Here is a 55,485-nt window from a genome sequence, read left to right as displayed (position 1 = left end):
GAAACCGCTGCGGGAGGTGAATCGAAGACCAGGCGCAGGGGCGCCTCGGCGCCGGCGAACAGCAGCAGGGGCTGAGCGCTCGAAGCCTCGAAGGTGAAGCTCTCGCCGCGCCAGATGCCACTGGCATTCACCTGTGCGTTGCGGGTCAGGGACGGCCAGTAGACGCGCCCCGCCAGCCCGGTGACGACTGCTTCGTCGCGCCCATTATCGCTTTCCACGATCCGGCCCTCCGAAAATTCGATCGTGCCGAAGGTCATGTCGGGCATCGTGGCGGCAGGCTGCGGCGTCCCGTCGGGACCGACCAGCGTCCGGGACATGTCGATGGCCCGCATCAGCCGTCCGCCGCTCGGCCCCGATTCGGCCCCCAGCAGGCGTCCGTCTTCCGTCATTCGAAGCAGTGGCCGCAGAAGGTGGATACGCGAGAACGCCACCTCGCCCCGCAACGCCGCCAGGGCGGAGAGATCGAGCTCGACCTGCTCGGCTTCCAGCACCGCGGGTCCCGAGGCCTCGCGCCATTCGGTCAGTTGAACGTCGCTCAGATGGGCGCGAAAGGTTGGCCAGACCGAGATCACGGGACCCTGGCCAAGCGTTACGCGATACCCGCTCCACGCGCTCAGTTCATAGGCGATGCGGTCGCGCACGATTTGCGTCGAGGCGATCAGCGGCAATGCGGCAAGCAGGACCAAGCCGGTAATCAGCAGCGCACCAACGGCGAGCAGCCCGCGCCTGGCCAGTGTCGATCTCATATGTCCTCGCCAACTGGGTCGGGGTGCCGGCCAAGACGCCCCAGTCTCAAAAGTCCCATATCAGGGATGCATTCACAAGCGCGACATTTCAAGGATTTGTGGCCGGCGCATGGCATCGCCGGCCAAGCCACCCGTGTGTTCTTGCCTGTGCGCGAGCCTCTATGCTTTATCTCGCTGCGCACGAGACCCGACATCCGGCGCAAGGAAGAAAAAGGCATGAACGATCAGTCATCTCTGTGGCGTCCCTCCCAGGCGGACATCGACAGCTCCGCCATGACGGCTTTCGCCCGGGAAGCCAGCCGGATCGCGGGGCGCGAGCTTGCCGATTACGACGCGCTGCATGACTGGTCGATCGAGGATCGGGAAGCGTTCTGGTCGCTGGTCTGGGATTTCTGCGGCGTCGTGGGAAAGCGCGGCGAGCGCACGCTGGTCAATGGCGACCGGATGCCCGGCGCCCGTTTCTTTCCCGATGCCAGCCTGAATTTCGCCGAAAATCTCCTCGCGATGTCCGGCAGCGGGGACGCAATCGTCTTCCGCGGCGAAGACAAGGTGGCACGACGGGTAAGTTGGGATGAATTGCGTGGACTTGTCTCGAAGCTGCAGCAATGGCTGCGCGATCAGGGCGTGAAGCCCGGCGATCGGGTTGCGGCCATGATGCCGAACATGCCCGAGACGATCGCCGCCATGCTCGCCGTCAGTTCGCTTGGGGCCATCTGGTCGTCCTGCTCGCCAGATTTCGGCCCGCAAGGCGTGCTCGACCGGTTTGGCCAGATCGAGCCCGTCGTCTTCATCGCAAGCGACGGTTACTGGTATGCCGGCAAGCGCATCGACGTGGCGGGCAAGGTCGCGGAAGTGCTCGAGAAGCTGCCGACGGTGAAGAAGGCACTTGTCGTGGACTATCTGGGCGATGCGGAAAGAGTCGCGCAGGATATCCCCCGCGCCGAGGCCCTGGAGGCGGCGATCGCACCCTATCGGGCGCGCGAGCTTGCCTTCGAGCGCCTGCCGTTCGAGCATCCGCTTTACATCCTGTTTTCCTCCGGCACCACGGGCGTGCCCAAATGCATTGTGCATTCGGCGGGCGGCACCTTGATCCAGCATCTCAAGGAGCACCGCCTTCACGCCGGGATCCGGGAGGGCGACCGCTTCTTCTACTTCACGACCTGCGGCTGGATGATGTGGAACTGGCTGGTCACGGGGCTCGCCTCGGGCGCCACCTTGCTGCTTTACGACGGCTCGCCCTTTCACCCGAATGGCAACGTCATCTTCGATTTCGCGCGCGACGAGAAGATGACCTATTTCGGCACCTCGGCCAAATATATCGACGCCGTGCGCAAGGTCGGCCTCAGGCCGATCGAGACCCACGATCTTTCCCCCGTGCGCCTCATCTCCTCGACCGGTTCTCCCCTGGCGCCCGAGTGCTTTCGCTTCGTTTATGAAGGCATAAAGGCGGACGTCCATCTCGCCTCGATCTCCGGGGGAACCGATATCGTCTCCTGCTTCGTGCTCGGCGTGCCGACACGCCCCGTGCACATAGGCGAGATACAGGGAGCGGGTCTCGGCATGGCCGTCGATGTCTGGGACGAAGAGGGCCGGCCGCTTCCCAGCGGCAAGGGCGAACTCGTCTGCACGCGCGCCTTTCCCGCCATGCCGATCGGCTTCTGGAACGATCCCGATGGCGCCAAATATCGCAGCGCCTATTTCGACCGTTTCGACAATGTCTGGTGCCACGGCGACTTTGCTGAATGGACCGAGCATGGCGGGATGATCATCCATGGCCGGTCCGACGCCACGCTCAATCCGGGCGGCGTTCGCATTGGCACGGCGGAGATCTACAATCAGGTCGAGCAACTGCCGGAGATTCTGGAGTCGATCTGCATCGGACAGGACTGGGACGGCGACACGCGCGTCATCCTCTTCGTGCGACTGGCAGAGGGCGTGTCGCTCGATGCGGAACTCGAAAAACGGATCCGTACCAAGATCCGTACCGGCGCAAGCCCCCGCCACGTGCCCGCCCGGATTGTGGCGGTCGACGACATACCCCGCACCAAGTCCGGCAAGATCACGGAGCTTGCCGTGCGCGACATCGTCCACGGAAGGCAGGTGAAGAACAAGGAGGCGCTGGCCAATCCCGAAGCGCTCGACCTCTATGCCGACCTGCCGGAATTGCGTCATTGACGTAAAGGAAGGTTAACGTTTTGTGACGCCCGAATTTACCTCGTTGAGAGCTTGGTAGCCAATAGGTAAAGGATTCGTCGCGCCGGTAAGACCTTGTTAACGGAGGTCCCTGATAGTCGTGCGTAACTTGAGGCATCTCCCAAGCCGTTCGGGACCCTGGCCCAAGCCCGTGTGTGACAGCATTTCCATATTCCATTCCGGGCGCCCCTTGGGCGCCCTTTTTCTTTGCGCCCGGGGCCTGTCCGCACGTAGGAGCAGGCCACAAAACATGACTGCCCGCCTCCGTTTTAAACTTGATTGGACTTATCAGGTATTGTAACCGTTCCGGCACTTGCACCGTGCAAGCAGACGGGTTCGCGGCCAGAAGCGATGCAGACGCAGCGCACCGCAATCGAACGGAGAGGATCCATGAAGAAACTGTTGATGGCGTGCCTGGCCTTGGCCGTGGCGGCCCCGGCCGCGCTGGCCGACGAACTGACCATCTATTCGGGCCGTGGCGAAGCGTTGATCGGCCCCGTCATCGCCGAGTTCCAGCGCACCACGGGCATCACTGCCAACGTGCGTTATGGTGGTACCTCCGAACTCGCCGCGCTCCTGCAGGAAGAAGGCGAACAGTCGCCCGCCGATGTCTTCTGGGCGCAGGATGGCGGAGCGCTGGGCGCCATTGCCCCGCTGTTTGCCGATCTGCCGGCCGAAGTGAACGAGGGCGTCGCGCCCGCATTCCGGAATGTGAACAACAAGTGGGCGCCGACCAGCGGCCGCTCGCGCGTGCTGGCCTATTCCACGGAACGTGTCGAGGAAGCGGATCTCCCCGCCACGATCCAGGAACTGACCGAGGAGGAGTATCGCGGTCGTGTCGCATGGGCACCGACCAATGGCTCCTTCCAGGCCTTCGTGACGGCATTTCGCGTGGCTGAGGGCGACGAGGCAGCCAAGGCGTGGCTCGAGGGCATGATTGCCAACGACGCCCAGATCTACCGCAACAACAGCACCCAGCTCGAAGCAATCGCCAATGGCGAAGTCGATTTCGGTCTGGTGAACAATTATTATCTTGGCCGCTACGTCGCGACCGACGCCGACTTCCCGGTTGCCCAGACACATTTCGAGGCTGGCGACATCGGCAACCTGCTGAACGTGGCAGGCGCAGGTATTGTCGCTGCCAGCGACAATCAGGAGAACGCGCGCAAATTCATCGACTTCCTGTTGTCGGTGCCATCGCAGCAGTACATGGCGGTTCAGGGCTTTGAATACCCGGTGATTCCCGACGTCATCGGCCACCCGACCCTGGTGCCTTTCGAGACGGTGCTGGAAATCAGTCCTGAAATCGACATCGACCAGATTTCCGATCTGGAAGGCACGCTCGATCTGCTGCGTGAGGTCGGTCTCCTCTGACACGCGCGGTTTCCCTGCCAAGGCCGCTTTTCAGCAGGCGGCCACCGCTTCTGCTGCTCGTCCCGGCGGTCCTCGTCGGGGCGGGCATGCTGTTGCCCATGATCTATCTGGCGGTGCGTGCCTTCGAGGCCGACGCAGCCACGCTTTTCCAGGTCGTGTTCCGCGCGCGCAATCTCGTCCTTCTCTCCAACACGTTGCAGCTCGTCTTCTGCGTGCTGGCCATCGGCACGGCCATCGCGCTTCCCCTCGCCTGGATCGTGGTGCGCAGCGACATTCGGTATCCGCGCCTCGTCTCCATTCTCGGCGTGCTGCCGCTGGCGGTGCCCGGCTATGTCATGGCCTATGCGTTGATAGGGCTATCGGGATATTACGGCTTCGCAAATCAGTTCTTCGGTATCCGCCTGCCACGCCCCGAGGGTCTGTTCGGCGCCGCGCTGGCGCTCACGCTCTATACTTTCCCCTATCTCTTCCTCAACATACGCTCCGCGTTGCTCGACCTCGATCCCGGCCTTGAGGAATGCGCCCGCAGTCTGGGCCGCACACGCTGGAACGCATTCCGGACCATTGTCCTGCCCCACTTGCTGCCCTCCCTCCTGGCCGGCTGGCTCGTCGTGGGGCTTTATGTTCTGGGCGATTTCGGCGCCGTGGCGCTGATGCGCTACGAGGTCTTCAGCTACGCCATCTTCACCCAGTATTCGGGCGCCTTCGACCGCATCTATGCGGCCTGGCTGTCGCTGATGCTGATGGGCGTTACGGTCGTCTTCGTCCTGATGGAGGCCCAGCTGCGCGGCAAGCGCTACGCCAGGGTCGGCAAAGGCGCGGCCCGTGTCGCCGTGCCTGTCCCGCTCGGCCGCTATCGCCCGCTCGTATGGGCCTTCATCGCCATCGTCGTGGCCATATCGCTAGGCCTGCCGGCATTGGTGCTGACCTACTGGATGTCGGTCGGCGGCTTCGCCATCGATTTCTCGGAGGTCTGGCAGGCCTTCCTGCGCACCGCCCTGGCCGCCATACCCGCCGCACTGATCTCGACGCTGCTAGCATTGCCGATCGTCTATCTGACGGTCCGCTTCCCCTCGCCGTTCTCGTCGCTTGTCGAGCGGCTGACCTATATGGGCTACGCAGTTCCGCCGCTCGCCTTCGCGCTGTCCATGGTGTTCTTCGCGCTCAGCGTGGTGCCGTATCTGTATCAGAGCCTGACGCTGTTGATCTTTGCCTATTGCATGACCTTCCTGGCGCTGGCGCTGGGGCCCATCCGAAGCCGCATGCTGCAGATCGGGCCGCGGCTTGAAGAGGTGTCGCGCTCGCTCGGGCACGGGCCGCTCGATTCCTACATGGCCACGACCTTCCCGCTGCTGCGCAAGTCGATGGTCGCGGCCACGCTGCTGGTCTTCATCATGATCGTCAAGGAGCTGCCGATCACCTTCCTCCTGGCGCCGACCGGCTACACGACACTTTCCATGGCCGTCTTCAGCCGCACGTCCGAAGGCATGATGGCGGAGGCCGCGCCCTACGCGGCGATGATCGTGGTCTTCTCGAGCTTCTTCGTCGGGCTGATCCTGCGCTACGAAGGGCGCAGGTAGGCTTCAGTCCGCCAGCACGCGGGTCGATGGGAAGGTGATTTCCACCATCGTGCCCTGGCCGGGCGAGGACGTGATGTGGAACCGCGCGCGGTTGGCCTCCACCAGCGCCTTTGTCAGCGGCAGGCCGAGGCCGGTCCCCTCGCCCCTGGCACGCTTCAGCGCATTGATCTGCTTGAACGGCTTCAACGCCTGCTCGATTTCGGCGATCGTCATACCGATGCCCGTGTCGCGCACCCGCAGCACGATGTCGCCGCTCTGCTCATAGGCGGTGGAAACGATCACCTGGCCGCCGGGCGGAGTCGCGCGCACCGCATTCGACATGAGATTGAGTGCGATCTGGCGCACGCTGCGCTGGTCGGCCACGACATCGGGCAGCCGCGAGGCGAAAGAGGAACGGATGATGACGCGTTCGCGGTTGGCCTGCGGCTGCATCATCGCCACGGTCTCGGCCAGCGAGTCGTTGAGCGACACGGCCTCGTAGCTCATCTCCTGTTCGCCCGCCTCGATCTTGGAGATGTCCAGCAGGTCGTTCACCAGATCGAGCACGTGATTGCCCGACCTGTTGATGTCGCGCAGATAGTCGCGGTAGCGCTCATTGCCGATCGGGCCGAATTTCTCGTCCAGCATCAGTTCGGAGAACCCGATGATTGCGTTGAGCGGGGTCCGGACCTCATGGCTGACGCGCGCAAGGAATTCCGTCTTCTGGGACGAGGCGCGCTCGGCCTGGGCGCGGGCCTGGGTCAGATCCTCCTCGGCACGCTTCCAGTTGGTGATGTCGCGCAGCACCGCGCAGTAGCCGCTCTCGGCCGGCAGCCGCCCCATGGTCATGAAGAGCGGGATGAAGCGACCCTGGGCCTCACGCCCGATAACCTCGCGCCCATCATTAAGCACGCTGGCCACACCATTGTCGGCCAGACCGGCCAGATAGTCGGCGGCCGCGCGCTGGCTCTCGATGGCAAACAGGGTGGCGAAGGACTTGCCCTCGACCTCATGGCTGTCCATGCCAAACAAGGCTTCGGCCGGGCGGCTTATGGAGCGAATGAAGCCGTCGCGATCAAGAAGGACAACGCCATCCGTGGCGGTGTCGACAATGGCGCGGAGTTCCTCGAGCCGGGCATCCACTTCTTCCGGGTCCCGAGACGGGGCGGGCTCGGCCGCGGACGCGGACTCGTCAGCCGGCCGCAGGGCAAGCAGCAGTGCCCTGCCGCCCTCCCAGGAAACGGATTGAAGATGCCCGCCCACATCAAGCTCTCCACCATCGGCACGACGCAGGCGCATGGTTGGCGAGGCGGCGGACGGCTCGACCCCTTCCACGAAAAGACCGTCGAGACCGCCGGCCGCCGCGATGTCGTCGAGCGTGTCGTAGCCCGTCAGCTTGAAGAATTCTCGATTGGCGAAATGCAGCGTATCGCCGGCGTGAACGATCACGGGCAGCGGGAGCCCACCCAGCAGCGTGGTCAAGGACGGGACTTCGCTCGTGGCCGTCCCGGGATAGGCCGCGGGACGGAAGTCGCGATCGATGCTGGCCAGCACGGCCTTGAGGTCATCGAGCTTCGACACGGAGACTGGACCTGGCGTCGCCTCTTCGGCGTCGGTCTCACTCGCGTCCTGGGGTGCGGTCGGAAGCTGCGCATCCTCATCAAGCGGGGTGGGTACCGCGTTTGCCTCAGCGTCGGTGTCATCCTCGATCCCAGCGGGCGCGGCATCCTCCGGGGCAACCGGCGCCTCGTCCAGGGACGCTGCGGAGACGGTTTCCGTATCGGGACCGTTCGGCCCCGTCACGACACCATCGCCGCCCTCTTGTTGCAGGTCGTCGGCAGGACCAGCCCCGGAATCGCGCTTCAGGCGCTCTCCGATCTGGCGAAAGGCAGTGCGCTCGCTGGCACTGAGACCACCCGGCGCATCCGGCTCCTGTTCCGCCTCCGGATCGGCGGCCGGACGACCACCGTTTGCCGGCCGGTGCTCGGCCAGTTGGATGATCTTGTCGCTGTGGCGGCGTTGCGGCCCCGGTTCCACCGAGATGGCCGGCGTCTCGCCGAGAAAGGGATCGTCGTCGACCTCCGCTTCGGTTACCTGCTCGGGCGTGACCGCCTCATCCGCCGGTTCCGGCTGCTCTTCGCGCGGAGAGAAGGGCGAGGCGTCGCCCATGCGCGCCACGCCGAAGCCCCTGAACCCTTCAAAATTGCGCGCGCGGTCGTAGATCGGCAGCGCCGCGAGATCGACCGGGATGCCCAGTTCGAGGCCAATGATAGGCCATATCACGGTACGGCCCGACCAGGTGTCACGGCGTTCGAGCAGTTCGGCGACGTCGTCCCCACCGGCAAGCCCGAAACGGGTTGCGATTTCACGGAACGTGCGGCCGTTGAAGGTCTCGGCCTCGACGCCGATCGCGGCCGCAAACTCGTCCGATACGCTCGTGAAGCGTCCCTCGGCATCCGTGCGCCAGACGAAGCGGACGGCGCGGTGACGGAACTCCGGCACGGGGCTGGAAGACTGCGCGTCGGCGGCATCGGGCGATGGCTGGGCGGCATTCTCCGCCGACGGTGAGGGCATATCCGGCTCGGCGTCGATCTCAGGCTGCATTGCGACGGGCTCCGTCGCGCCATCGTCCTGTGTCTGCGAACCGATCTCCTGCGCGCCCGGATCGTCGTGCGGGGATGCGAGCGAGGTAAGAATCGGCTCGGCATCGGGAACCGGATCATCCTCCACATCGTCGCGCCGGACGATGCTTGCCTGCTCGTCAGCCGGTTGCGGTTGCGCGGCCATCTCATCCGCTTCCTCCGCGGCGAGCACTTCTTCGGCCTCGACGACCAGCAGCAGGTGGCGCGCGGGTTCGTCGGTGAGCCGCGCCATGCCGGCCGCCAGCGTGGCGGCATCTGCGGGGATCAGTCGCTTGACCAACCGGTCCTCCTCCCCGCGCACCTCTCGCACAAGACTATCCAGCGTCTCCTGGGCGATGCCAAGGGCGGCGAAGCCCTCGGAGGCGGCCTCGACATGTCCCGCCTCGTCGATGAGGGCCGCATAGGAATTGGCGTCGCTGAAGCCGGAAACCGCCTGGCCGGCGATCTCCGCCGGCGCGCGCGACGCCCCATGGCTGGCCGGCAGCGCCACGAGCACCGCCGGTTCTCCGTCGGGAAGCGTGATGCCGCAGACGAGAAGCCCGACCGGGCGCGCGCCGGCGAGCCTCGTGGTGACTGAGGTCTCGACGCGCATGCGCGGATATCCTGGCGCAGCCGCAATCTGGCGCCGGGCCACCGGCGAAAGGCCGCTCGGCGCCCCCATGACGGTCTCGACATCCTGGTAGCCGAAAAGTTGGCAACCCGGCCCGTTCGCCCAGATCAGCCTCTCGAGCCCTATGTCGAGCAGCGCAAGCGCGTCGCCTGCGGCAAGGCGAGCGCGAACCTGGTCGAGGACGGCGATGTCGATAAACGAATAGTTGCCGGAAACCATGCCACCTTCCCTGAAGGGTGTGTCGCGCCATACCCTAGAATTAACACATCATTAATAGTGAGCCAGACGGAAGCCGTCCATCGCCCGGCCCGCCTTCGCGGCACATTCCCGCGCCGTGGTTAACTCCCGAGACGCCAAAACTTGTGCGCTGCGGGAGGAAAAATGTTGCAATGCACAAAATGTTCGCTATATTGGTTTCATCATCATCGCGAATTAGCGGAGTAGACCCTCCCTCCGCACAAGCCTAGAGGATTTACACCATGTCGAAGACCACTTCCAAGACCGCTGAAACCATCGAATTCCCGACCTTTGATGCCAGCCAGGCGACCGACCAGATGCGCGCCATGGCCGAAAAGGGCGTGGAGCAGACCAAGGAAGCCTACGCCAAGATGAAGGACGGCGCCGAGACGACCCAGAAGGCTCTCGAAGAGACCTTCGAGGCCGCCCGCACCTCCAGCACCGAGATGTCGCTCAAGTCGATCGCCGCGATGCGCGCCGGCACCGACTCCAGCCTGTCGCACATGGAAGCCATGCTCGGCGTGAAGTCGATCGCCGACATGTTCGAGCTGCAGACCGCCTTCATGCGCAAGCAGATGGAGCTTTCGGTCGAGCACGCCAAGGAGCTGCAGGCCCTGTCGACCAAGTCTTTCGAGGAAGTCTCCAAGCCGATGCGCTCGCTGGCCGAGAAGTCCATGAAGGAACTCAAGGCCGCCTGAGGCGTTCGATACATCGAATACCGCTCGTAGAGACCTCCTCCCCTCTGCGAGCGGGATAAAGACCGGCACCTCCTCCCGCCGGTCGAGACAAGGAAAAGGCCGGGACCTCCTCCCCCCGGCCTTTTTCTTTGCCTGCAGTTCAGAGCAGCGTGCCCTGTCCGCCCTGGGGTGGCGATGGAGGCCTGGCAGCAGTCCCCGACGACGGTTTCGATTTGGCGGCCAGGGCGTCGACCGAGCGATCCGCGAACTGGATGGCCAACCGGTCGCCAGGTTTCACAGCGTCCCCGCGCGTGACCGGCAGTCCCGCCTCGTCTCTCACCAGCGCATAGCCGCGCGCCAGAACATTTGTATAGGAAAGCGAGCCCAGCATCCGGCTCGCAGCAAAAAGCCGCTCGCGCCAGTGTCTTCCGCGGACATCGACGGCGCGGTCCTTGCGCCCGGCAAGCCCCGCCAGCCGCTCGCGCGCATTTCGTGACCTCGTCTCGATCGGCTCCAGCCTGAGCCGCGCTCCTCGGCGATCCAGATCATTGCGGCGGTTGCGCAGAAAGGCGCGAGCGCATTTCGGCAGCTGGTCCGCCTCGCGTTCCAACCGGCGGCGAGCTTCCGCCACGCGCTGCTGCAGCGTCGCCGGCGAAAGGCGTGCTTTCTGCAGCCTCGCCTTGCGGCGTTCCACCAGCACCGAGAAACCCCTGTCGAGGCGACTTGCGGCCTCGTCGAAACGACGCCTTGGCATGGCCAGAAGCTGATCTGCGGACGGCAGCGCACGGGCGCAGGCCCTCAACCGCTCGCGCTTGCGCTCGCTGGAGCGAGAGATGCAACCTTTCAGCCTAGCGCCCAGGCTGGCCAGCGTTGACTCAAGCTCCGCGCGCACGGGAACCGCCATCTCGGCGGCGCCTGTGGGCGTCGGCGCGCGGATGTCGGCGGCATGATCGATCAAGGTCCAGTCGGTCTCATGGCCGACAGCCGAGATCACCGGGATGTCGGAATCCGCCACCGCGCGCACGACCGCTTCGTCGTTGAAGCCCCACAGATCCTCCAGGCTGCCGCCGCCGCGCGCCACGATCAGGACGTCCGGCCGCGGGATCGGCCCGCCCTCGGGCAGCGCATTGAAGCCGGCCACGGCCGCCGAAACCTCGGCGCCCGTCGTCTCGCCCTGCACGCGCACGGGCCACACGATCACATGCAGGGGGAAGCGGTCGGTGATGCGGTGGATGATGTCGCGGATGACCGCCCCGGTCGGCGAGGTGACGACGCCAACCACCTTCGGCATGTGGGGAATGAGCTGCTTGCGGCCGGCGTCGAACAGCCCTTCGGCGGCAAGCTTCTTGCGCCGTTCCTCGAGCAGCGCCATCAGCGCCCCGGCGCCCGCCGGTTCGATCGACTCGATGACGATCTGGTATTTGGAGGAGCCCGGATAGGTGGTCAGTTTGCCGGTGGCGATGACCTCCATGCCCTCCTCGGGCTTGAAGCGCAGCCGCGAGAACGTGCCTTTCCAGATCACCGCCTCGATGCGGGCGCGCTCGTCCTTGAGCGCAAAATAGGCGTGACCGGACGAGTGCGGGCCACGATAGCCCGAAATCTCGCCGCGCACCCGCACATGGCCGAAAGTGTCTTCGACCATGCGCTTGAGCGCGCCGGAAATCTCGGAGACGGAATATTCGCCGATATTGGTACCGGTCTGTGGCTGGGGACTGTTCATCGCGTCAATCGAGGGGTTTTCGCCGATTCGGTCAAGCATCTACCAGCCAGGCATGAGGTGCCCCGGCTTCAGCCGCTTGCCCTTGCCGTAGGCCAGCGCGGCGAAGTCGAAGCCGCCCGTCTCCTCGAGCGCGGCCGGCACCGAGATGTTGTCGAGGCTTTCGGAAATGTGGCGGGCCAGCGCATCGACGATCTCGGGCTGGGCCGTGTGGCCGCGCATGATGCCGATCCGGCAGTCCGGCAGTTGCCCGAAGCCATCGGCTTCGCCAAGGATGCGCATGCCGGGCCTGAGCGCGCATTCGGGCAGAATGGACACGGCCAGTCCCGACAGCACCGAAGCGATGATCACGGTCGCCGACCAGCTCGTGAAGAGTATCCGGTATTCCCTTCCCATATCATCGAGCCGCTCGCAGGCGGCGCGCCGCCACAGGCAGGTCGGCCGCCCCACCGCCAGCGGCACGACGGGTTCTTCGTGCACGGCGTGGTTGACCGAGCTGACCCACAGAAGGGGCTCCCGGCGAACCACGTCCGACAAGCCCTTGTCGTCGTCATGGGTGACAAGCGCGATGTCGAGATGGCCCCGCCTCACCTGCTCGACCAGATTGACCGTTGGCTCGCAGATCACCGACAGTTCGACCCGGGGATTGGACCGCGAAAAGCGGGCCATGATCTCCGGCAGGAAACGGTCGGCGTAATCGTCCGGCGTTCCGATGCGGACATGACCTTCGAGGCTTGCGTCGTCGAAGGCCGCGAGCGTCTCGCGGTTCAAGCGCAACAGCCGCCTGGCATGGATCAAAAGCCGTTCGCCATCCTCCGTCAGCCGGTTGGTTCGCCCGTCCTTCTCGAAGAGCTGTTTGCCGAGCCTTTCTTCGAGCCGCCGCATCTGCATGGAAACGGCCGACTGCGTGCGGAACACCTGCTCGGCCGCGCGGGTGAAGCTGCCGGTGTCGGCGATCGTGACGAAAGTCTGCAACTGGTCCAGGTCGAGGGGAGAGGCCATGGGTCCGTTCTCATCATTGCGATTGATGGAAGAGATTAAAAACATTCGTTCGACTAATCAATATCGGAGTGAGACAAGACGGACATTCCGCAACGGCGCAACCGTTATTCGCTCCGACCGCCCGCATCTTCCGCGGCGGCCGATCCTGCCGTGCGGCCAAAGACCTGAAAGGACAACCGATGACCGCCCTCGAGCCCACCCAGCATGCGACCGCCGCCCTCCCGCGCGTCACCGCAATCGCCATGCGTGTGGCCGGCTTCGTACGCGGCATCGCGCGCGCTCTTGAGAACCGCCGGGCGACGCTCGAACTGGCGGAGCTCTCCGACCACCAACTTGCCGATATCGGACTGACGCGTGCCGATCTTGCCGCGGTTCGGCGTCTGCCGGTCGGACAGGACCCGACCGCCAGCCTTGCCGACATCGCCCATCGGCGCAGCATGAACGGTGATTTCGTGCGGCTGCGCCCCTGATTTCCCCGCAGGCGCCCCGAAAGCCGGCTCCCTTCCGGCATGCCTGCACTCTTGCCCGGTCCCGCATACGGACCGGGCTTTTTTTTTCAGCCGGAACCAGACGAATCTGGACGGCGCTCGAAAATCCCTTTCATCGCCTTTTCGTATTCCTCGCGGGTCTGGCGCCCGGTCTCGAACATCTGGCTGAATAGATCGTCATAGGCGTTGCGCGGGCGCCCGCTCGGGTTTTTCGGTGGCTCCGGCTTCGGGCTCATGGCCTCGACCATCTCCTCCATCATGCGGGAGAACGGATTTTCGAAGGGATTGTGGAAACCCTGCCGCTCCTTCCGGGGCGGCTGGGCAGGCGGCATGCCGGCCTGCATCGCTTCCTGAATCACCTTGAGGAACGGGTTCTCCGGCGCGCTGCGCGCTCCCAGTTCGCCGCTCGCCTGCTTGCCCAGCCCACCCATGAGCATTGCGGCCATCGAGGGCAGCATGGCCTTGAGTGTTTCCTGGGCGATGCCCGTCGCCTGCGCCGCCTGGGCCGCCACGGCGCGCGAGACCTCTGGCGAACCGAAGAGCTGGCCCAGAATGTCATCGCCCTCCCGGCGCCCCTCCGGCGCGAATGCCCGCGCGGCATCCTCGAAGTAGCCGGCGTTGCGTCCACCGGCCATCTGGGCCATCAAGAGCCCGATTCCATGGGGATCGGCCGCGTTGCGCCGCAGGCCTTCCCGAAAAGCCGGCAACAGGGCCTCCGCGGCCAGCTGCGCCTGCTCTTGCGAGAGACGATATTGGCGGGCCATCAGTTCGATGGCGCGCCCATCGCCCGCGCGCGACAGCAGCTCGTAAAGGGGCAGCATCGACGTTCCTCCTCGCCGAAGACCCTAGCCCAAAGCGTGGCATTGGCAAATCCGTGGCAGCAACCCGCAGTGCGAAGGAACCACCTCCCTAGGTGAAATCACCCAAGGCCTCTTCATCGGAAAACCCTTGGCGTCCCCTCATCAAGTTTTGTTGCGACAGGCTCAAATGGCCTGCGGCATGTTATGTTGAGAGATTGCCGCCGATTTCACGGGAAGCGGGAACTGAGAGACGGCGATGTGCTCCCCCCTTTATGGAGAGCGCCGATGCAGCGCTATTTCTTTCACGTCCGAGACGGCAGGACCTCGCTGGACGAGGTCGGTTTTGAATGTGCCGACATGAACGAAGTCAGGGCACAGGCTACACGGACGACCGGCGAAACGCTCAGGGACCTGGGTCCCGACTTCTGGCAACATGGCCATTGGACGATGTGGGTGGAGGATGAGTCCGGCTCCACCGTCCTGTCTCTGGAAATAACCGCCGACTTACATGGGTTGCAGTCTTAGACCAACCTATATCAATCTCGACGCCTGAGGCAGGTCAACGACAAGGCATCGCCCATGTGAGAGGGTGCCAAATCGTCAGTTCTTACCCGGCTACTGATGCTGTGAGTGCCCGGTGCTCCCGCCATAACCATGGGAGCAGTCATGTCCACTATGGACCACGACATCACGGAGCCTCTCGTACGGAGAATCGCCTCCGTCATCAAGATTTCGGAGGAGGAAAAGTCCGCCATCCGGGAGCTGCCCATAAGGCGATCCGAGATCAAGGCCGATCAGGACGTGGTCCGCGAGGGAGAGAGCCCGACGCGGATGTTCTTCATCGCGGAAGGCATGACGGCAACCTACAAGATCGTCAGCGATAGCAGGCGGCAGATCGTTGGCTTTCATCTGCCGGGCGATGCGCCCGATCTTCAAAGCCTCCATCTCAGATCGCTTGACGTCAGCATTGCCACGATCACGCCGAGCACGATCGGGTTTGTCCCGCACACGGCCATATTGGAAGTCTGCGACCGCTTCCCCCGCCTCACCACCGCATTCTGGCGGCACACGCTCGTTGACGCGGCGATCTTCCGCGAGTGGATGGCCAATATCGGGCAACGCTCAGCTCCGACCCGGATCGCCCATCTCCTGTGCGAATTGTTCGTCCGCTTTCGTGCCGTGGGAGCAGCTACGGCGGATACAATCAACTTCCCGATTACTCAGGCGGAAATCGCCGACTCGATGGGCCTGTCGTCGGTGCACGTCAACCGCTCTCTCATGGGGCTTCGAGCCAAGGGATATTTCGTTCTTCAGGACGGCACCCTCCAGGTGCTCGATTGGGAAGGGCTGCAGGTGGCCGGCGACTTCTCGCCCCATTATCTGCATCTGCGCGAGTTTGGAGATCTCGCCCGGTCAAGCTGATGCATCATGTTCCTGAGCCACAAGCGGGGAGGAACGCAAACGACGTCCGATCGCGCGCCGGCTGGAACACGTTCACGCCGAGGACGGGCTGAGGGCGTTCAGCCTGTGCAGCGCAGGAATGGAGTCGAGATCGTGGGCCCAGGGCGGATCCGCACCTCTTCGGGAAGCGGTTATGGAGGCGGCCGTGACCGCCAGCGTCAGGCAGTCCTCCAGCACAACGGCTGAAAGCCCCGCGAGCCGCGATCGGCTCAAGGCATTGGCACGCGCCAGGCCGAAGAGGAATCCCGCGTTGAATGTATCGCCGGCGCCGACCGTATCCGCCACTGTGACGGATGGCGCCGCTCGATCGAGGTGTCTGCCGTCGCGCAGGTAACATGTCGCTCCCGCCGCGCCGCGCGTGACGAGGAGAAGCGAGGTCACGGCACCCGAAAACAGGCGTTCCGCGACCTCGGCCTCAGAGATGCCTGGAAAAAGCCACTCCATGTCCTCGTCCGAGAGCTTCACGATATCGGAGCGCGCCATCATCGAGGAGAGCCTGATCCGATAGGCCGGCTCATCGGCGATGAAGCCCGCACGGATGTTAGGGTCCATCATGATCATCCGACGGTCCGCCTCGCGCCGGTGCAGCGCTTCATGAGAGCCGCCGCAAGGCTCGACCGCCAGGCTGATTCCGCCGAAGAACATCGCGCTGACATCATTCGCCAGGCGCGGCAGCTGTTGGGACGTGACCATCCGCGCGGCGGTGTTTTCGTCATAGAATGCATAGCGGGCATGGCCGCCGGACAGCGTCACGAAAGCCAGCGTCGTCGGCCGGTCCGAGCGCGGGCAGAGGGCGGTTGAAACGCCCGCCGACTGCAATGTCTCATCCAGACGTCGACCAAAGAGATCGGTCGAGAGCCCGCACCAAAGACCCGCATCGGTGCCCAGCCGACCGAGCGCGATCGCCGTGTTAAGAACGGCACCACCCGGCACCGGCGCAAATGCGTCCTGACCTTCCGACGTTCTGGCGGGCAGCATGTCGATCAGCGCCTCCCCGCAGCACAGGATCATGATCCGTCCTCCCTCACGGCCGTGCCGGCGGAAGTTCGCCACCCATCACGGCAAGAAAACTGCGGTTGAACATGGCACCGGCCGCCCCGAGGACCCGTGCGACAAGCCCCGGCGACCGACACCCGATCTCGGGGAGGCCGATGGCGCGACATCGACCCGGTCGAATGCCAACTGATGCACCCTTCAGGCAGAGTGTGGATGCGCCGCAAGAAAATCAAGAGCGGCCCGAATGCGGTCGGTGCGCTGCACTGGGCATTCTCCGGCAGGCTTGCAGACCGGATCACGATGACGGACTTCGCACAGACCCAATGCGTCTCGACCGGCCCAGCCCGCCTGCGGTTGTCGGGGGTACCTGCTCCAGGCGTCGGACCAGAGATTCGACCGAGCGGCGGCCGACGACCCCGTGAAGCTTCAGGAACGACATCAACTGCTGATGCGCTTTCGCTTGACGAACGCCGCGGCCTGGAACCGCGCTTCGTCCTGCTGGAACACAAGCGCCATGCGGCGGCCGAGGCTCCGCATGGCGGTCAGCTGGGCCATGCGCGGGAGAATGGCGGCGTCGTCGAAGTCGTGCAGGTGATGCAGGATGACGATGCGGCCGCCGGGCGAGGTTACGCGCTCGAGCCGAAGCAGCAGCAGCCGCAGATCGTTCGGTCTCAGGTAGTAGAAGATCTCCGACGCCACGATCAGGTCGAAAGGGCCGCTCGGCATGTCGACCGGCAGCAAAGCTCTGGCGAGTGACACATTGGCTAGGGAGGCAGTCCGCCGCCTTGCTTCGCGCAATGCTGTATCAGACGAATCCAGCCCCAAGAGCCGGAGACATCGCGGCGCGAGAAAGCGGGTCGTTTCCCCGATCGCGCATGCAAGCTCCAGGCCCCGGGCGAACTGCCGATCGCCGACCGCGCGCATGAGAACGCGGCGCTTGTAGGCCTCGAACCGTGAATGCGAGTAGTTCCACGGATCGATGTCTTGTTGGAACTTCGCCTCGAAGCCGGCGGCGTCGATCACACGCTTGCGCATGGGCGCCAATAGATCTCTTCCGGCCCCGTGAGCCGGTCGATTGTGTGCTTGCTCAAGACAAAGGCTGCCGGGTCGTCGGTGATCAGTTCACCCAGCTGCGAACGATGGGCTTTCAGCGCATCTTTCTTGGCATGCTGGACCTCGGAAATATCGAGGCTGACGCGCTCCACCTCCAAGCCCTGCGGATGGTCTGCCCGGCTTCCCAGCTCATCGAGCCAGATCGCGTATTCCAGGATGTCTGCACTGGTGCCGGCCGCCAACAGGCAGTCCATGCCCAGCGACCACGCATCGCGATGGTCGCGATGCGGATCGCGCCGCCAGGGGAGGACGACAAGCCTCGGTTGGAGATCGCGGAGGATCGCCACCACTGCGGACTTGGCCCGGCCATAATGCGCGCTGCCGCGCGCCGGCATGTCGGCGTCGGGCAGTCGCAGAAAACTGCGCCCCGACTTGCCCGCGCCAAGCCGTCGCAGAGCCTCGGCTGCCTCTGCTTCGCGGCAGGCGGCCAGCTTGGTCCTGTCCCATAGGAAAGAATTGCGGTGGGAGGCTCCGCCGTCGGTGACGAAGACTGTGTGAAGTCTTTGCCCCCCGCGCATGGCCAGGCAGATCAACCCGCCACAGCCCAGCGTTTCATCGTCCGGATGCGGAGCGATCACCAGGATGGGCCCGGCAGGTGGATCGATCCCGGTCATCTAAATGGAGCCTTTGCACCGTGGGCAGCCGGGGTCCACTCCCCCTTTGCGATTGCCTCTGCAAACGCCGCCGCCGCGCCATCGGGATTGGGTTGGCGCAGATAGGTGCGCAAGTCGCGCATGATCCTTTCGAAGGGGTGCGGGGCAATCAAGCCGACGGCGCCGATCGCCTGCTCGGCCTCCTGCAGGATGGACATGGCCGAAGCTTCGATGACGATCCGCCCGGCATTGGCGGCGGCCATCAGATAGGATTGGGGTTCGGCCGCATGTGGATCGGCCGCCGCGCTGGACCAGGCCTCGCCAAGTCGGTCGAGCCACAGATACGCCGTTTCCACATGGGCGCCCATGCGCGCCAGCCGGTGCGCCTGATACGGGTTGGCCGCGCGATCGGAAGCCACGAGATGCTTGACGGCGGTGTCGAAGACAGCGTGCGCGCCGCCCACCTGCACGGCGAGAAAGCGGATGGCACCTGCGGAGAACCAGGGCTGTCTTATGTAGTCGTCCGGCTGCCCGAGCAGCCAGTCCGGACTGATGTCCAGGCCGGTCATGTCCGCGACGTGGCTGCCGGAGGCCTTCATGCCCACCGGCCGCCACCAACTGCGATCAACGGGCAACTCGCCGACAGGAACAATGATCATCTGCCGGCCATCCTGGCCGGTGACGGTGACGATGGCATGCGACAGCCCGTCGACGCCCGACGCGAAGTTCTTCTTGCCGAAGAGTCGTGCGCCTTCCAGCCTCAGAGGGTCGTCTGGAGCGTCGGTGTTCCATACGCCGAACAGCCCCCTGGCAGCGGCAATCTCGGCAAAACGCCTTTTCTGGCTGTCGGTGCCATAGCGGTCGATCAGATAGCACGCATTCACATGCCCTTCGAAGATGCGACCCACACTGAGATCGCCACGACCCGCTGCCGCCAGCAGGCGAAGCAATGCCGGCATCTCGGTGGGTCCGACAGGCGGCGCGGCGAGGAGGCCGGAGGCGCGAAGGGCCTCGAACGCACCGGCGGGAAAAGCGCCGTCGGCGTCGCGGGCGGCGGCTTCGGCTCCAATGGCGCGAGTCAGCGTCTCCAGCCGCCGCTGGCTGTCCATTTCATGCCGCATCGGCGAGTTCCTTGTGGGACGCAATCATCCGTTCCAGCTGGGAAATGGCCCAGGCGACGGGCACAGTGCCTTCGACATCGGGATCGTCGGCCGTAAAGCGCGCGCGCAACTGAGCGTTGGTCTGCGACGGACTTTCCGCGCCAGGGGTCAGCCCGAGCCGGCTCAGCTGCTGCTTGATCAGGGACGAGGGGAAACCGTCGAGACTGCGGATTTCCCGCCGAAGCAGAAGGCGGCGCTCGACCGAGTAAGGGCACTCTACCAGTGCCGGCGTTCCATCCTCCTCCGCCTGGATCCACGTTCTCAGGCAGTCCGCCATCCCCCCGCTCGCTCGACCGACGGTTCGGGCCGAGACCATCACGGCCACGTCCTGGGGGTGGCGGAGCAGGTATCCGGCGGCCTCCACTTTTGCGACGAAGGCCAGGTCTTCACGAAGCGGGAGGGGATCCAACCCACCGACCCGGCGATAGATGTCGTTGCGCACGGCCAGGCTGGCCCCGCTATGGTCGTGATGGCGCGGCCAGGGGTCGTGCTCAACGGGATCGATCAAGGAGGCGAGTTCATCGCGCAGATCGGCATATCGGGCATAGGATTGGGCGCGACGCTGGAAATGCGGCCCGAGCCGTTCTTCCTCCTCACGGTCCCCGACAATCCTCCCGCCCACCAGATCGGCGCCTGCCCGAATTGCGCGCAGATTGGCCTCGATCCAGTTGCCATCCGGGACGGCGTCGGCATCCGTGGTCAGGATGACCCCCGCGCCGACCCCGATCTTGTCGCTGGCAATGTCCATCGCGAGCTTTCGTGCAAAGCCGACATGGGCCTCGGCCGGTGAAAACCGGACCTCCTCGATCGTCAGGCAAATGCGTGGCATGCGTGCGGCAGCCATGATCGCGGCATGTCTCGATCCGTCATCGGTATTGTTGAGGACGATGACGACTTCCAATGGCTCGGCACTGTGGGTGAGGAACGTCTGTCGCGACAGGGCGTCCAGCAGTCGGGGGAGAAGTGCTTCCTCGTTTCGTGCGGGAACGACCACTATGGGGAGCCCAGGACGGGATAGTCGGTCGATGTCGCCTCGGGTTGTCATAACGGCGGCCTGTCGCTTCACCTTGATCTTTCGTCCCAAACCGGCGCCTGCGGCAGCTGTCGACGATATTCTCGTCCACTGACGGGCCCAGCGACATGGATAAACGATCACACTGCCGTCTCGTTCCGAGCCCGCTTCGATCCGCGCTCGCTGCACCATCCCGCGTCCGATTCCGCCCTGCAGGCTCAGGCACGGAAACTGAACGCATCATCGGCGCGTTAGTAGCGTTACCTCCATATCTCGACGGCGAAGGTGAGCAGCGGTGAATGCAAAGGAACAGGCGGTACTCAATTTCGGGGTCTGGTTGGCCGTGTATCCGTCGGTCCTGGGCACGAGCTACGGTATCGACGCATTGGCGCTGGAACTGCCTCTCTGGTTGGAGATCCTCGTTTCGACAGCGCTAACGGTGCCGCTGATCAGCTATGCTGCGGTTCCCCTCTTGAAGACCATTATTGCCAAGGCAGAAGGCAAGGACGCGGACGAGTTGGAGTGAGCCGCGATGAGTCTTATAGGGTCGGATCGCTGCCGGCCCGATTGAGGCCGATCTGCTCCAACAGCTTGCCGCCCAGGGGTTGCCAGGGGAGCCGCAAGCGGGCCGTCTTGAGATTTTCGGTGGTGTGAGGGGGTGGCACGGTCGTCGTGCCCACGGGGAGCGACATCGCCCCGACACCGACGCAGGCCGGCAGAATGTCTGACCAAAATCAGCAAACTTATCGGGGGATGGTGCCCAGGAGAGGACTCGAACCTCCACGCCTCGCGGCACACGGACCTGAACCGTGCGCGTCTACCAATTCCGCCACCTGGGCAGGTGTGCGCCGCCGATGTAAGCGGGCGGCGGCGCGGTGTCAACGTCAATCTCCGGGCAGGCGGCGCTTTTGCCGGTAACCGAAGCGCGGCTTGCTCAATCGCGCAGGACTTCCTTCGAGGCGACGGTCGAATCCGCGTTCAGGCGATAGACGATCGGCACGCCGGTGGCGATTTCCACCTCGACTATTTGCGCCGGCGACATGCCGTCCAGCGCCATCATCAGTGCGCGCAGCGAATTGCCATGCGCGGTCACGAGCACGTTCTCGCCGCGCAGCACATGCGGCTGTATGACATGCAGATAATAGGGCCAGACGCGCGCGCCGGTGTCCTTGAGGCTCTCGCCACCGGGCGGCTGCACATCATAGGAGCGGCGCCAGACATGGACCTGCTCCTCGCCCCACTTGGCGCGGGCATCGTCCTTGTTGAGACCGGAAAGTTCGCCGTAATCACGCTCGTTGAGCGCTTCATCGCGGATGGTCTCCAGCCCGTCCTGCCCCAGGGCCGCGAGGATATGGTCGTGGGTCGCTTGCGCGCGCGACAGGACGGAGGTGAAGGCGATGTCGAAAGAGAAGCCGCGTTCCTTCAGCCTGCGCCCAGCCTCCTTGGCTTCCTCATGCCCTTTTTCCGTCAGGCCCGGATCCTTCCAGCCCGTGAACAGGTTCTTGAGGTTCCATTCGCTCTGTCCATGGCGCACCAGCACCAGCGTTCCCGTCATCGCATGTCTCCCTCGACAGGTCTTCGATCAGTCGCGCGACAGCCCCAGCACATCGCGCATGGAATAGAGACCGGGCTTGCGCCCGCGCGCCCACAAGGCCGCCCGCAAGGCGCCATTGGCGAAAATCGCCCGGTCTTCCGCCTTGTGAGACAGAACCAGGGTCTCGGCAGGACCAGCGAAGATGGCGGAGTGCTCCCCCACCACCGAGCCGCCGCGCAGGGTGGCAAAGCCGATGGCGCCTTCCGGCCGCGCTCCGGTATGGCCGTCCCGGGTGCGTACCGCATTTTCCTCGAGCGCGATCGCGCGGCCGGCGGCGGCGGCCTCGCCCAGAAGAAGGGCTGTTCCCGAGGGCGCATCCACCTTGTGACGATGGTGCATTTCCAGGATTTCGATGTCGAATTCCCCCGACAGGGCCCGCGCTGCCTCCTCCACCAGCACGGCCAAAAGGTTGACGCCCAGGCTCATATTGCCGGATTTGACGATCGTGGCGTGGCGCGCGGCGGCCTTGATGGCGTCCTCATGCCCGCCCGTGCAGCCGGTCGTACCGATCACATGGACGATGCGCGCCTGCGCTGCGTAGCCCGCATTGGCAACGGTCGCATCGGGGGTCGAGAAATCGATGATGCCGTCGGCATGGGCGATCAGCGGCAAGGGGTCGGCGGAGATTTCCACGCCCAGGTGTCCGACGCCCGCCAGTTCGCCGGCATCCTTGCCCAGCTGTTCCGATCCATCGCGCTCCAGCGCGCCGTGAAGCCGGAGACCTTCGGTCTCTTGGATCGCGCGCACGATGGTGCGGCCCATTCGCCCGCCGGCCCCCGTGACCACCAGCTTCATGTCGCCCATCGCTTGCTATCCTTCCCGTTCGCCATCGCCCACCAGCTCGAGCGTCGAGGCCTGCCCCATCTGGTGAAGCCGCGCGTAGAGCCCTTCGGGCCGTGCCATCAGTTCCCGATGCGATCCCTCTTCGGCCACACGACCCCGGTCCATCACCACGATGCGGTCGGAATTGACCACCGTCGAGAGCCGGTGTGCGACCACGATCGTCGTGCGCCCCTTCATGACGACGGACAGGGCTTCCTGGACCTTCTTCTCCGATTCATTGTCGAGGGCGGAGGTCGCTTCGTCGAGCAGCAATATCGGCGCGTTGCGCACGATCGCACGGGCGATGGAGAGGCGCTGGCGCTGGCCGCCGGACAGCGTCACGCCGTTCTCGCCCACCATCGTGTCGTAGCCCTGCGGCATGCGCGAGATGAACTCTTCCGCATTGGCAAGACGCGCGGCCTCCTCGATCTCCGCATCGGTGGCATCGGGGCGGCCGTAGCGGATGTTGTCGCGCACATTGCCTTCGAAGAGATAAGGATGCTGCGACACGTAGGCGATCGCCCTTCGCAGCGATGATTTGGTGACCGTCGAGATGTCCTGCCCGTCGATCAGGATCGTGCCGCTTTCGAGATCGAAGAAGCGCTGGATCAGGGCGATGATTGTGGACTTGCCGGCGCCGGAGGCACCGACCAGCGCCGTCACGCGACCGGCAGCCGCATGGAAGCTGACGTCATCGAGCACCCGCTCGGAGCCCTGGTAGGAGAATGTCACCTTCTCGAAGGTCACGGCCCCCTCCGAGACGGCAAGCTCACCGGCGCCGGGCACGTCGCGCTGGTGGGGCTCTATGTCGATGATCTCGTAGATCATGCGCGCGTTGACGAGGGCGCGCTCGAGGTTGACCTGGACGCGCGCCAGCCTGCGCGCCGGATCGTAGGCCAGCAGCAGCGCGGTGATGAAGGCCATCACCGAGCCCGGCGGTTCGCCCGTGCCGGCCGAGCGATAGGCGGCATAGGCGATGACGAGCGCGATGACGATCCCTGCCAGCACCTCGGCGATCGGCGACACGCGCTCGGAAATGCGCGCAATGCGGTTGGCGCGACGCTCCGCATCGTCGATCAGCAGGCCGAGCTTGCGTGCCAGCTGCTCCTCCATGGTGAAGGCCTTGACCACGGCAATGCCCTGCACCGATTCCTGCATGGCACCGACGAGATGCGAATTGATCTCCACCGATTCGCGGGTCACGCGCCGGAGGCGGCGCATGAGATAGTTGACGGCGAAGACGAGCGGCGGACCGATCAGAAAAGCGATCAGCGACAGCGTCGGGTCCTGCGCGATCATGACACCGACGAGCGCCACCAGGAGAACCGCGTCGCCGGCGATGGATTTCAGCGTCATGCCGAGCATGTCGCGAATGCCCAGGACGTTCTGGTTGATGCGGGCGGCCAGGCGGCCCGAACGGGTGTCGTTGAAGAAGTCCAGGCCAAGCCGCAGCAGATGGTCGAAAAGCCGCTTCTGGTAGCGCGCGACGAGGTTGTTGCCGATCGCCGCCAGGATCACGGCCTGACCGTAGCTCGCGAAGCCGCGCACGATGAAGGCGGCGGCAACGGCACCGCTGATCCAGGGCACGAGGTCATAACGCTGGCGGTAGAATATGTCGTCGACCAGCGGCTGCATGATCCAAGCCATCCCGGCCGTCGCCGCGCCGGTGGCCAGCAGCAGCACCAGCGCGATGATGTACTGGGGAACGTACTCGCGCGCGTTCTCGGCCAGCACGCGCTTGATGACGGCGACGATCGCGCCGGGATCGGCCTTCTCTTTTGCCGCCTTCTTGTCTGGACCCTGTTGCGCCATCTTGCTCATTCTCATGGTGGCCGGCTTGCGCCCTGCCTATGCACGCCTCGGGACGATGGTGCAATGCGTCACGGGGCGGCGGCTCCGTCCCTGAGCCAGTGGCGATCCTCGATCGCCACGCCGAACCGGTCGGGTGTCATGGCATAGGCGGCGAGCCCGGCAAGGGCTGCCAGCGGATGGGTGATCGCGTAGACAGGGATCTGGCGCAGCACGGCGCTGTGCGGCGCCTTGTCCTCGAAGGCCGCGCGAAAACTGCCCTTCTTCAGCGCCGGCACGATCTTCTGCGCGATCCCCCCTGTCAGATACACGCCACCGCGGCTCATGAAGATGAGGGCGAGGTCGCCGGCAAGGCGCCCGAGGCAGGTGACAAAGATATCGAGCGCCTCGGCCGCCTGCGGATCCGTGCCGGCAAGACCCGCAGCCGAAATCTCGGCAGGCTGGCCAAGGACCGGCTCGACCGCGTCCGCGCGGGCAACCGCGCGATAGAGATTGACCAGGCCACGCCCGCACAGCATCTGCTCGCCGGAAATGCGGCCTTCGATGCGCTCGATATGCGGGAAGACCGCGAAATCGCGGCTTGTGCGTGGTCCCATGTCGACATGCCCGCCTTCGCCAGGGACCGGAATCCAGATGCCGCGCGCATGCACCAGCCCGGCGACGCCCAGTCCGGTGCCCGGACCAAGGACGACACGGCTGGCATCCGGATCGGGCGCGCCGCCGCCGATCTGTTCCAGATGCTCGGGCCCCAGCGCCACCACCGCCAACGCCTGCGCCTCGAAATCGTTGAGCACGATGACTTCTTCCAGGCCGAGCCTGTCCAGCATGCGGAGCGGCCGGACGACCCAGTCGCAATTGGTCAGGGGAATTTCGTCACCATCCACGGGCCCCGCCACGGCCAGGACGGTCGAGCGCGGTCGGACCGGCGCGTCCGCCAGCGTCGCCTCGATGGCGTCGTCGATGGTCGGAAAGGCGGCGGTCTTGACGGTTGGAAAATCGCGAGGTTCCGAACGAGCGTCGACCAGGAGCGCGAAGCGGGCATTCGTGCCGCCGATGTCGCCGATCAGAACCGGATAACGCAGCATCGTCGGAGTGTCGGTCGGACTGGACAGGGGCGGTCTCGCTTGTTTCATTCGCTGTTCGGCGGCAAAGGCCGGCGGCGGGCTGGCATGCGCGAAGAACGCGCAGAAGCGCCTTTAGCACAGAGGCGAGCGCTTGTGCACCTTGTGCGCGGGCGTGATCTGGTGCTCGGATTCAGCGCTGCGGCCGCTCGCGCGGCACGAAGAGCGTCTCGGGCATCGGTGCATAGCCCAAAGCGCCCGATGTCTGTCCCGCAGCGGCGGCCGAGCGCGGCAGCGTCGGCCCTGTCACGGTGACGGCTGCCTCCGAAGCGGGGCTGGGCGCCTGGAGGACAGCCCGGCAGGCATTGGGCAGGTTCGCCATCGTCATCACGTCACGCGCCCGCGGCTGCTGCGGACCTTCCGCCGGCCGCCAGGGTTCTTCGGTAAACCACCAGTCGAGTGAAGCGTCGCAGCCCGTGCCGTTTGCGACCGGTTCCTGCCGCTGGCAATTGTTCGAGCCTGCGGGGCAGCCGATACGGATGTGGAAATGGTAGTCGTGCCCCCAGAAGGGCCTGATCTTGCCGAGCCAGGAGCGGTCGCCACCGACCGTATCGCACAGCTTCTTCTTGATACCCGGATGAACGAGAATGCGCTCCACCTCGGAATAGCTCGCCGCCCGGCGCAGAACCGCCTCGTGGGCGCGTGTCCAATGCCTTTCGTCCACATGGAGCGAGCCCTCGGCAATGAGCGAGCGAGGAGCCATGTTTTCGCGCTCCTGGGCGCTCAGGCGCCGGTTCGGCATCGGCGTGAACCAGATGTCCGCGTCGAGCCCGATCTGGTGCGAGGCATGGCCCGTCAGCATCGGCCCGCCCCGCGGCTGCGAAATGTCGCCGACCAGAAGCCCGGGCCAGCCATCCGCCGCCGCCTCGCGCGACAGGCGCTCGACGATGCGAACCATCTCGGGATGGCCCCAGCGCCGGTTGCGCGACACACGCATGGCCTGCCAGTTGGGTCCGTCGACCGCGATGGCGACGCCACCCTCCATGCAGCCGCGGGAATAGGAGCCGTGGGCGCGCGGCGGCGTGGCGGCCGGAAGCCTGTGCGCGCCGAAAAGCTCCTTGGCGAGCGGTTCGGAGGCAAAGGCCGGCGCCTGTGCGAGCGGCAACGCAAGGGCGAGGCCGAGCAAGAGAGCGGCAAGGGTCCTGGCAGAGAGGCGCATGCGGTGCTCCGCGATTCTGAGAACGAGGCGACCCGATTCGCGCCAGCCTCCGCGAAGATCATCCTACCATGGTGACGAGAAGATGATCAGCGCCAGCTTTCTTCTCGCCACATCCGCGCCAGCGCGCTGCGGTAGTCGGGATAGGAAAAACGGTAGCCCGCTTCCTTGATCCTCGCATTTGAGACCCGCTTGTTGTCCGAATAGAAGGAGCGGGCCATGGGCGACATCTCTGCCTCCTCGAAGGGAATTTCGGGCGGTGGCGTACGCCCCATCAGTTCGGCCGCATAGGCAATCACGTCCTGCGGCGGTGCCGGCTCGTCATCGGAAATATTGAAGATACCGCCCATCCGGCGCTCCGCCATGAGGGCCGTGCTCCCTGCGATGTCGTCGACATGGATGCGGCTGAAGACCTGTCCCGGCTTCACGATGCGCTTTGCCGAACCTTCTTCCAGCTTGAGGAAGGCGTTGCGACCCGGGCCGTAAATGCCGCCCAGGCGCATGATTGCGGTCGGGATGCCGATCTCGGCCCCGAGCGCTTGCCAGGCGGTTTCCGCCTCGACCCGCATCCGGGCGCGGCGCGATGCCGGACGGCAATCCGCTTCCTCGTCGACCCAGTCTCCTCCATGATCACCATAAACGCCGACCGTCGACCAGTAGCCGATCCATTCCAGTCCCGGCATGCCCGCACGAATTTCCCGACCGAAGGCCTCGAGGACGGGATCGAGAACGGCGTCGCCCGACTGCTTGCTGCCCAGGCCGTGGGCGGGCGCGATCGATGTGAGGAGATGCGTGGTCGATGCCAGCGCCTCAAGGACATCCTCCGTCGGTTTGCCGTCGAAGACGAGCGCCTTCACGCCCTCCTTCGCGAGCGCCGCCGCCTTTTCCTGCGACCGTGTGGTCCCGCTCACGGCCCAGCCGCGTTGCAGCATGACCTGTGCCAGGGCGCGGCCCGAATATCCGGCGCCGAAAACGAATAGACTGTTCTCCGTCATGCGGCCTCCTGCATTGCCTGCTCCCATTCGCCGCGAACCTCGGGATCGCTGTCGCGGGCGGCTCGTTCACGGGCCATCCCCGTGAAGGTTCGCGCATCAAGCAGCCGCGACAAAGCCCAGGCGGCCGCGCCGCGCACGAGCGGAGACGGATCGTCAGCAAGGCGCCGACAGACCTCGACAAGCCCGGGATCTCCGGAATTTCCAGCTGCGATCAACACGTTGCGGATAAAGCGGTCACGACCGATCCGCTTGATGGGGGAGCCTGAAAAAAGGCCACGGAAGCCCGGATCGTCCAGTTCGAGCAGCATCGAGATCCGCGGCTCGATGAGATCGTTCCGGGCCTTCAGCTTGGTCTCGTAAGCCTCGCTCGCGAACTTGTTCCATGGACAGACGGCCAGGCAGTCGTCGCATCCATAGATGCGGTTGCCCATTGCGACGCGGAATTCGCGCGGGATGGCGCCCTTGTGCTCGATGGTCAGGTAGGAGATGCAGCGTCTCGCATCAAGCTGATAGGGCGCCGGAAACGCGTCGGTCGGGCAGATGTCCAGGCAGGCCCGGCAGGACCCGCAATGGTCGCTCTCCGGCGCGTCGGGCTCGAGCACCGCACTCGTGAAGATCGAGCCCAGAAAGAGCCAGGATCCGAATTCGCGGCTGACGAGATTGGTATGCTTGCCCTGCCAGCCGAGCCCTGCCGCCGCTGCAAGCGGCTTCTCCATGACCGGCGCGGTATCCACGAAGACCTTCACGTCGGCGCCGCTCCGGGCGGCGAATTTGTGGGCAATGGTCTTCAGCCTGCCCTTGATGACGTCGTGATAGTCGCGGTGGCGCGCATAGACCGATATGGCAGCTAGGTTGCGCCTCTCGAGAATGTCCAACGGGTTGTCGTGCGGGCCGTAGTTCATGGCCAGCATGATCACGCTCTCGGCCTCCGGCCACAGCGATTTCGGGCTCTGGCGACGCTGGACGGTCTCGGCGATCCAGTCCATCGTCCCATGCCGTCCCCTAGCGACGAACTCGGCCAGGCGCGCGGCGACTTGAGGGTCACCGTTCGCACGGGTTATTGCCACAGCATCGAATCCGGCCAACCGGGCTTCGCGATCCAGAAAACCCCGAAGCTTTGCCGCCTTGCCGGGATCTTCCGTCAGAACCATCAGAAATCCAGATCGGCGTAATGCGAGACGGGAGCGAGACCGCGGACCCGGTCGGCCAGGATCGGCCTGAACGAGGGCCGCGACTTCACCCGCGTGTACCAGTCACGGCAGGCATCATACTCGCCCCATTCGATTTCGCCGAGATAGTCGAGCACCGAAATGGTCGAGGCGGCCGCGATATCGGCGTAGCTCAGGCGCGGGCCCGCCAGCCAGTTGCGTGTTCCCGCCAGCCAGTTGGCATATTTCAGGTGCTGGCGCACATTGCCGCGTGCCGCCCTCAGAGCAGCTGAATCGGGCGATCCTCCGCCATATTCGGCCGGCATATGCGGCTTCAAGACACGCTCGCGCACAAGGTGTCGGGTCACGTCGTTTTCCGTCTTCACCAGGAACCACTCAACGAGGCGACGGATCTCGGCGCGCGCGATGGGGTCTTCGGCGAAAAGTCGTCGCTCGCGCTTCAGGACGCCGCGTGTTTCGTCGAGATACTCCGCGATCGTTGCCGCGCCGACGATAGGCTCATCGCCTTCCGCCAGAAGCACGGGAAGCGTTGCGGCCGGATTGAGAGACAGGAACTCCCTGCGCCTGAGCCAGGGAGCCTCCTCGATGAGAGCGAGGTCTTCGTCATACTCGCCGAAACAGACACGCACGAACCGGCAGGCGGCAAACATCGGATGGTGGAAAAGCGTCAGCATGGTCTGTGCACTGGCATGATCCGGGTGGCGGTTGCAAGTCGCTCTTTGTTGCAGGGGACGGCATCGACACGGCTCCGCATCGCGGAGCTGCCATCAGCTGCGCATGCCGGAGGGCTCCTTCGACGCGACGCGCGGGAGAGGACTATTCGGCTGCCTTCACGGCAGCCTTCGGCTTGCCTTTTGCCGCACGCAGATGGCGATGGGTCGCGATGAAATCGAGAATTCGCGGCGCGATCTCGGACCGGAAGCGCGAACCGTTGAAGACGCCGTAGTGGCCAACCTTGGGCTGCATGTAGTGGACCCGCATGTCGTCGGGAATGTTCACGCACAGATCGTGTGCGGCCTCGGTTTGGCCGACGCCGGAAATGTCGTCGTTCTCGCCCTCTACGGTCATCAAGGCGACATTGCGGATCGCCAAAGGGTCGACCAGTTCGCCGCGGTGTATCATCTCGCCCTTGGGCAGCGCGTGATTGACGAATACGGTTTCCACGGTCTGCAGGTAGAATTCCGCGGTCAGATCCATCACGGCGAGATACTCGTCGTAGAACTCGCGGTGCTTCTCTGCGGAATCGCCGTCGTTCTTCACGAGGTGCATGAAGAAATCCTTGTGGGCCGTGATGTGCCGGTCAAGGTTCATGCCCATGAAGCCGGAAAGCTGCAGGAAGCCGGGGTAAACCCTGCGCATGAAGCCTGGCTCCGGAAACGGTACCCGCATGATGACGTTGTCGCGGAACCAGTCGATGCCCTTTTCCTCGGCCAGCTTGTTGACGGCGGTGGGGTTGCGCCGCGTGTCGATCGGGCCCCCCATCAGCGTCATTGTGGCAGGCGCCAGCTTGTCCTTGCGCGCTTCCATCAGCGATACGGCCATGAGCGCCGGCACCGAGGGCTGGCAGACGGCCATCACATGCGTATCGGGACCGATCGCATGGATCATTTCGATGAGGTAGTCGACGAAGTCGTCGAGATCGAAGCGACCATCGGACGTGGGCACCATGCGGGCGTCCGTCCAGTCGGTGATGTAGACCTCGGCATGCGGCAGAAGCGTCTCCACCGTCCCGCGCAGCAGCGTGGCATAGTGCCCGGACATCGGCGCGATCATCAGGATCTTCGGGTCCGGCTTGCGCTGCGGGTCGACCGCGCGGTCGAAATGGATGAGATCGCAGAAAGGCTTCGACCAGATGACCCGCTCGATCACGGGAACCGGCCGAAAATCGACCTTGGTCTCGTCGAGCCCGAAGACCGGCTTGCCATAGCGTCTGGTCGTCCGCTCGAAGAGCTCCGCGCCTGCGGCCATGGAGCGACCGAAAACCGTATGGGTCAGCGGATTGAGCGGGTTCGAATAGTATAGCCGCATCGTGTCCGCAAACGCCCGGAAGGGCTGCATGGCGGCGTGATTCAGTTCATAAAGATGATAATACATTCGGTTTGCCCTCGGAAGCCTCGGCCGGTCATGTGGCGCATGACCCGACCGGTCGGGGCGGAGATCGCTATGCAACGAAACTAACCAAGTTTTGTTGCATTGCAATACGTCACCCTAGGGGAGGCCGGTTAAGAAGCCGTGTCCTGGTTTATTGCGCTGGCTGCCGCCAAGTGCCAGACACGCCTCATGGAATCGCTCCACTCGCCCATCAGAGCCGCCCTGTGGATGGGCGCTTCGATTGCCTGTTTCATCGTGATGTCCGTTGCGGGTCGTGTCGCGACGGCCGAGCTGGACGTCTTCCAGGTGATGCTGATTCGCTCGGTGATCGGCTTCTTCATGCTGCTGCCGCTGGTGCATCTGGCCGGTGGCCTGCGCGCCATGGGCACGGCGCGTCCCTGGCAGCATATCGGCCGCAACGCGGCGCATTTCGCGGGCCAGTTCGCCTGGCTGCTGGCGCTCGGCATGATCCCCCTCGCCCAGCTCGTCGCGATCGAGTTCACGCAACCTTTCTGGACCGCGCTTCTGGCCCTGCTGGTGCTCGGCGAACGCATGACGTGGCGCAAGGTGTGCGCGCTGCTTTTCGGCATCGCCGGCGTGCTGGTGATCGTGCGACCCGGATCCGGCCCGATCGAACCCGGCCACCTGGTCATGCTGGCGGGCGCCGTCTTCTTCGGCGTGTCGGTCGTGATGGTGAAACTGCTCACCCGCAGCGACAGCGTGGTGAAGATCATCTTCTGGATGCTGGTGATCCAGACCGCCATCGGCATCGTGCCCGGGCTCTGGGTCTGGCAGCCGGTGCCGGTCGAGATCTGGCCGGCGCTGCTGGTGGTCGCCTTCACCGGCACGTTTTCGCACTATTGCATGGCCCGTGCGCTGGTCCACGCCGAGGCGACGGTGGTCGTGCCGATGGATTTCCTGCGGGTGCCGCTGATGGCGCTGGTCGGCTGGGCCATCTATGCCGAACAGCTGGACATCTATACCGGCACGGGGGCGCTGCTGATCCTGCTCGGCAATCTCTTCACGATCCGCTTCCGCCGGCGCAAGGCACTGCCGGCCGAAGCGCCCTAGGAAGGGCTAGCCCTCATAGCCTTCGACGATGATCATCTCGGCTTCGGCGACCGTCTGGCGGATCGCTTTCGCGGCCTGGTATTCGGGCGAGTTGTAGCAGTCCCTTGCGGCCTGCAAGGAAGGAAACTCGATCACCACGTTGCGGCCGCGGCCTTTGCCTTCCAGGGCTTCGTAGGCACCGCCGCGAGCGAGGAACTTCGCCCCGTAGCGTTCGAAAGCCGGCTTCGCGCCCGCGACATAGTCCTTGTAGCGGTCGGCGTCGCGCACATCGACATGTGCTATCCAGTAGCCCTTGGGCATCTCTACCTCCCTGCAGCCTCGTAGACGGAATCGATTTCGCGAATGATGGCCTCGGCGGCCGCGCGCGGGTCCGGCGCGGCGATAACGGGCCGGGCGACCACCAGATGGCTGGCGCCGTTCTTGACCGCATCGGCCGGCGTGACGACCCGTTTCTGGTCGCCATGATCGGCGCCCGCGGGACGTATGCCCGGTGTCACGACGGCCATTGACGATCCCACGATCATGCGCACGGCGCTGGCTTCCGGCGCCGCGCAGACGATGCCGCCAATGCCAGCCTCACGGGCCTGCTCGGCGCGCCGGACCACCAGCTTCTGGGGATCCGTCTCGGCATAGCCCGCTTCCTTCAGATCCGCGCCATCCATGGAGGTGAGGACGGTGACGCCGAGCACGCAAAGGCCGGAGCCGCCAGCCGCGCGCGCGGCCGCGCGCATCGCCTTCGGATAGGCATGCACGGTCAGCATCCGCGCGCCGAGACGGGCGACGCTCTCCACGCCTTCCGCCACGGTGTTGTCGATGTCGAGCAGCTTGAGGTCGAGAAAGACGTCAGTTCCCTGGGCCGCCAGATCCCGCGCGAGCTCCAGCCCGCCCGCATAGGCCAGCCGATAGCCGATCTTGTAGAAATCGACCACGCCCTCCAGTGCGCGGATCGTCTTTTCGGCTTCCGCGACGCTCGGCAGATCCAGCCCGACGATGAGACGCGCGCGGGTCAATATTCGGTCCTCGTCGACAGAAGCCGCGCGCGTTCGATGAGTGTCATGCAGACCTTGTCCATCATTTTCTGTGCCCGTTCGTCCTTGAGATTGCCCTGATCGTCGAAGGCGTCGCCCGCCCGCGCAACGGAGCATTGCGGCGTAATGACCTCCACCTGGCAATTCATCAAGACGGCCCGGAGGTGATACAGGCCTCTTATCCCCGCGAAATTGCCGTCGGAGGAGGAGCAAAGGCCTGCGACCTTGCCTGCAAACGGCGCCAGGGTGTTGCCATTGGCATCGCGTCGGATGCGGCTGACCCAGTCGATCGTGTTCTTCAGGAGCGGGGGAATCGACGCATTATATTCCGGGCTCGCGATCAGGAGACCGTCCTGGGCGGCGATCATGGCACCGAGCTTCTGGGCACTTTCCGGGACGCCCTGCTCCTTCTCCAGGTCCTGATCCATGATGGGCAGGGGATAGTCCGCCAGCGAGATGCGGGTCACCTCCGCACCTTGGAGCGCGAGCGTCTTTTGGGCGACATCCGCCGTCTGGCCGCTGAAGGCGCCCGAGCGTATCGAGCCCGCAAAGACCAGTATCCTCGGCGTCATGGCATGCCCTCGGCTGCGTCAGCTCACCTTCGCGCGCCGATAGACCCACAGATGCGCCGGCGGAACGTTGCGCAGCACGAAGCCGTGTCGTTCGACGGTGTAATTGCCCTTGCCGGGCGGCACGGGGGAGCGCGGTCCATAGGTGATCTGCATGATGGGACGGCCAACCGGAATACGGTTCAGCAAGTCTTCCACGTACGCGATGCGCTGGGGAACCGGGAAATTCAGGAGCGGTACGGCCGACACGATGGAATCGAAGATCGTGTCCTTCTTGTCGCCGAGCGTATCGTCGAGATTGAAGGCGTCACCCTGGATGACGTTGACCTGCGGATATTCCTTCCTCAGATGCTCGACGAAGTCTTCGGCATACTCGATTGCCCAAAGGGATTCGGGTTGAACGCCGCGATCGAGAATGGCCTTGGTGATGACGCCGGTGCCAGGACCGAGTTCGAGGACGGGAAGATCCGAGGCGGTGTCGACGAGCGACGCCATTTCGCGGGCGGTCGTGGCGCTCGTAGGCACGATCGAACCGACAGCCCGGGGCTTGTCCAGCCAGCCCTTGAAGAACCGTACGGTCTCCGACCAATTGCCAGACGGCTTGTTTCCAGCGTGGCTGTTCATTCGTTCTCCCCTTGGGTCAGCTCCATCCAACATAGGGGATGTCGCGGGCGATGTTTAGGGCGAGCCGTTTCGATATTCGTGGAAATCGGACTCGGGGAGAGGAGAGTGCGGGGCGAGGATGACAGCACCGTGACGGGAATGACGGCTCAGGTCTCCTCGGTTTCGCCACTCACCTGGCGATTGAACTCCGAGAAGAACTGACCCGACAGCTTCTTTGAGGTCGACGCGATCAAACGGCTGCCGAGTTGCGCGATCTTGCCCCCGACATCCGCCGTGGCTGTATAGGCAAGTATGGTTGTCTCCGGCCCGTCCTCCGACAGAGTGACGTCCGCGCCCCCCTTGGCAAAACCAGCGACGCCGCCCTTGCCCTCACCGATGATCGTGTAGGAGTGCGGGGGGTTGAGATTTTCCAGGCGTACCTCGCCATTGAACTTCGCCTTGATCGGGCCGATCTTCAGCGTCACAACCGCCTCGAGTTCCGTTTCGGAGGTCTTCTCGAGGCTTTCGCATCCAGGGATACACGCTTTCAGTATCTCCGGGTCGTTCAGCGCTTCCCATACCGTCTGCAGAGGCGCCTCGATCCTCTCCTCGCCCTCGATCACCATTGCCATGCGACGATTCCTCCTGGTCAACCTGCGCAGACCTAGCCCAGCCTTGGGTGGCTGTCCACGCGGCTGATCCGTCGGGCGTTTGTCTGTCCGCCAAATTGTGCCATATGATCGGCTGGTTTGCAGGAGGCGCTATTGGGCAAGGGCAGCACGAAGAAACTCAGATCGCAGGAGTGGTTCGACAATCCGGACGATCCGGGAATGACGGCGCTCTATCTCGAACGCTATCTGAATTTCGGGATCACGCGGGAAGAACTCCAGTCCGGCAAGCCGATCATCGGCATTGCGCAGACCGGTTCCGACCTGTCCCCTTGCAACCGCCACCACATCGAGCTGGCCAAGCGCGTGCGCGAAGGCATCGTGGCGGCCGGCGGCATTGCCTTCGAGTTCGGCTGTCATCCCATACAGGAGACGGGCAAGCGCCCGACGGCCTCGCTCGACCGCAACCTTGCCTATCTCAGCCTGGTCGAGGTGCTTTACGGCTATCCACTCGACGGCGTCGTCCTGACCATCGGCTGCGACAAGACCACCCCTGCGCTGCTGATGGCGGCCGCCACCGTGGACATTCCCGCCATCGCGCTCTCGGTGGGGCCGATGCTCAATGGCTGGCACCGCGGCGAACGCACCGGTTCCGGCACCATCGTCTGGAAGGCGCGCGAATTGCTGGCTGAGGGCGAGATCGACTATGATGGGTTCATGGAGCTGGTGGCCTCGTCTGCCCCGTCCGTCGGCTATTGCAACACGATGGGCACGGCCACGACCATGAACAGCCTTGCCGAGGCGCTCGGCATGCAGTTGCCGGGCTCGGCGGCCATACCGGCACCCTATCGGGAGCGCGGCCAGATGGCCTACGCCACGGGGCGCCGCGCCGTCGAGATGGTGCACGAGGATCTGAAGCCGACCGACATCATGACGCGGGCGGCTTTCGAAAACGCCATCGTGGTCAACTCCGCCATCGGCGGGTCGACCAATGCGCCCATCCACCTCAACGCGATCGCGCGTCATCTCGGCGTACCGCTGGACAATGACGACTGGCAGTCGGTCGGCCACCACGTGCCGCTGCTGGTCAACCTGCAGCCGGCCGGCGAATATCTGGGCGAGGATTATCACCGGGCAGGCGGCGTGCCCGCGGTGATCGGGGAACTGATGAAGGCGAACCTGCTGCCGCATCCCGACGTCGTCACGGCAAACGGGAAGACCATGCGCGAGAACTGCGCAGCGGCGGAGAACATCAATCCCGACGTGATCCGCCCGGTCGCCAGCCCGATGCGCGAACATGCCGGCTTCATCAACCTGCGTGGCAATCTGTTCGATTCCGCGATCATGAAGACAAGCGTCATCTCTCCGGAATTTCGCGACCGCTATCTGTCCAATCCCGACGATCCGGACGCGTTCGAAGGCCGCGCGATCGTGTTCGAGGGACCGGAGGATTACCACGCCCGGATCGAGGATCCCGCCCTCGGGATCGACGAGAACTGCATGCTCGTCATCCGGGGAACGGGGCCCGTCGGATATCCGGGCGCCGCCGAGGTCGTGAACATGCAACCACCGGCCTATCTCCTGAAGAAGGGCATCCATGCCCTGCCCTGTATCGGCGACGGACGCCAATCCGGGACGTCGGGTTCGCCTTCGATCCTGAATGCCTCGCCGGAGGCCGCCGTCGGAGGCGGTCTGGCACTGCTGGAGACAGGCGACAGGATCCGCATCGACCTGAAGAAGGGCAGCGCCGACATACTCATCTCCGACGATGAGCTGGCGGCACGGCAGCAGAAGCTGCAGGAAGCCGGCGGCTTTGCCTATCCCGAGCACCAGACGCCCTGGCAGGAAATCCAGCGTGGCATCGTCGATCAGCTCGACAAGGGCATGGTTCTGAAACCCGCTATCAAATACCGGCAGATCGCCCGCGAGAAGGGCGTTCCGCGCAACAATCACTGAGGCTTCAAGGCCGCCGAAAGCGCTCCCGCGCGGCCTCGACGCGGGGGCGGCAGAAGCAACCGTCAAGATGGTCGTTGACGAGCCCCATGGCCTGCATGAAGGCATAGACGGTCGTCGGCCCCACGAAGCTCCAGCCGCGCTTCTTGAGATCCTTGGATATTCGCGTGGAGACCTCGGTCGTCGGATTGGCGCGCAGATGGGCGATGTCGATACTGCAAGGCCTGTCCTGCGGCTTGGGCTCGAACGACCAGAAATAGCGGGCCAGCGTGCCATGCTCCTCCGCCAGTTCGACGGCGCGACGCGCGTTGTTGTAGACGGAGGCGATCTTGCCGCGATGACGGATGATGCCGGGATTGGTCAGATGCCGTTCGATGTCGGCCTCACCGCGATCCGCCAGATGCACGAAATCGAAGCCGGAAAAGGCGTCGCGGAAGTTCTCCCGTTTCCGCAGAATGGTGAGCCAGGAAAGTCCGGCCTGAAACCCTTCGAGACACAGCTTTTCGAAGAGCCGCCTGTCCTCGCCGACGGGGTGACCCCATTCCTCGTCGTGATAGGCTTGGTAGTCGGGCAGCCCCCCATGCCAGGCGCAGCGCAGAAGCCCGTCTTCGCCCTCGATAAGGCCGTCCTGCCTGGGTTCTTCTGCCAATGCTCGTTCTCCGCCGCCGATTAAGCTGCGCTTTACCAGATTCCTGAACCGGCCGGTAACCACACCAAAACCTTTCCTGACAAATTCGAATTTGAACGATTGCGATTCATCATTCGGTGGGGAAGCCCGCACGAGGATAGCGGCTTGCGAGGCGGGCAGTCCGTCTTTCGAGAAGGAGGGGTCTCATGAGACTTCGATTGTTATCGCTTTCCACGCTGCTGCTGGCGGCGCTGTCGCTGATCCCGGCTGCCGCGAACGAGCGCTATGCCGAGCGTCCGCCGCTGGTGGTCAGCCCGGACCTGTCCTCGCCCTGGGTGCTGCAGCTTCAGCGGAGTCCTGCAGGCGTTCGGCAGCCCGGGCCTGCGGTTCATCGCAATCTGCCCGGCGCCCGGGTCGTCGTTGCACCGCCGCCGCCCGTCCGCGTCAGGGCAGAGCCGGTCAATCGTGCGCCGGCGCAGCCGCAACCCGAACCGGTGCAGACCGCGGCCGCGACAGCTGGCGCCGCGCGCCAGGCCGCCCCGTCGCTCGACCCGCGCTTTCTGCCGCAGGTGGTCGAGTATGGCGGTCCACACAAGCCCGGCACGATCGTCGTCGATACGACGCAGCACTTCCTGTTCCTCGTGCTGGAAGGCGGGCAGGCCCGCCGTTATGGCGTCGGCACGGGCAAGCCCGGGTTCGAGTGGGCGGGGCGCCACCGCGTGACCATGAAACGCGAATGGCCCGATTGGAGACCCCCTCAGTCCATGATCGAGCGCGAGCGCCGCAACGGACGCATCTTGCCGGCACACATGGCGGGCGGGCCCGAAAACCCGCTGGGTGCGCGGGCTCTCTACCTCGGCTCGACGCTCTACCGCATCCACGGCACGAACCAGCCCTGGTCGATCGGTCGGGCCGTTTCCTCCGGTTGCATCCGCATGCGAAACGAGGACGTGATCGACCTTTACGAACGCGTGCCGGTGGGTGCGGAGGTCATCGTCATCTGATCCGAAACAGTCCCGGCGCGAATCATCCGCGCCGGGGCTCGCGCGATTTGTATCGGCGGCGCGAGGCAGGGTGATTGTCAAACGCCGATGCAGCTTGATATATTTCAGTAGGTAGGATCCGGCCTGCCGGCCTCCGGGGGTCCTATGGACATTTTATTCTCCGCCTTTTTCACCTTGGCGCTTGTCGTCATCATGTTCTCGCTCGGCCTGAGCCTGCGCGTCGGGGATTTCGCGCGAATCTTCCGCTTCCCGAAGGCATTCGCCGTCGGGCTGGCGGCGCAGCTGATCCTCATTCCAACCACGGCTTACATCGTGGGGCGTGTTTCGGGCCTGTCGCCGCCGCTGGCGCTGGGCCTCATGATCCTGTCATTCTGTCCGGGCGGCCCGACTTCCAACATGATGACAAAACTTGCCCATGGCGACGTGGCGTTGTCGATCTCGCTGACCGGGGTCACCAGCCTGGTCACGGTGTTCACGCTCCCGATCCTGCTCAAATTGTTCGCCGATCAGCTCCTCGGCGTATCGGCTGCCGCGATCGACGTGGCGGGGCTGGGTGTGAGGCTGTTCGTCTCGATGACGATTCCCGTCATGGCAGGCATCGCGCTGCGTCACTATGCCGAACCGCTGGCAAGCCGCATCGAGAAGCATGCATTTCGCGGTGCCCTCGGATTCTTCATCATCGTGGTCGTCGGCGCGCTCGCCGTGAACTGGGGAACGTTCATCGCCAATCTCGGCAGGCTGGGACCAAGCGTCGTCGGCCTCAACATACTCCTGCTGGTGCTCGGCTTCGGCATCGCCAAGCTCTTTGCCCTCAATGACGCGCAGGCCACGGCCATCGCCATCGAGACCGGAATCCAGAACGCGGCGCTGGGCATCACGGTGGGTTCGCTTATCGTCGAGCGCACCATGGAGCTGCCACCCTTCAGCCTGCCCTCCGGCGTCTACGGAATCACGATGTATTTCGTGAGCCTGCCCTTCGTCTATTGGCTCAGATCGCGGATGCTGCGGGGCTCACACATCTGACATTGCGTGGACGGTGGGGTGGTCTGCGGCAGGAACGCCAGCCGGCCTCACGCCCCCGAACGCCCAATCGAGCAGCTGTACGGTGTGGACGATGGGGAGCGCGGTCGCCGCACCGATCTGGGTCATGCAGCCGATATTGCCGGTGGCAATGAGATCGGGCCGGGTGGCCTCGATATTCTTGACTTTGCGGGACCGCAGGCGCGCGGAAATCTCGGGCTGCAGGATGTTGTATGTACCGGCCGAGCCGCAGCAGAGATGGCCTTCTCGCGGTTCGACCACGGCGAACCCCGCGCGCTTCAGAAGTTCCTTTGGCGCCGCCACGATCTTCTGGCCATGCTGCATCGAGCAGGCGGAGTGGTATGCGACGGTGAGGGAAGGCGCCAGGGTCGGCGCGGGCAGGTCGAGGCCAGCGAGATACTCGGTCACGTCCTTGGCCAGCGCCGATACGCGCGCGGCCTTTTCGGCATAGGCCGGATCGAGCCTCAGCATATGGCCGTAGTCCTTGATGGTCGTCCCGCAACCCGATGCCGTGATGATGATCGCGTCGAGCGGACCGGCTTCCGCGACGCGGATCCAGACATCGACATTGTTGCGGGCCGCCGCCAGCGACGCGTCTTCTTTGCCCATGTGGTGTACCAGCGCGCCACAGCACCCTTCCCCTTCGGGCACCACGATCTCGATGCCGAGGCGGGTGAGCAACGCGATGGTTGCCTCGTTGATGGTCGGATCGAGCACGGATTGCGCACAGCCCGTGAGCAGCGCCACCCTGCCGCGCTTCTGGCCATGCGGACTGTGCACGGCCGGGCTGGACGCGGGCGACGGGGGCGGCACGCGGGCGGGAGCCAGATCCAGCATGGCGGAGAACGGCCTCAGCGCGGGTACGGCCCGCAGCAAAGCGGCGAAGGGTCGGCCGAGCCGGGCCAGCTTCAGGGCTGCCCGGAACCGGCCCGGATAGGGAAGGACCGCCGCCAGCACCCCGCGGGTCATCCGGTCGAGCAGCGGCCGTCGATAGGTGTTCTCGATGTGCACCCGCGCATGATCCACGAGGTGCATGTAGTTCACGCCCGACGGGCAGGTCGTCATGCACGAGAGGCAGGAGAGGCAGCGGTCGATATGGGTGACGACGGTATCGTCCGCCGGCCGGTCGTTCTCCAGCATGTCCTTGATGAGGTAGATGCGCCCGCGCGGGGAATCCAGTTCGTTGCCGAGCGTCACATAGGTTGGACAGGTCGCTGTGCAGAAGCCGCAATGCACGCATTTGCGCAGGATCGCCTCCGAATGGGCGACATCTGGATCTTCGAGCTGGGCCGGCGTGAAACTGGTTTGCATGAACTATTCGATCATTGCTCCTAGAGCATCCAACTTTGCGGGTTCTTGATCGGCTCGCCGCGGCTGACGGCCTGCAATCCGATCACGACACGCACGATGACCCAGATGGCCAGCGCAAACATCAGGACCACGCCGATGGCCACGATCGTCAGGATGGCGGAGACGATGGCGCCCAGGAGACCGATCCAGAATGTGCGGATTGCCCAGGTGTAGTGGGTTTCGATCCAGCCCCCCGCTCTGCCTCGGTTCATGTAGGCCATCACGAGGCCGACGATCGCCGTGATGCCAACGACGAAACCGACTAGATACAGGATGTAGATGGCCTGCACATTGGCAGGACCCGGATCGAACCAGCCCGCCTTTTGGGGTGTCGGTGCGTTGTACTGCTCGCTCATCTGTCCCTCCTGAGTTCGCGATATCTTCTGTCAGCCCTGCATGCGGCCCGGATTGAGCACGCCTTTCGGATCGAACTGTTCCTTCAGGCGGGCGGACAACGCCGCCAGCGCCGGAGGCTGCGGTTGAAACACCGGCACCGCGGCCCGGACCGAAGGCGCGGCCCGCACCAGGGTGGCGTGGCCGCCGCCATTTGCGGCAACCAGCCCGCGCAGCAGTTCGGCGCCAGGCTCGACGTCCATCTGGATCCAGATAAGCCCGCCCTGCCAGTCGTAGAACACATCGGCGGCCGTGCGCATCCGCAGCGCCATGACCATGGCATGACCTTGCGACGGTGTCATCGACACCCGCCAGAGCGGCTTGCCATGAGCGGTGGAAAAAGGTCTGCAATCACGGATTTCGCGCCACAGAAGACGTGACGTCTCGGGTGGAAGCGTGTCGATCTCGCCCTGGCTCGCCAGTAGGTGCTTCAGGCTGTCAACGCGGTAATCCACCGATGGGCCGAACCCCTCGATTCTGAACAACGTCGAGGCCATGCCCTTCAACGCGCCGTCGATCACCTTCCCGGTGACGGTTTCGGGCAGGTGCGCCGCACCGGATACTTCCGCGCTCGAGCCCATCGCGGCGGCCATGGCGAAGGCTGCCTGTTCGTCGGTCAGGCCACGCACGGCGACCGAGGTCTCGGTCTCGGCCGCCGGCAGCACCTTGAAGGTCACGTCGGTGGCCACCGCCAAGGTCCCCCAGGAGCCGGCAAGCCCCTTGGAGAGATCATAGCCGGTGACGTTCTTCACCACGCGCCCGCCCGATTTGAAGGCCTCACCGCGACCCGAGACCGCATGAATGCCGAGCACATGGTCGCGCGCCGCACCCGTCTTGATGCGGCGGGGGCCGGACAGGTTACTCATCAGCGCACCGCCGATCGTACCGCGCCCGGCCTCGCCGCCAAGCAGCGGGCCATAATCCATGGGCTCAAAAGCCAGTTCCTGGCGATTGTCCGACAGCAGCGCCTCGATCTCGGCCAGCGGCGTGCCGGCACGGGCCGACAGCACCAGCTCTTCCGGCTCGTAAAGCGTGATCCCCGTCAACTGCGACAGGTCGATGACGTGCTCGGTCTGCGCCGGGCGACCGATCCCGCGCTTTGAGCCGTGGCCAAGGATTTCGAGCGGCGCTTCCTCCGAGACGGCCCAGGCGACGGTGTCGAGCACTTCGGTTGCTGAGGTGGGGGTGAAGGTGGTCATGCGGGCCGGGTCTTACGCGGTTTCGCCAAAGGGAGTGTCATCGAGCGGACTCCGACATTGTTAGGAACGTCCTTCCTCGTGGCGACAGCCGGTACCCGACCTTGAGGCTCTCCGTGAGGCCAATTTCCTTCAGCTTGCGGATGTCGCGCTTCAGTTTCAACTTTTCCACGTCAAGCAGCTTTGCCAGTTCGACCGCCGGCGTGGCGGGCTTTCCAGCGATCGATTGCAGGACGCGGCGGTGATAGCCGTCAGAGCCGTTGGCCTTGTCCCAGCGCGCAAGTTTCTTGGTCAGTGCAGATGTCTCTTCGGCACCCAGGACGGCATCCTCCCGCAAGGCCACTCGGGTGTCCTGCGCGAGGCCGTCGATGGCGATGCGGAACAGCCGACGGTCTTCGCCTTCGCGAAGGTCGCGCCAAAGGCCTGCCAGCGAATCGAAGCCGGCCTGCCGCGCGTCATCCTCGCTTACCGCCGTCTCTTCCACTTGACGAACCTCTCCGATGCGCACTTCGCCGAGGGCGGTACGCAACCGCGTGCCCGGCCGGATCTGTTGCCGCTTCCAACGCCGAAAAGCGAGGGTTACGTCTCCGTGCGCTATCCCTTCCAGAATGCGTTGATTGAACAGCATTCCTCTCAAAACCTTGGAATGTCGGGAAACGGCATCTTGCCGCGGTGGATATGCATACGGCCAAGTTCCGCGCAGCGATGGAGCTGCGGGAAGACCTTGCCGGGGTTGAGCAGGTGCTCCGGGTCGAAGGCGCATTTGACGCGGATCTGCTGGTTCAGGTCTGCCTCTGTAAACATCTCCGGCATCAGGTCGCGCTTTTCCACGCCGACACCATGTTCGCCGGTCAGGACGCCGCCCACGGCCACACACAGCTTCAGGATATCAGCGCCGAAATCCTCCGCGCGCTCGAGCTCGCCGGGCTGGTTGGCGTCGTAGAGGATGAGCGGGTGCAGGTTGCCGTCGCCGGCATGAAAGACATTGGCGACCCGGAGCCCGTATTTCTCCGACATCTCGCGCATGCCGGCCAGCACCTTGGGCAGTTCCTTGCGCGGGATGGTGCCGTCCATGCAGTAATAGTCGGGCGAAATGCGACCCACGGCCGGGAAGGCAGCCTTGCGCCCCGCCCAGAAGGCGGCACGCTCGGTGTCGGAATTCGAGACGCGGCTGGTGGTGGCTCCGTTCTTCGCTGCAATCTCTTCAACACGTGAGAGCAGATGGTCGACTTCGGCCTGTGGCCCGTCCAGTTCGACGATCAGCAGCGCCTCCACGTCCAGCGGATAGCCCGCATGGACAAAATCTTCCGCGGCGTGGATGGCCGGACGATCCATCATCTCCATGCCGCCAGGGATGATGCCTACGCCGATGATGTCGGCCACGCACTGGCCCGCCTCCTCGCTGGACGGAAAACCGACCAGCATGGCGCGCGCGGTCTCCGGCGCCTGCAGGATGCGCACCGTCACTTCGGTGACGACGCCGAGCAGGCCCTCCGATCCGGTCATCAGGCCAAGCAGGTCATATCCCTCCGCATCGAGATGCTTGCCGCCGAGCCGCACCACCTCGCCATCCATAAGCACCATCTCGATGCCGAGCACGTTGTTGGCCGTCAGCCCGTATTTGAGGCAGTGCACGCCACCGGAATTCTCTGCCACGTTGCCGCCGATCGAACAGGCGATCTGCGACGATGGGTCGGGGGCATAATAGAAGCCCTCCTCCTCGACCGCCTTGGTGATGCCGAGATTGGTAACGCCCGGCTGGGCGACGACCGCGCGGTTGGCGTAGTCGATGTCGAGAATGCGGTTGAAGCGACTCATCACGAGCAGAACCGCATCTTCGAGCGGCAGCGCGCCACCCGACAACGAGGTGCCCGAACCGCGCGGCACGACGCGGATATTGCGGTCCGAGCAATATTTGAGGATGCGCGAGACCTGCGCCGTCGTCTCCGGCAACACCACGACCAGCGGCAATTGCCGATAGGCGGTCAGGCCGTCGCTCTCGAAGGCGCGCATGGAATTGACGGCGTCGACGACACCTTCCCCAGGCACGATGACGCGCATGTCGGCGACGATCTCTTCACGCCGCGCCAGTGTCGCCTGGTCGGGTTTCGGCATTGCCGGGCCTGACATGATCGACCTCCTCCGTATTCACCCGGAATTGCTTTCGTGCTTCCGCTTGTGCCCTTATAAAAGAGCCTTCGACCGCTGTGAAACGCCAAAACGACCAATTATCCATGCCCAAGCGGGGCTGAACAGGACCGGAAGTGCACGATAACATCATTTCGAAACCCCGCGTCGGTCTGTTTGTCACCTGTCTGGTTGATCTGTTCCGCCCTACGGTCGGGTTCGCGGCCATCCGTCTCATCGAGCAGGCCGGCTGTACGGTGGATGTGCCCGTTGCCCAGACCTGCTGCGGCCAGCCAGCCTACAATTCCGGCGACCGGAAGGATGCCCGCGCCATCGCCGAAAACACCATCGCAGCCTTCGAGGATTACGATTATGTGGTGGCCCCATCGGGCTCCTGCGCCAGCATGCTGAAAAAGCACTATCCCGGTCTCTTCAGGGATGATGCGAAATGGACGGCCCGGGCCGAGGCCTTCGCCGCCAAGGTGCACGAACTCGTCTCCTTCCTCTCCGACGAGAGGGGCATGGTTGCGGTTCACGCCCGGCTCGATGCCCGCGCGACCTACCACGATTCCTGCTCGGGCCTGCGGGAGCTGGGCATTCGCGCCCAGCCGCGCGCGCTTCTGTCGAGCGTCGACGGGCTCGCCCTGAGCGAATTGCCGGATGCCGATGCCTGCTGCGGCTTCGGCGGGACCTTCTGCGTCAAATATTCGGAGATCTCGAACGCCATCGTGGAAAAGAAGGTCCGCAATGTCGAGGCGACGGGCGCCGAGCTTCTTCTCGCGGGTGATCTCGGCTGCCTCATGAACATGGCGGGCAAGCTGAAGCGGGACGGCTCGAAGGTCGAGACGAGGCATGTGGCGGAAGTGCTGGCCGGCATGACCGATACCCCGCCAATAGGAGGCAGCGGCTGACCATGCAAATCGGCTCGCCCGCCTTCAAACAGAATGCCCACGATGCGCTCGGCGATGTCCAGCTGCAGAAGGCGCTCGGCAACGTGCGCCGCGGCTTCATCGACAAACGCAAGAAGGCGACAGACCGTCTGCCGGAATTCGACGCCTTGCGCGACGAGGCCAAGCGGATCAAGGACCACACGCTCTCCCATCTCGATTTCTATCTGGAGGCTTACGAGCGCAAGGTCACGGCGTCCGGCGGCCGCGTGCACTGGGCGGAAACGGCGGAGGACGCACGCAACATCGTGCTGGACATCTGCCAGGCGGCAAGAGCCCGCAGCGTCACCAAGGGCAAGTCCATGATCACGGAGGAGATCGCGCTCAACGATTTCCTGGCCGAGAACGGAATCCGACCGGTCGAGACCGATCTCGGCGAGTACATCATCCAGCTGCGTGGCGAGCACCCGAGCCACATCATCGCGCCTGCCGTCCATCTCAATAAGGAGCAGGTGGAGATGGACTTCCGCCGGGTGCACGATCATCTTCCCGTTGCGCGGGACCTTTCCGAACCGGAGGCGCTTCTCAACGAAGCGCGCATGGTGCTGCGCAAGGAATATGTGACGGCGGATGTGGGCATAACCGGCGCAAATTTTCTGGTTGCCGAGACAGGTTCGTCGATCATCGTCACCAATGAAGGCAATGGCGACCTGACGCAGGCGCTGCCGAAGGTTCATGTGGTCGTGGCGTCCATCGAGAAAGTCGTGCCCACGCTGGAGGATGCCAGCCAGATCCTGCGCGTGCTGGCACGTTCCGCCACCGGCCAGGAGACGAGCGTCTATACCACGGTCTCGACGGGTCCCCGCCGCAAGGGAGATCCCGACGGGCCGGAGGAATATCACGTCATCCTGCTCGATAACGGCCGGTCCTCGATGCTGGGCACCGAGTTCCAGGACATGCTGCGCTGCATCCGGTGCGGTGCCTGCATGAACCACTGTCCGGTCTATCATGCGGTCGGCGGACACGCCTATGGATGGGTCTATCCCGGTCCCATGGGCGCGGTGTTGACCCCTTCGCTCATCGGCGTCGACAAGGCCGGACACCTGCCCAACGCCTCGACCTTCTGCGGGCGTTGCGAGGAAGTATGTCCGATGCGGATCCCGCTGCCGAGGATGATGCGAAACTGGCGAGAGCGCGAGTTCGAGCGCCGCCTCAACCCGGCGGCACAGCGTTTCGGGCTCCGCTTCTGGGCCTTTTTCGCCAGGCGCCCCCGCCTCTACAAGCTGGGTGCGGGGCTGGTCATCCCGTTCCTGGCCGCGCTGGGCGGCCGAAAGCGGCGCCTTGGCTGGCTGCCGCTGGCCGGCGGCTGGACGCGCCACCGCGAAATGCCGGCGCCCGAAAGCCGCACCTTCATGCAGCAATGGCGTGACCGCGAGACGCTCAAGCAGGATGCGGGACGATGAGCGGTCGCGACGCCATTCTGGGAAGGGTCCGCCGCGCGCTTGGCGCCGACAGCGACGACGCAATGCGTCTTCAAGCCGTCGAGAAGAGGCTTGCCCGCCCCCCGAAAGGGGTCATCCCGGCGCGCGGTCAGGGCAGCGCAGCAGAAAAACTGCATCTCTTCTGCACCGAAGCGGAGGCGGTGCATGCCACGCTCGTGAAGGTAAGGGGACCCGAGGGCGTACCGGCAGCGGTGGCTGCCTATCTGCGGGCCAAGAACCTGCCGGCCGAGCTGCGCATGGGCTCCGACCGCCGTCTGAAAGCCATGCCCTGGCAACGACAGAGGTCGCTGACGGTTCGATATGGCGCCTCCGACGGGGACGATCTGACCGGCGTCAGCCATGCCTTTGCTGGCATCGCGGAAACGGGAAGCGTGGTTCTGCATTCCGGGGCGGACAACCCGACCACCGTGAACTTCCTGCCGGAACACCATATCGTGGTGATCGAGGCCAAGGATATCGTGGGCGACCTGGAGACGGCGCTGGGTCGGGTCCGTCGCAAGTTCGGGCGCGGAGAAATGCCGCGAACGGTCAACATGATCACCGGGCCGTCACGATCGGCCGACATCGAGCAGAGGCTGCTCCTGGGAGCCCATGGCCCGCGATCGCTGCATCTGATCGTGGTGGAGGGCTGAATGTCGGTGCCAGGCATCCATTTCGCGGACGCTGCGGCGCCGGACGGCATGCGGCTTTATGCGATCGGCGACGTGCACGGGCGCGCGGATCTTCTCAAGCGTATCCACGAACGCATCGATGCGGAACTGCTGCGCGACCGCCCGTCTGATTGGCGGGTCGTCCATCTCGGCGACTATGTCGACCGCGGTTCCGACAGCAAAGGCGTCATCGACTTCCTGCTGGAGCGCATTGCCGACGACGCTCGGCATGTCGCGCTGATGGGAAACCACGACGAGCGGTTCGCCTTTTTCCTGAAAGACATTTCGGAGTGGGCGAACTTCATCAATTTCGGCGGCCGCGAAAACGCCCTGTCATATGGCGTCGATCTCGGTGCCTATGCCGACGCGGCTCAGGCCCATGCCGCCTTGCGATCGGCGATACCGGAAAGCCATTTGGAATTTCTGGATACGCTGCCCTATTCGTCGGCATATGGGGACTTCTTCCTGTGCCATGCCGGAATCCGCCCCGGCATAGCGCTCGAAGCGCAAAGCCCCGACGACCTCGTATGGATACGCAAGGAGTTCCATCGGCACGAGGCGCTGCATCCGAAGGTGATCGTCCATGGGCATACACCCGTCGGCGCGCCGGACATTCTGCCCAACCGCGTCAATCTGGACACGCTTGCCTATGAGAGCGGAATACTGACTTCGATGGTATTCGAAGGGAAAGAAAAGCGGCTCATCCAGACGGAGCCGCTATGAGCGCTCAGCGCGTGGTAGCGGATACGCCGTAGCCGTCGATGACCAGATGCTCGCCTGCCGCGTCGGCGGAATAGATGCCAGCTCCCCACAGCACGATGCCGGAAAGCATGAACAAGGAAAGGAAGGCTGCTCGAACGGGGGTCATTTCGATCTCGTTAAAATTTGGTCTACCATTGTCACCGACCGGTTACCATTTGGTTGCCGGTTGTCACTTGCTTGCCGGTTCAACGTGCCCGGCACAGGCTGGTTCCGATGGTTGGGCTTTGGAAAGCGCCCCGCAGCCGGACAAACCCGACCCGAAGCGTCGCGGTATCTATGTTGCCGGCGCCCGAAACACCAGCCGTTGCACGGGTCGCGAGCGCGATTGAGAAGTCGAGTGGCAGAATTGCAACGCCCTTGAGGAAGAGTTCCGCACCATGCCACTTTGCAACAGGGTCGACCCGTTCGGCATGCTGAGCACCACGCCGGCGCGAGGGTTGTTCACGGGCAATCGCGGGATCATCCACGATCCCGATACCCGCACCCTCTTGCAACGGCGCTGGACGACCAGGGCGTGGATCATCTGCAATCTGCACTGGAAGGGCAGACGGCGCGATGTCTGGGGCAGGAACGGCCCTGGTGGTGGCACGGGGTGGACCGAACTGTTCTTCCTGGACGAGGTGACCGCGCTCGCGGCGGGGCACCGGCCGTGCTTTGCCTGTCGACGTGAGGCCGCAAAGGCGTTCGTGGCGGACTGCCGGATCGGTGTTGACGAGCCGCAACTGCGACTGCCGGATCTGGACAGAAAGCTGCATGGCGAAAGGCTCGTTTCGGGCGGGCAGGGTCCGGTCGTGAAGCCTGGAGATGTCGTCTCGCTGCCCGACGGGGCAATGATTGCAGTTGGCAGCCACCCCTTCGCCGTGCGCGGCGGCAGGCTCCTGCGATGGTCCCATGAGGGCTATTTGCGCCGCGTGGACGTATCGGACGTGGAACCGTCGGACATCCGCCTTCTGACGCCGGTCTCGACGCTTGCGGCTCTTCGCAGCGGCTATCGGCCGGTCTGGCACGAGACGGCTCGGGCTTGACCGGGAGCCTCTCCTCGCGCATGTGCCCCGCATGCGCGCCAACTACAAGATGCAGCGGCTTTTCGTTGAGGGCGATCTCGCAAGTGGCGGGACGATCAGCCTTGGTCGCGAACAGGCTCATTATCTCGGCACCGTCCTGCGCATGCGCGAGGGTGCAGACGTGCTGCTCTTCAACGGCCGCCACGGCGAGTGGCTGGCCCGGATCGCTGTGCTGGAGAAGAAGACGGTTTCTCTCGACATCGTCGAGCAGACATGTCCCCAGCCCTCCCCGCCCGATCTCGTCTATGCCTTCGCGCCGATCAAGGCCGGTCGGCTCGACTATCTGGTGCAGAAGGCTGTCGAGATGGGCGCCGGCGTGCTGCAGCCCGTGCAGACTCACCATACCCAACTCTCGAAGATCGGGCGCGAAAGGCTGGAGGCGAACGCGCTGGAGGCCGCCGAGCAATGTGGCATCCTGGCCGTCCCGCCGGTCCGGGAGATGGTGAAGTTCGACCGCTTGCTGGCCGACTGGGATCCCGACCGCAGTCTGATCTTCTGCGACGAGGCGAGTGGCACGAACAATCCGCTGCCGATCCTCAAGACCATCGGGAAGCGCAAGCTCGGCCTGATCGTCGGGCCGGAAGGCGGTTTCTCCGACGAAGAGCGCCGCCAGTTGCACGCATTGCCCTACGTCACGGCCATCCCGCTCGGACCCCGCATCCTGCGCGCCGACACCGCGGCGGTCGCCGCGCTGGCACTTATCCAGGCTACCATCGGCGACTGGTAGGCTTCCTGGCCCTTCCCGTTCAGCAAGGCTTGATGATGTGTCACAATTTTTCGCTTGATCGCGCGCTGCGCTTTCGTCCATCAAGCGCGCTCCCAGGCTTTCGCCGGCCGCTTCGAGAGGTTTCCTGATGGCGCGCGATACCACCGACTCCCGGGCGATCGACAGCCAGGACGAACTGGTCGAATACATGGCCGAAGGCTGCAAGCCGCGCGATCAATGGCGGATCGGCACCGAGCACGAGAAATTCCCTTTCTATGTCGACGGCAACAGCCCTGTCCCCTATGGCGGCGACAGGGGCATCAAGGCGCTGCTCGAGGGCATGCAGAAAACGCTCGGCTGGGATCCGATCATCGATGCCGGCCATGTCATCGGCCTGGTCGAACCTACCGGGCAGGGTGCCATCAGCCTGGAGCCCGGCGGCCAGTTCGAACTGTCGGGCGCGCCGGTCGAGACGCTTCACCAGACCTGCCGCGAGGGCAACGCCCATCTGGCGCAGCTTCGCCAGATCGCCGAGCCGCTCGGCATCCGCTTCCTCGGGCTTGGCGGCAGCCCGAAATGGACGCTGGCCGAAACACCGCGAATGCCGAAATCGCGCTATGACATCATGACCGCCTACATGCCCAAGGTCGGCACGCAGGGCCTCGACATGATGTATCGCACCTGCACGATCCAGGTGAATCTCGACTTCGAGTCGGAAGCCGACATGCGCCGCAAGATGCAGGTGTCGATGAAGCTGCAGCCGCTGTCGACCGCGCTGTTTGCCAATTCGCCCTTTACGGAAGGCCGTCCGAACGGGCTGCAGTCCTGGCGCGGCGATATCTGGCGCGACACCGACAACCAGCGATCGGGCCTGTTGCCCTTCGTCTTTTCGCCCGGTTTCGGCTTTTCCGACTATGTCGAATGGGCGCTCGACGTGCCGATGTATTTCCTCATCCGCGATGGCCGCTATTTCGATTGCACCCACGTCACCTTCCGCCAGTTCATGGCCGGCGCGCTGAAGGACACGGTGCCCGACGGCACGCCCACTATGGGAGACTGGGCAAACCATCTGTCGACAATGTTCCCGGATGTCAGGCTGAAGCGGTTTCTCGAAATGCGCGGGGCGGATGGCGGTCCGTGGCGGCGTATCTGCGCGCTGCCGGCATTCTGGGTAGGGCTTCTCTATGACGACGAGGCGCTCGGCCAGGCCGAGGAACTGACCCGCGACTGGTCGGTCGAGGAGGTCGAGGCCATGCGCAACGCGGTACCGGTCGAAGGGCTCGACACGGCCTTTCGCAACCGCCGGCTCAATGAGATTGCGCGGGAGGTGCTGGAGATATCCCGTCTCGGACTTACCAATCGCAACCGCGTCAACAACGAGGGCGTCGACGAGACCGGCTTTCTTGCGCCGCTCGAAGAGGCGGTCGCGCGCGGGACGACCAGCGCCCAGGAGATGGTGCGCGCTTTCCACACGCGCTGGGGCGGCTCCATCGAGCCCGTCTTCCTCGAATACGCCTATTGATCATGGCGCGTCGGCGCGCAGCCGGCGGTTCAGCCGATCACCGCGGCGATCACGCGTTCCTGATCCTCGGCCTGAAGGTAGGCGTGCATCGGGAGGCTGACAACGCGCTCGGCCAGATCGTCGCTGACGGCAAGCCCGGCCGGGTCGATCGGACAGTCCTGATAGGCCTTCTGCCTGTGCAGGGAGAGTGGATAGTACACGACGGTCGGAATCCCGGCAGCCGTGGCGCGGGCCTGAAGTGCATCGCGTTCTTCGCGCGACCGTGTCTTGATGGTGTATTGCGCCCAGACGCTCGTCAGCCCATCGGGGATGTGTGGCGTCTCGAAGCGGTTCGACAACGCATTGGTGTAGCGTAACGCCACCTCCTGCCGCTTCTCGATCTCATCGGCGTAGACCGCCAGCTTTTCGATCAGGATCGCCGCCTGAAGCGTGTCGAGGCGGCTGTTGATGCCGACACGATCGTAGAGGTAGCGGTGCGTCCCCTTGCCGTGGTTGCGCAACGAATCGATGAGTTCGGCCAATTCGTCGCTTTCGGTGAAGACCGCGCCACCATCGCCGTAACAGCCGAGCGGCTTGGCCGGAAAGAAGGATGTGGTTGCGATGTCGCCGATCGAGCCAGTGATACGGCCGTTATAGCTGGCGCCGAACCCTTGCGCGCTGTCACTGATCACGCTCATGCGATTCTCGCGGGCAATGGCGGTGAGTTCGTCATAATCGGCCGGCAGGCCGAAAAGATCGACGGGGATCACGCAGGCCGGGTTGAGGCCCGTGTCGCGCGCGGCGCCGATGGCGCGTTTGAGGCTCTCGGAATCCATGTTGAAGGTGTCGGAGCGGACATCCACGAGAACCGGCGTCGCCCCGACAAGCGCTACCACTTCCGCGGTGGCAGCAAAGGTGAAAGTGGGGACAAAGACGGCATCTCCCTGCTTCACGCCGAGCGCCATCAGGGCCAGCTGCAACGAATCCGTCCCGTTGGCGCAGCCCAGCGCATGGCGCGCGCCACAGAAGGCGGCCAGTTGCTTTTCCAGCTTCCCCACTTCGGGGCCCATGACGTATTGCCCGCCATCGAGAACACGGGCAATGGCCTGGTCGAGAGCGGGCCGAAGGCGCGCCTGCTGGGCGCCGAGATCGATGAAAGGAAGGGTCATTAAAATCATCCGCTGCTGGGGATGCTCTCGCGGGCGTGCGCCTGCGAGGCCGGCCGGTGGAATACAACAAGCATCAGGTCAAGGCAACGCGGGCCGTCGGCCGCGTTCGATTGACAGGCGCGGCGGCAGCGACGAATAACTCTCAGCCATGAGCGGGTCGCACATCTTCCTCACCGGAGCCACCGGATTTGTTGGCCGCCATCTCGTGGCCCGGCTGCTGGAGGACGGCTTCTCTCTTACACTGGCCATACGTGACCGGCGAACCTGCCCCCAGCGTTTGTGGTCCGACCCGCGCCTGACGCTTCTCACGACCGGTCCGATCGAGAATGCGAGCGGGCTGGAGAAGCTTGTCTCGGGTCACCGCTCGGTGGTTCACGCGGCCGGGCTCGCCCATCTCGCACCAGGCAAGGGAACGGAAGCGGAAACCGCCTTCATGCGCGCGAATGCAGCCGCGACCGCGCATCTCGCTCGTGCGGCGCGCAATGCCGGCATTGCGAACTTCATCCACATCAGCAGCCTTGCCGCGGTCACGCCAAATGCGGCTGGGGTAGTCGTCGACGACGCGACGTCGGGATGGCGCCCCGACACGGCCTATGGGCGCTCGAAACTGGAAGCCGAGCAAGCACTGGCGGCCGAACGGGGCGGCATGGTGGCCATATCGCTGCGTCCGCCGCTGATCATCGGTGCCGATGCGCCCGGGAACTGGCGTGCGCTGCAGCGCCTGGCTGCCAGTGGCGCGCCTCTGCCGTTTCGCAGTGTCGACAACAGGCGGTCGCTGATCAGTGTCCAGGCATTGGCCGCCCGGGTCAGCGAGCTCTGCAACCGCGAATGGCCGATCGAGACTGCGGGCAATTACTGTGTTGCGGAAGATATGCCCGCCTCTCTGAGAGATATCGTGACCGAACTTCGCGCCGGCATGCAGATGGGCCCGAGACTGCTTCCGTGTCCCCCATCCCTGATACGCATGGTTTTTGGGGCGATCGGCGGCGGTCGCCGCGCGGATGGACTGCTGGGCAATCTCGTGGTGGACGACACACGGTATCTGCAGACATTCGGTTTCGATGGCAGCACGGAAGACCTGCGCGCGAGCATTCGTCTCTCCGGCGCCGGATTCATCCGTCAAAGGGCCGCCTCCCCAGATGGGTCGCATTCATGAAGCGGGGTCTGGACCTCTTCCTGGCGGTTGTGGGATTGCCCTTGGCCGCACCCGTCGTGCTGATCTGCATGCTGGCCATTCGCCTCACATCCCCGGGACCTATGATCCTGCGCCAGACCCGCATTGGCCGGGACGAAGAGCCCTTCACCTGTCTCAAGCTGAGGACGATGCATGTCGAGACACGCGTCGCTCCGAGTCACGAGACACCCGCCTCTGCAGTGACGCCAATCGGCAGATGGCTACGACGGCTGAAACTCGATGAGCTTCCCCAATTGTGGAACATCATAAGGGGCGAGATGAGCTTCGTGGGACCCAGGCCGTGCCTGCCCTCACAGGTGGAACTCATTCAGGCGCGGCGGGAACGGGGTCTCTATGCACTTCGGCCCGGCATAACCGGCGTCGCCCAAGTCGCCGGCATCGACATGTCCGATCCCAAACGTCTGGCGGAGGCTGATGCCGCCTATCTCGAGCGCGTTTCGATACTGGAGGATCTGCGGCTTATTCTGGCCACGCTGATCGGCGCTGGACGCGGTGACCGCGTGCGCCACTAGGGACGCCGCGCTTCAATGGTTGGCGTTACACCTGGGCCGGTGGTGGCGAAGTCGGCGTGACGCCCTCGCCCGCCGGTCGGCTGGTTTCACCAAGCCTTTTGTCGATGGTGATGATGCCATCGGTCGGTTTTGCCGAAACCTCGTCCCCCTGCCTTTCGCGAACCCACCGGCGGAATTCGGGGACAACATGTTCGAGAAGCCGCATGGCACGCTCGGTTTGTTCGGCGGCGGCGTGCTCCTCGATCTTGCGGAACGTCTCCGACAACAGCTTGCGGTCGGCGAAGCGCGGCGCGGCCAGCATATAGCCCTCTTCGGTCTGGCCATTGCGCGCCTCGCTCGGATCGAACAGTTCCTCGACCAGCTTTTCGCCCGGACGCAGCCCGGAATAGACGATGTCGATGTCGATGCCCGGACGGAATCCGGCGAGCTGGACCATCCGGGCGGCGAGGTCGGCGATGCGCACCGGCTTGCCCATGTCCAGGACCATGATCTTGCCGCGTTCCGACTCCTTGCTCTCCGCATGCGCACAGGCGTGAAGCACGAGACTGACGGCTTCGGGAATGGTCATGAAGAAACGCATGACGTTGGGATGCGTGACGGTGACCGGGCCGCCCGCCTCGATCTGTTTCTGGAAACGCGGGACGACCGAGCCGTTGGATCCCAGCACGTTCCCGAACCGGACGGTTTTGAACCGGGTCTTCGTCGAAAGGACGTCGAGCGCCTGGCAGTAGCTTTCGGCCGCGCGCTTGGAGGCACCCATCACATTGGTCGGATTCACCACCTTGTCGGTCGAGATCATGATGAAGCTGCTGACCTCATTGGCCAAGGA

54 protein-coding genes and 1 tRNA gene (1 of these 55 only partly in view) are annotated in these 55,485 nt (G+C 64.5%); 21 read left to right on the top strand and 34 right to left on the bottom strand.

From position 1 onward, the window contains the following. Positions 1–746, bottom strand: partial view of an AsmA-like C-terminal region-containing protein gene (locus GRZ55_RS16220; RefSeq protein WP_169287998.1) — the start only. It extends 1,096 nt beyond the left edge of the window; the window shows 746 of its 1,842 coding nt (coding positions 1–746); the start codon lies at positions 744–746; the stop codon falls past the left edge of the window. A 216-nt stretch (positions 747–962) separates the two neighbouring features. Here GRZ55_RS16220 and GRZ55_RS16215 point away from each other — a divergent pair, with 216 nt between their 5' ends. From GRZ55_RS16215 to GRZ55_RS16205, 3 genes are all read left to right on the top strand, one after another. Continuing rightward, entirely contained in the window at positions 963–2,921 is a 1,959-nt protein-coding gene (locus GRZ55_RS16215) for an acetoacetate--CoA ligase (RefSeq protein ID WP_169287997.1), read from the top strand. Positions 2,922–3,329: 408 nt separating this feature from the next. Beyond that, positions 3,330–4,313: an iron ABC transporter substrate-binding protein gene (locus GRZ55_RS16210; protein WP_169287996.1), complete on the top strand. Its 984-nt coding sequence runs from the start codon at positions 3,330–3,332 to the stop codon at positions 4,311–4,313. Between the two features lie 86 nt (positions 4,314–4,399). Beyond that, on the top strand, positions 4,400–5,893 hold the full coding sequence (locus GRZ55_RS16205) for an iron ABC transporter permease (protein WP_169287995.1): 1,494 nt from the start codon (positions 4,400–4,402) through the stop codon (positions 5,891–5,893). Between the two features lie 3 nt (positions 5,894–5,896). Here GRZ55_RS16205 and GRZ55_RS16200 read toward each other — a convergent pair whose 3' ends face one another. Further along, positions 5,897–9,343 carry an ATP-binding protein gene (locus GRZ55_RS16200; protein ID WP_169287994.1) on the bottom strand — a complete coding sequence of 1,149 codons (3,447 nt, stop codon included), beginning with the start codon at positions 9,341–9,343 and terminating at the stop codon, positions 5,897–5,899. 260 nt (positions 9,344–9,603) lie between these two features. Here GRZ55_RS16200 and GRZ55_RS16195 point away from each other — a divergent pair, with 260 nt between their 5' ends. After that, complete coding sequence (locus tag GRZ55_RS16195) at positions 9,604–10,059, top strand: phasin (protein WP_169287993.1); 456 nt, start codon at positions 9,604–9,606, stop codon at positions 10,057–10,059. 139 nt (positions 10,060–10,198) lie between these two features. Here the strand turns inward: GRZ55_RS16195 and xseA are convergent, their stop codons facing one another. Together xseA and GRZ55_RS16185 are read right to left on the bottom strand one after the other, a co-directional pair. Beyond that, positions 10,199–11,758: an exodeoxyribonuclease VII large subunit gene (gene xseA, locus GRZ55_RS16190; protein ID WP_169288067.1), complete on the bottom strand. Its 1,560-nt coding sequence runs from the start codon at positions 11,756–11,758 to the stop codon at positions 10,199–10,201. Positions 11,759–11,797: 39 nt separating this feature from the next. Continuing rightward, a complete protein-coding gene (locus GRZ55_RS16185; RefSeq protein ID WP_169287992.1) occupies positions 11,798–12,757 on the bottom strand; it encodes a LysR substrate-binding domain-containing protein in 960 nt (319 codons plus the stop codon). Positions 12,758–12,936: 179 nt separating this feature from the next. Here GRZ55_RS16185 and GRZ55_RS16180 point away from each other — a divergent pair, with 179 nt between their 5' ends. Next, on the top strand, positions 12,937–13,227 hold the full coding sequence (locus GRZ55_RS16180) for a DUF1127 domain-containing protein (protein WP_169287991.1): 291 nt from the start codon (positions 12,937–12,939) through the stop codon (positions 13,225–13,227). Positions 13,228–13,313: 86 nt separating this feature from the next. Here GRZ55_RS16180 and GRZ55_RS16175 read toward each other — a convergent pair whose 3' ends face one another. Next, complete coding sequence (locus GRZ55_RS16175) at positions 13,314–14,066, bottom strand: DUF937 domain-containing protein (RefSeq protein WP_169287990.1); 753 nt, start codon at positions 14,064–14,066, stop codon at positions 13,314–13,316. 264 nt (positions 14,067–14,330) lie between these two features. Between GRZ55_RS16175 and GRZ55_RS16170 the strand changes: the two genes are divergently transcribed. After that, on the top strand, positions 14,331–14,570 hold the full coding sequence (locus GRZ55_RS16170; protein WP_169287989.1) for a hypothetical protein: 240 nt from the start codon (positions 14,331–14,333) through the stop codon (positions 14,568–14,570). 129 nt (positions 14,571–14,699) lie between these two features. Next, the gene (locus GRZ55_RS16165; protein WP_306785609.1) at positions 14,700–15,467 is read left to right on the top strand and encodes a Crp/Fnr family transcriptional regulator; all 768 of its coding nucleotides are present in this window, start codon (positions 14,700–14,702) and stop codon (positions 15,465–15,467) included. A gap of 72 nt (positions 15,468–15,539) precedes the next feature. Here GRZ55_RS16165 and GRZ55_RS16160 read toward each other — a convergent pair whose 3' ends face one another. The 5 genes from GRZ55_RS16160 to GRZ55_RS16140 form a co-directional block, all read right to left on the bottom strand. After that, on the bottom strand, positions 15,540–16,517 hold the full coding sequence (locus GRZ55_RS16160; RefSeq protein WP_169287987.1) for a carbohydrate kinase: 978 nt from the start codon (positions 16,515–16,517) through the stop codon (positions 15,540–15,542). A 423-nt stretch (positions 16,518–16,940) separates the two neighbouring features. Beyond that, positions 16,941–17,525, bottom strand: coding sequence for an SAM-dependent methyltransferase (locus GRZ55_RS16155; RefSeq protein WP_169287986.1), 585 nt, complete (start codon positions 17,523–17,525; stop codon positions 16,941–16,943). Then, positions 17,522–18,229, bottom strand: a complete 708-nt coding sequence (locus GRZ55_RS16150) for a PIG-L deacetylase family protein (RefSeq protein WP_169287985.1) — start codon at positions 18,227–18,229, stop codon at positions 17,522–17,524. The genes GRZ55_RS16155 and GRZ55_RS16150 overlap by 4 nt, the downstream gene beginning before the upstream one ends. Then, entirely contained in the window at positions 18,226–19,329 is a 1,104-nt protein-coding gene (locus GRZ55_RS16145; protein WP_169287984.1) for an acyl-CoA dehydrogenase family protein, read from the bottom strand. Before GRZ55_RS16145 ends, GRZ55_RS16150 begins: the two co-directional genes overlap by 4 nt. Beyond that, positions 19,319–20,413 carry a glycosyltransferase family 2 protein gene (locus GRZ55_RS16140; protein WP_169287983.1) on the bottom strand — a complete coding sequence of 365 codons (1,095 nt, stop codon included), beginning with the start codon at positions 20,411–20,413 and terminating at the stop codon, positions 19,319–19,321. Before GRZ55_RS16140 ends, GRZ55_RS16145 begins: the two co-directional genes overlap by 11 nt. A gap of 262 nt (positions 20,414–20,675) precedes the next feature. On the opposite strand from GRZ55_RS16140, the gene GRZ55_RS16135 reads away from it, so the two are divergent. Further along, on the top strand, positions 20,676–20,906 hold the full coding sequence (locus GRZ55_RS16135; RefSeq protein WP_169287982.1) for a hypothetical protein: 231 nt from the start codon (positions 20,676–20,678) through the stop codon (positions 20,904–20,906). A gap of 228 nt (positions 20,907–21,134) precedes the next feature. Here the strand turns inward: GRZ55_RS16135 and GRZ55_RS16130 are convergent. From GRZ55_RS16130 to GRZ55_RS16085, 10 genes are all read right to left on the bottom strand, one after another. Next, a tRNA-Leu gene (locus tag GRZ55_RS16130) sits at positions 21,135–21,219 on the bottom strand. Positions 21,220–21,314: 95 nt separating this feature from the next. Continuing rightward, the gene (locus tag GRZ55_RS16125) at positions 21,315–21,935 is read right to left on the bottom strand and encodes a 2,3-bisphosphoglycerate-dependent phosphoglycerate mutase (protein ID WP_169287981.1); all 621 of its coding nucleotides are present in this window, start codon (positions 21,933–21,935) and stop codon (positions 21,315–21,317) included. Between the two features lie 27 nt (positions 21,936–21,962). Then, positions 21,963–22,778, bottom strand: a complete 816-nt coding sequence (dapB, locus tag GRZ55_RS16120; RefSeq protein ID WP_169287980.1) for a 4-hydroxy-tetrahydrodipicolinate reductase — start codon at positions 22,776–22,778, stop codon at positions 21,963–21,965. 6 nt (positions 22,779–22,784) lie between these two features. Further along, on the bottom strand, positions 22,785–24,623 hold the full coding sequence (locus tag GRZ55_RS16115) for an ABC transporter ATP-binding protein (RefSeq protein ID WP_246734811.1): 1,839 nt from the start codon (positions 24,621–24,623) through the stop codon (positions 22,785–22,787). A 53-nt stretch (positions 24,624–24,676) separates the two neighbouring features. Beyond that, positions 24,677–25,717, bottom strand: coding sequence for a glucokinase (locus GRZ55_RS16110; RefSeq protein WP_169288065.1), 1,041 nt, complete (start codon positions 25,715–25,717; stop codon positions 24,677–24,679). Between the two features lie 142 nt (positions 25,718–25,859). After that, complete coding sequence (mepA, locus tag GRZ55_RS16105) at positions 25,860–26,885, bottom strand: penicillin-insensitive murein endopeptidase (RefSeq protein WP_169287979.1); 1,026 nt, start codon at positions 26,883–26,885, stop codon at positions 25,860–25,862. An 86-nt stretch (positions 26,886–26,971) separates the two neighbouring features. After that, positions 26,972–27,877: an SDR family NAD(P)-dependent oxidoreductase gene (locus GRZ55_RS16100; protein WP_169287978.1), complete on the bottom strand. Its 906-nt coding sequence runs from the start codon at positions 27,875–27,877 to the stop codon at positions 26,972–26,974. Next, entirely contained in the window at positions 27,874–29,028 is a 1,155-nt protein-coding gene (gene queG / locus GRZ55_RS16095) for a tRNA epoxyqueuosine(34) reductase QueG (protein ID WP_169287977.1), read from the bottom strand. The genes GRZ55_RS16100 and queG overlap by 4 nt, the downstream gene beginning before the upstream one ends. Further along, entirely contained in the window at positions 29,028–29,720 is a 693-nt protein-coding gene (locus tag GRZ55_RS16090) for a glutathione S-transferase family protein (RefSeq protein WP_169287976.1), read from the bottom strand. Before GRZ55_RS16090 ends, queG begins: the two co-directional genes overlap by 1 nt. 142 nt (positions 29,721–29,862) lie before the next feature. Beyond that, the gene (locus GRZ55_RS16085) at positions 29,863–31,140 is read right to left on the bottom strand and encodes a polyhydroxyalkanoate depolymerase (protein WP_169287975.1); all 1,278 of its coding nucleotides are present in this window, start codon (positions 31,138–31,140) and stop codon (positions 29,863–29,865) included. Positions 31,141–31,326: 186 nt separating this feature from the next. On the opposite strand from GRZ55_RS16085, the gene GRZ55_RS16080 reads away from it, so the two are divergent. After that, complete coding sequence (locus GRZ55_RS16080) at positions 31,327–32,208, top strand: DMT family transporter (RefSeq protein ID WP_246734821.1); 882 nt, start codon at positions 31,327–31,329, stop codon at positions 32,206–32,208. A gap of 6 nt (positions 32,209–32,214) precedes the next feature. Here the strand turns inward: GRZ55_RS16080 and GRZ55_RS16075 are convergent, their stop codons facing one another. The 5 genes from GRZ55_RS16075 to GRZ55_RS16055 form a co-directional block, all read right to left on the bottom strand. After that, positions 32,215–32,508: a DUF1330 domain-containing protein gene (locus GRZ55_RS16075; protein ID WP_169287974.1), complete on the bottom strand. Its 294-nt coding sequence runs from the start codon at positions 32,506–32,508 to the stop codon at positions 32,215–32,217. A gap of 2 nt (positions 32,509–32,510) precedes the next feature. Beyond that, positions 32,511–33,221, bottom strand: a complete 711-nt coding sequence (gene pyrF, locus GRZ55_RS16070) for an orotidine-5'-phosphate decarboxylase (RefSeq protein ID WP_169288063.1) — start codon at positions 33,219–33,221, stop codon at positions 32,511–32,513. Further along, positions 33,215–33,808, bottom strand: a complete 594-nt coding sequence (locus tag GRZ55_RS16065; protein WP_169287973.1) for an NADPH-dependent FMN reductase — start codon at positions 33,806–33,808, stop codon at positions 33,215–33,217. The genes pyrF and GRZ55_RS16065 overlap by 7 nt, the downstream gene beginning before the upstream one ends. An 18-nt stretch (positions 33,809–33,826) precedes the next feature. Further along, positions 33,827–34,429 carry a phospholipid N-methyltransferase PmtA gene (gene pmtA, locus GRZ55_RS16060; RefSeq protein WP_169287972.1) on the bottom strand — a complete coding sequence of 201 codons (603 nt, stop codon included), beginning with the start codon at positions 34,427–34,429 and terminating at the stop codon, positions 33,827–33,829. 146 nt (positions 34,430–34,575) lie between these two features. Beyond that, a complete protein-coding gene (locus GRZ55_RS16055; protein WP_169287971.1) occupies positions 34,576–35,040 on the bottom strand; it encodes a CoxG family protein in 465 nt (154 codons plus the stop codon). A 132-nt stretch (positions 35,041–35,172) separates the two neighbouring features. Between GRZ55_RS16055 and GRZ55_RS16050 the strand changes: the two genes are divergently transcribed. Next, a complete protein-coding gene (locus GRZ55_RS16050) occupies positions 35,173–36,972 on the top strand; it encodes an IlvD/Edd family dehydratase (RefSeq protein ID WP_210257375.1) in 1,800 nt (599 codons plus the stop codon). Positions 36,973–36,976: 4 nt separating this feature from the next. Here the strand turns inward: GRZ55_RS16050 and GRZ55_RS16045 are convergent, their stop codons facing one another. Next, a complete protein-coding gene (locus GRZ55_RS16045; RefSeq protein WP_169287969.1) occupies positions 36,977–37,618 on the bottom strand; it encodes a DNA-3-methyladenine glycosylase I in 642 nt (213 codons plus the stop codon). Positions 37,619–37,803: 185 nt separating this feature from the next. On the opposite strand from GRZ55_RS16045, the gene GRZ55_RS16040 reads away from it, so the two are divergent. After that, on the top strand, positions 37,804–38,601 hold the full coding sequence (locus GRZ55_RS16040) for a L,D-transpeptidase (protein ID WP_169287968.1): 798 nt from the start codon (positions 37,804–37,806) through the stop codon (positions 38,599–38,601). A gap of 144 nt (positions 38,602–38,745) precedes the next feature. Further along, positions 38,746–39,624 carry a bile acid:sodium symporter family protein gene (locus GRZ55_RS16035; protein ID WP_169287967.1) on the top strand — a complete coding sequence of 293 codons (879 nt, stop codon included), beginning with the start codon at positions 38,746–38,748 and terminating at the stop codon, positions 39,622–39,624. Here the strand turns inward: GRZ55_RS16035 and glcF are convergent. The 5 genes from glcF to GRZ55_RS16010 form a co-directional block, all read right to left on the bottom strand. Continuing rightward, on the bottom strand, positions 39,613–40,953 hold the full coding sequence (glcF, locus tag GRZ55_RS16030; RefSeq protein WP_169287966.1) for a glycolate oxidase subunit GlcF: 1,341 nt from the start codon (positions 40,951–40,953) through the stop codon (positions 39,613–39,615). The two genes, GRZ55_RS16035 and glcF, sit on opposite strands and share 12 nt — an antisense overlap. A gap of 20 nt (positions 40,954–40,973) precedes the next feature. Continuing rightward, positions 40,974–41,348 (bottom strand): hypothetical protein, encoded by a 375-nt coding sequence (locus tag GRZ55_RS16025; RefSeq protein ID WP_169287965.1) that lies wholly within the window; start codon positions 41,346–41,348, stop codon positions 40,974–40,976. Positions 41,349–41,378: 30 nt separating this feature from the next. Continuing rightward, positions 41,379–42,584 (bottom strand): FAD-binding protein, encoded by a 1,206-nt coding sequence (locus GRZ55_RS16020; RefSeq protein ID WP_169287964.1) that lies wholly within the window; start codon positions 42,582–42,584, stop codon positions 41,379–41,381. Positions 42,585–42,621: 37 nt separating this feature from the next. Beyond that, the gene (locus GRZ55_RS16015) at positions 42,622–43,110 is read right to left on the bottom strand and encodes a helix-turn-helix domain-containing protein (RefSeq protein WP_246734810.1); all 489 of its coding nucleotides are present in this window, start codon (positions 43,108–43,110) and stop codon (positions 42,622–42,624) included. 104 nt (positions 43,111–43,214) lie between these two features. After that, positions 43,215–44,711, bottom strand: coding sequence for an FAD-linked oxidase C-terminal domain-containing protein (locus GRZ55_RS16010; protein ID WP_169287962.1), 1,497 nt, complete (start codon positions 44,709–44,711; stop codon positions 43,215–43,217). 134 nt (positions 44,712–44,845) lie between these two features. On the opposite strand from GRZ55_RS16010, the gene GRZ55_RS16005 reads away from it, so the two are divergent. Genes GRZ55_RS16005 through GRZ55_RS15990 form a run of 4 tightly spaced genes read left to right on the top strand, consistent with a single transcriptional unit; the run spans position 44,846 to position 48,470 of the window. Further along, positions 44,846–45,619: a (Fe-S)-binding protein gene (locus GRZ55_RS16005; protein ID WP_169287961.1), complete on the top strand. Its 774-nt coding sequence runs from the start codon at positions 44,846–44,848 to the stop codon at positions 45,617–45,619. A gap of 2 nt (positions 45,620–45,621) precedes the next feature. Next, positions 45,622–47,058, top strand: coding sequence for a LutB/LldF family L-lactate oxidation iron-sulfur protein (locus GRZ55_RS16000; RefSeq protein WP_169287960.1), 1,437 nt, complete (start codon positions 45,622–45,624; stop codon positions 47,056–47,058). Then, positions 47,055–47,729, top strand: a complete 675-nt coding sequence (locus tag GRZ55_RS15995; RefSeq protein ID WP_169287959.1) for a lactate utilization protein — start codon at positions 47,055–47,057, stop codon at positions 47,727–47,729. The genes GRZ55_RS16000 and GRZ55_RS15995 overlap by 4 nt, the downstream gene beginning before the upstream one ends. Beyond that, entirely contained in the window at positions 47,730–48,470 is a 741-nt protein-coding gene (locus tag GRZ55_RS15990) for a metallophosphoesterase (RefSeq protein WP_169287958.1), read from the top strand. Between the two features lie 4 nt (positions 48,471–48,474). Here GRZ55_RS15990 and GRZ55_RS15985 read toward each other — a convergent pair whose 3' ends face one another. Next, the gene (locus tag GRZ55_RS15985; protein ID WP_169287957.1) at positions 48,475–48,615 is read right to left on the bottom strand and encodes a hypothetical protein; all 141 of its coding nucleotides are present in this window, start codon (positions 48,613–48,615) and stop codon (positions 48,475–48,477) included. Between the two features lie 271 nt (positions 48,616–48,886). On the opposite strand from GRZ55_RS15985, the gene GRZ55_RS15980 reads away from it, so the two are divergent. The 3 genes from GRZ55_RS15980 to GRZ55_RS15970 all read left to right on the top strand — a co-directional run bounded on the left by GRZ55_RS15980 (position 48,887) and on the right by GRZ55_RS15970 (position 51,801). Further along, complete coding sequence (locus tag GRZ55_RS15980) at positions 48,887–49,534, top strand: hypothetical protein (protein ID WP_169287956.1); 648 nt, start codon at positions 48,887–48,889, stop codon at positions 49,532–49,534. Between the two features lie 31 nt (positions 49,535–49,565). Then, positions 49,566–50,300, top strand: a complete 735-nt coding sequence (locus GRZ55_RS15975) for a 16S rRNA (uracil(1498)-N(3))-methyltransferase (RefSeq protein ID WP_169287955.1) — start codon at positions 49,566–49,568, stop codon at positions 50,298–50,300. Between the two features lie 127 nt (positions 50,301–50,427). Next, positions 50,428–51,801, top strand: a complete 1,374-nt coding sequence (locus GRZ55_RS15970; protein ID WP_169287954.1) for a glutamate--cysteine ligase — start codon at positions 50,428–50,430, stop codon at positions 51,799–51,801. A gap of 29 nt (positions 51,802–51,830) precedes the next feature. Here GRZ55_RS15970 and GRZ55_RS15965 read toward each other — a convergent pair whose 3' ends face one another. After that, a complete protein-coding gene (locus GRZ55_RS15965; protein WP_210257374.1) occupies positions 51,831–52,949 on the bottom strand; it encodes a DegT/DnrJ/EryC1/StrS aminotransferase family protein in 1,119 nt (372 codons plus the stop codon). A 148-nt stretch (positions 52,950–53,097) separates the two neighbouring features. Here GRZ55_RS15965 and GRZ55_RS15960 point away from each other — a divergent pair, with 148 nt between their 5' ends. Together GRZ55_RS15960 and GRZ55_RS15955 are read left to right on the top strand one after the other, a co-directional pair. Beyond that, positions 53,098–54,105: an NAD-dependent epimerase/dehydratase family protein gene (locus tag GRZ55_RS15960; RefSeq protein WP_169287952.1), complete on the top strand. Its 1,008-nt coding sequence runs from the start codon at positions 53,098–53,100 to the stop codon at positions 54,103–54,105. Then, positions 54,102–54,656, top strand: a complete 555-nt coding sequence (locus tag GRZ55_RS15955; protein ID WP_169287951.1) for a sugar transferase — start codon at positions 54,102–54,104, stop codon at positions 54,654–54,656. Before GRZ55_RS15960 ends, GRZ55_RS15955 begins: the two co-directional genes overlap by 4 nt. Before the next feature lie 25 nt (positions 54,657–54,681). Here GRZ55_RS15955 and GRZ55_RS15950 read toward each other — a convergent pair. Next, a partial coding sequence (locus GRZ55_RS15950; protein ID WP_169287950.1) for a polysaccharide biosynthesis protein occupies positions 54,682–55,485 on the bottom strand: 804 nt, incomplete at its 5' end.

Source organism: Chelativorans sp. ZYF759 (assembly GCF_012911015.1).
Classification (GTDB): Bacteria; Pseudomonadota; Alphaproteobacteria; order Rhizobiales; family Rhizobiaceae; genus ZYF759.
This window is presented reverse-complemented; position numbering and strand designations above follow the sequence as displayed.

What these genes read in the sequence shown, in the direction of transcription:
- GRZ55_RS16215 (WP_169287997.1), top strand. Translation starts at nt 963, where the DNA reads ATGAACGATCAGTCATCTCTGTGGCGTCCCTCCCAGGCGGACATCGAC.
- GRZ55_RS16210 (WP_169287996.1), top strand. Translation starts at nt 3,330, where the DNA reads ATGAAGAAACTGTTGATGGCGTGCCTGGCCTTGGCCGTGGCGGCCCCG.
- GRZ55_RS16205 (WP_169287995.1), top strand. Translation starts at nt 4,400, where the DNA reads ATGCTGTTGCCCATGATCTATCTGGCGGTGCGTGCCTTCGAGGCCGAC.
- GRZ55_RS16200 (WP_169287994.1), bottom strand. Translation starts at nt 9,343, where the DNA reads ATGGTTTCCGGCAACTATTCGTTTATCGACATCGCCGTCCTCGACCAG.
- GRZ55_RS16195 (WP_169287993.1), top strand. Translation starts at nt 9,604, where the DNA reads ATGTCGAAGACCACTTCCAAGACCGCTGAAACCATCGAATTCCCGACC.
- xseA (WP_169288067.1), bottom strand. Translation starts at nt 11,758, where the DNA reads ATGAACAGTCCCCAGCCACAGACCGGTACCAATATCGGCGAATATTCC.
- GRZ55_RS16185 (WP_169287992.1), bottom strand. Translation starts at nt 12,757, where the DNA reads ATGGCCTCTCCCCTCGACCTGGACCAGTTGCAGACTTTCGTCACGATC.
- GRZ55_RS16180 (WP_169287991.1), top strand. Translation starts at nt 12,937, where the DNA reads ATGACCGCCCTCGAGCCCACCCAGCATGCGACCGCCGCCCTCCCGCGC.
- GRZ55_RS16175 (WP_169287990.1), bottom strand. Translation starts at nt 14,066, where the DNA reads ATGCTGCCCCTTTACGAGCTGCTGTCGCGCGCGGGCGATGGGCGCGCC.
- GRZ55_RS16170 (WP_169287989.1), top strand. Translation starts at nt 14,331, where the DNA reads ATGCAGCGCTATTTCTTTCACGTCCGAGACGGCAGGACCTCGCTGGAC.
- GRZ55_RS16165 (WP_306785609.1), top strand. Translation starts at nt 14,700, where the DNA reads ATGGGAGCAGTCATGTCCACTATGGACCACGACATCACGGAGCCTCTC.
- GRZ55_RS16160 (WP_169287987.1), bottom strand. Translation starts at nt 16,517, where the DNA reads ATGATCCTGTGCTGCGGGGAGGCGCTGATCGACATGCTGCCCGCCAGA.
- GRZ55_RS16150 (WP_169287985.1), bottom strand. Translation starts at nt 18,229, where the DNA reads ATGACCGGGATCGATCCACCTGCCGGGCCCATCCTGGTGATCGCTCCG.
- GRZ55_RS16145 (WP_169287984.1), bottom strand. Translation starts at nt 19,329, where the DNA reads ATGCGGCATGAAATGGACAGCCAGCGGCGGCTGGAGACGCTGACTCGC.
- GRZ55_RS16140 (WP_169287983.1), bottom strand. Translation starts at nt 20,413, where the DNA reads ATGACAACCCGAGGCGACATCGACCGACTATCCCGTCCTGGGCTCCCC.
- GRZ55_RS16125 (WP_169287981.1), bottom strand. Translation starts at nt 21,935, where the DNA reads ATGACGGGAACGCTGGTGCTGGTGCGCCATGGACAGAGCGAATGGAAC.
- dapB (WP_169287980.1), bottom strand. Translation starts at nt 22,778, where the DNA reads ATGGGCGACATGAAGCTGGTGGTCACGGGGGCCGGCGGGCGAATGGGC.
- GRZ55_RS16115 (WP_246734811.1), bottom strand. Translation starts at nt 24,623, where the DNA reads ATGAGAATGAGCAAGATGGCGCAACAGGGTCCAGACAAGAAGGCGGCA.
- mepA (WP_169287979.1), bottom strand. Translation starts at nt 26,885, where the DNA reads ATGCGCCTCTCTGCCAGGACCCTTGCCGCTCTCTTGCTCGGCCTCGCC.
- GRZ55_RS16100 (WP_169287978.1), bottom strand. Translation starts at nt 27,877, where the DNA reads ATGACGGAGAACAGTCTATTCGTTTTCGGCGCCGGATATTCGGGCCGC.
- queG (WP_169287977.1), bottom strand. Translation starts at nt 29,028, where the DNA reads ATGGTTCTGACGGAAGATCCCGGCAAGGCGGCAAAGCTTCGGGGTTTT.
- GRZ55_RS16090 (WP_169287976.1), bottom strand. Translation starts at nt 29,720, where the DNA reads ATGCTGACGCTTTTCCACCATCCGATGTTTGCCGCCTGCCGGTTCGTG.
- GRZ55_RS16085 (WP_169287975.1), bottom strand. Translation starts at nt 31,140, where the DNA reads ATGTATTATCATCTTTATGAACTGAATCACGCCGCCATGCAGCCCTTC.
- GRZ55_RS16080 (WP_246734821.1), top strand. Translation starts at nt 31,327, where the DNA reads ATGGAATCGCTCCACTCGCCCATCAGAGCCGCCCTGTGGATGGGCGCT.
- GRZ55_RS16075 (WP_169287974.1), bottom strand. Translation starts at nt 32,508, where the DNA reads ATGCCCAAGGGCTACTGGATAGCACATGTCGATGTGCGCGACGCCGAC.
- GRZ55_RS16065 (WP_169287973.1), bottom strand. Translation starts at nt 33,808, where the DNA reads ATGACGCCGAGGATACTGGTCTTTGCGGGCTCGATACGCTCGGGCGCC.
- pmtA (WP_169287972.1), bottom strand. Translation starts at nt 34,429, where the DNA reads ATGAACAGCCACGCTGGAAACAAGCCGTCTGGCAATTGGTCGGAGACC.
- GRZ55_RS16055 (WP_169287971.1), bottom strand. Translation starts at nt 35,040, where the DNA reads ATGGCAATGGTGATCGAGGGCGAGGAGAGGATCGAGGCGCCTCTGCAG.
- GRZ55_RS16040 (WP_169287968.1), top strand. Translation starts at nt 37,804, where the DNA reads ATGAGACTTCGATTGTTATCGCTTTCCACGCTGCTGCTGGCGGCGCTG.
- GRZ55_RS16035 (WP_169287967.1), top strand. Translation starts at nt 38,746, where the DNA reads ATGGACATTTTATTCTCCGCCTTTTTCACCTTGGCGCTTGTCGTCATC.
- glcF (WP_169287966.1), bottom strand. Translation starts at nt 40,953, where the DNA reads ATGCAAACCAGTTTCACGCCGGCCCAGCTCGAAGATCCAGATGTCGCC.
- GRZ55_RS16025 (WP_169287965.1), bottom strand. Translation starts at nt 41,348, where the DNA reads ATGAGCGAGCAGTACAACGCACCGACACCCCAAAAGGCGGGCTGGTTC.
- GRZ55_RS16020 (WP_169287964.1), bottom strand. Translation starts at nt 42,584, where the DNA reads ATGACCACCTTCACCCCCACCTCAGCAACCGAAGTGCTCGACACCGTC.
- GRZ55_RS16010 (WP_169287962.1), bottom strand. Translation starts at nt 44,711, where the DNA reads ATGTCAGGCCCGGCAATGCCGAAACCCGACCAGGCGACACTGGCGCGG.
- GRZ55_RS16000 (WP_169287960.1), top strand. Translation starts at nt 45,622, where the DNA reads ATGCAAATCGGCTCGCCCGCCTTCAAACAGAATGCCCACGATGCGCTC.
- GRZ55_RS15995 (WP_169287959.1), top strand. Translation starts at nt 47,055, where the DNA reads ATGAGCGGTCGCGACGCCATTCTGGGAAGGGTCCGCCGCGCGCTTGGC.
- GRZ55_RS15990 (WP_169287958.1), top strand. Translation starts at nt 47,730, where the DNA reads ATGTCGGTGCCAGGCATCCATTTCGCGGACGCTGCGGCGCCGGACGGC.
- GRZ55_RS15985 (WP_169287957.1), bottom strand. Translation starts at nt 48,615, where the DNA reads ATGACCCCCGTTCGAGCAGCCTTCCTTTCCTTGTTCATGCTTTCCGGC.
- GRZ55_RS15980 (WP_169287956.1), top strand. Translation starts at nt 48,887, where the DNA reads ATGCCACTTTGCAACAGGGTCGACCCGTTCGGCATGCTGAGCACCACG.
- GRZ55_RS15975 (WP_169287955.1), top strand. Translation starts at nt 49,566, where the DNA reads ATGCGCGCCAACTACAAGATGCAGCGGCTTTTCGTTGAGGGCGATCTC.
- GRZ55_RS15970 (WP_169287954.1), top strand. Translation starts at nt 50,428, where the DNA reads ATGGCGCGCGATACCACCGACTCCCGGGCGATCGACAGCCAGGACGAA.
- GRZ55_RS15965 (WP_210257374.1), bottom strand. Translation starts at nt 52,949, where the DNA reads ATGACCCTTCCTTTCATCGATCTCGGCGCCCAGCAGGCGCGCCTTCGG.
- GRZ55_RS15960 (WP_169287952.1), top strand. Translation starts at nt 53,098, where the DNA reads ATGAGCGGGTCGCACATCTTCCTCACCGGAGCCACCGGATTTGTTGGC.
- GRZ55_RS15955 (WP_169287951.1), top strand. Translation starts at nt 54,102, where the DNA reads ATGAAGCGGGGTCTGGACCTCTTCCTGGCGGTTGTGGGATTGCCCTTG.